This window comes from Actinospica sp. (assembly GCF_035552695.1).
In the GTDB taxonomy this organism is placed as follows: Bacteria; Actinomycetota; Actinomycetes; order Streptomycetales; family Catenulisporaceae; genus Actinospica.
Map to the genome: position 1 here is coordinate 1 of NZ_DASZKT010000229.1, position 56,856 is coordinate 56,856.

Sequence of the window (56,856 nt, forward strand, 5' to 3'; positions counted from 1 at the left end):
GTTCGCAACGGCTGCGACCCCGGTGACGCCAAGCGCTCTCAGGTCAGTGCTCCCAGATCAGACTCCAGGCACGAGCCGACTGCGCATTCCTCTCACGGCACCAGGCTGAATGCCTGGGACGCCGTGCCGGTGCAGGTGCTCTGTTCGAGCTGAGCTCCGCTGCTGGTGGACGGGGTTGCTATGCACAGACCCGAACTGTCGGCGGCGAAGGAGTAGTAGCCCGAGTACTGCAGGGTCCCGGCGAACAGAGCGTTGGTGTTGCCCGTCCCTCCGTAGTTCCATATCTGGAGCAGGGCGCCCGGAGCGGTGGCCGTTGTCCCGCCGACGATGTTCCAGCTCTCGCCTTCGGACTGCGCGTTCTCATTGACCACCTCGTACTCGCCGCTCACCGAGGTCGGCACGAACTGCCACATCTGGCTGGTGGCCCCGGTGCAGGCCGACTGGTCCACGGCGGTGCCGTTGGCGGTCGAGCCCCCGTTGGCGGTCGCGCAGAGGCCCGACCCCTCGTTCACCACCTCGTACCATGACGACGTATTGATGCCCGAGTTGGCCACCAGGCTGAACGACTCAGCCGTGCTGCTGTTGCAGGTGTTCTGCTCGAGCTGAACTCCGCTGCCGGTGGACGGGGCGTCCAGGCACAGGCTCGAGTTGTCGGCGACGAACGTGTAGTAGCCCGCGGACCCGGGCTTGGCGGCGAACAGGGCGTTGGTGTTGCCGGTCCCTCCGTAGTTCCACGTCTGGAGCGTGTCCCCGGGGGCGGTGGACCCCACCCCGCCGGTGATGTTCCAGCTCTCACCCTCGGCCTGGGAGTTGTCGTTGACCACCTCGTACTCGCCGCTCACCGAGGTCGGCATGAACCTCCACAGCTGGCTGGCCGCGCTCGTGCACGCCGTCTCGTCCACGGCGGTGCCGTTGGCGGTCGAACCCCCGGCCGCGGTTGCGCACAGGCCGGAGGCCTGGTTGACCACCTCGAACCACGACGAGGTGACGCCGGCCGCGGCGAAGCTCATGTCGTGGAGGTTCCACCCCCCGTTGTCCTGGTCCACGACCAATGTCTGGGTGCCCGCGGGCAGAGTGACGGTGGCGGTCACCGTCGCCCAGTTCTGCCAGCCCCCGGTATTAGGGACATTGATATTGCCCGACAGGTTGGTACCTGCGAGGTTGGCGATGTGCAGGCCGTCGGTCACGCCGTTTGGAGAGGCCACGCGCACGCTGACTGCGTAGGTGCCGGCCCCGGCCGCGTTGACCGTGTATTTGAACGACTGCCCGCTGCCCGTCCAGCCGAGGTTGTAGCCCGCGCCTGTGCCGGTCGTGTCGGTGGTGTCGCTGGTCGCCTCCAGGTCGACCCCGTCGCTGCGGTAGCTGTTGGCCGTGCCGTTGACGGAGTTGACGTTGTAGGCCACGCCTTTTCCACCGGTGTCGTAGTTGGCGGCTTGCACGGTGCCGGGCACCTCGGCGGCGGTGCCGCCGTACGCGGCCTCGGCCGAGGGAGTCTGGCTATAGCCGGCGGCGACGATGTTCGCCTGCACCGCGCTCTGGGTGGCTTCGGACGGGAAGCCGGAGACGTCGGCGGCTTCGAAGAACTCTCCATTGCCCAGGGCCGTATTGTCCCCGCCGGTGCCCAGCTCGATGGAGCTCTGGATCTTCATCGGGTTGTAGCCGCCGCTCGGCAGCGCGCCCGAATAGGTCTGGATCAGTCCGCCCGACTGGGCGTTGCCGTAGTGCAGGGTCATGTTGGTCGAACCGTTGTTCTCCTCCCAGGCGGACAGGAACGTGCCGGTCTCGCTGGGATAGGCCGACGGGTTCGCCCCGGTGTTGCTGAAGTACATGCCGTTCTCGATGTCGGCTCCCACCCAGGGGCCGGGGCCGGTGCAGTTGCCCGTCCAGCAGTCCGTGCCGTAGTAGATCGCGTTCATCGTGGCGTTGCCGTCGTCGGAGTCGTTGGTCTCGCCCTGGCCGAAGTCGAAGCAGCACTGGCCGCTGGTGATGTTGGAGGACATGACCGAGTAGAGCCCGTCGGGCTGAGACCCGGTGGGCAGGTTACGGGCGGAGTTGTCGCGGTAGCCGGTGCCGAACTTGTCGAAGGAGATCCCGTACGCCGGCTGGCCGCCGACGTACACCGGCAGCGCCTCGGCGGGGGCACCGATGTCCGCCCCGTTGGCGCCGGGGCCCGCGTTCCCGCCACTGCAGCCCGAACAGGAAGTACCCGGCGAGACCGGCATGTTGTTGGCGTTCGAGCTCTGGTCGTAGAGCTCGGTGATGGTGCACGACGTGCCCGCACAGAACGAATTCTCGGGGGCCACGTTGACCACCCCGCCGGTCGATTCCAAGCCGACGTTGAGGAACGTCGAGTCGGAGGCGCGCTGGACCTGGTAGAGCGGCCCGCCGTAGGCCTGGAACAGCGCCCGGGTGGTGCTGTAGGCCGCCTCGCACGGAGTGCCGCCGGAAGCATAGATGTCGCAGGGCTCGGTGGTGGCCGCGGCCGCACTCGCGGGCTTGGCGGCACTCGCCGACGTGGCGGCACGTGCGGACGTGGCCGCGTGCGCAGGCGTGGCCGCATGCGCGGGCGTGCCGCTGAACGCGAGGACGGCGAGCGCTGCCGTCAGCACGAAGGTCGCGGCCAGCCCTGCCCATCGTCGGGTGAGGGGTATCGAGAACATGTGTCAGCTTCCGTGGTCGGGGCACGCAGCGGGTGGCAGAAGGCACGCGCCGGACGAGTGGACGACGGGGGTGGATACGTCCACAGTCGGCGCTATTGAGCGGACTTTCACGGCTTCTTGGGCTTCGAGACTGCAGATTGCGCCTAGATTGCGCATAAGTCAAGGGTCTGTTACGGCGCATTTCGGAGAGATGATCCGAGGTTGGCCAGATGTCCCGCGAAGAAGCCCGGGCGGTTCAAGCACGTCGCCCGGGCAGTCCCTCGGCCCCACTACGGTTTGTGACCACTTGTCACTTTTGGTACGGCGAACGCCGATCCCGGCTCAGTCGGCGCGGTTGATCCGGAAGACCGGGAATCCGGGGGAGATCTCCACCAGTTGCGCGTCGGTGGCGTCCTTGGTCACGCCCTCGAAGAACTGGCCCACTTCCCAGCCCCAGCGCTCGAGGTAGCGGCGCAGCACGGGGAGCTTCTCCGTGTCGGGCAGTTCGGTGACGGTGAACGGCTCGGCCCTTCGTCCGAGCCGCAGCTCGCCGCCGCCGGAGACGCGGATGTTGCGGACCCATTGGGTCTGTCCCCGTGGTGCGACGAGATAGCGCTCGCCGTCGAGCGTGAGCAGATTGACCGCCACGGTCTTCCATTCGCCGCTCTTGCGGCCCCGTACCGCGAGCGTCCGCGCGCCCCAGACGCCGAGGCCGAGCTTCGGCAGCAGGTTCAAGACCTTGTTGAGGTAGACCTCGAAGCCGTGCGGCTTGATGTATCGGGTGGAAGCCTGTGCCTCGTCCATGGTGGCCGTGTTCTCCTCGGGTCTCCCGCCACTCTGTGAGCGGCGCTCTCGTCTGAGAGCAACGTACGCGGCGGGCGGTGCGGGCGTCAAGAGCACTGCTCTCATTTCGGTGTGGCGATCTGGCACACTAGGGGGCATGACTGCGATCAAGACCGCGAGAGAGCGGGCCCGCGCGGAGCTGACCTGGGAGATCAAGCAGGAGGCGCGCCGTCAGTTGGCCGCCACCGGGGCGTCGGGACTTTCCCTGCGCGCGGTGGCCCGGGAACTCGGCATGGTCTCCTCGGCTCTTTACCGCTACTTCCCGAGCCGGGACGAACTGCTGACGGCGCTGATCGTCGATGCGTACGCCGCCCTGGGCGAGCACGTCGAGGCCGCCGAGCGCGCTGTGCCGCCGACGCACTTCCGCTCTCGGTTGCGCGCGGTATGCCGTGCGGTGCGCGATTGGGCGGTCCAGCATCCGCACGAATATGCCCTGGTCTACGGCTCTCCGGTGCCCGGATACGACGCCCCGGAGCACACCGTCGAACAGGGTGGCCGGGTGCCCTTCGCCCTGCTCGGCCTGCTCCGTGACGCATGGATCGCGGACGCGCTCGACCCGGCCGCGGCACCCGCTCCCACCTCGGCCGTGTTCCCGGCGGTTCTGGCCGAGCAGACCGCCGTCATCGCCGCAGCGGTTGAGCCCGACCTGCCGGGACCGCTGATAGCCCGGGGCGCGATGATGTGGACTCAACTGTTCGGAATGGTCAGCTTCGAGCTGTTCGGACAGCTGCGCAACAGCCTCGATCCCGCCGATGCGTTCTTCGACTACGCGGTAGGCCAGCTGGCCGACTTCCTGCGTCTCGCCGCCGACCCCGTCTTCTAGGCCCCGCCTTGAAGGCTCACAGTTGGGTGGCGCCTCCATCGACGAGCAGTTCGGCGCCGGTGGTGAAGGAACTCTGGTCTCCGGCCAGGTACACGGCGGTGGCGGCGACCTCGTCGGAGTGCCCGAGACGCCCGAGCGGGGTCGGCGCGGCGGGTTCGCCGGCCTGGTGGCCAGTCGGGATGGCGGCCCGAATCTCATCGCCGCCGGGGGTCACGACGGGGCCCGGAGTCAGGGCATTGACCCGGATGTCGCGGCCGGCCAGTTCGGCGGCCCAGGTGCGGGCGAGGCTGCGGATGGCGGCCTTCGTCGCGGCGTAGACGCCCAGGCCCGGCACGCCGCGCTGGGCGGCACTGGAGGAGAGCAGGATCACCGAGGCTCCGGCGGGCAGCAGTGGGAGCGCCTTCTGAACGGTGAAGACGGTGCCCTTGAGGTTGATGGCGGTGGTGCGCTCGTAAGCCTCCTCGGTGATCTCGCCGAGCAGGCCGAAGTCGCCGACGCCCGCGTTGGCGACGACGATGTCGAGTCGGCCGCTGCGCTCGGTGATCTCGGCGAACAGCCGGTCGAGGTCCTCGATCCTGGACACGTCGCCCTGGATGCCGACGGCCCGCGGTCCGACGTGCTCGACGGCGGAGTCGAGCTCGGACTTGCGGCGGCCGGTCAGGTAGACGGTGGCGCCCTCGGCGGCGAACCGGCGGGCGATGGCCAGGCCGATGCCGGTGGAGGCGCCGGTCACGAGGGCGGCCTTGTTCTCGAGCTGTCCCATGGGAATCTCCGTCTTTCTAGAGGTAACTATCTTTGTTACATCAAGGCTTGCGGGACGGCGTCTCCCGCGGTCAACGAGGTCAGCGAATGGTCGACGGTTGAGGTCGTTGGGGTCAGGCGGCCTTGAGCACACCCTGTAGTACGTCCTCGAGCGTGGTCATGGCCAACTGCGTTCGGAGTGCGGCTTCGATCTCGTCGTAGACGGCCGTCAGCGCCGGGCCGATGCCATGGCCGACGACGCACTCGGGGTCAGGGGTCGAAGGGTGCAGTCCGAACAGCGGCCCCGGCTCGATGGCTTCGTAGACCTCCAGCAGGCTGATCGAGGCCAGGTCCCGCGTCAGCGTCCAACCCGCGCCGGCACCCCGCCGGGATTCGGCCAGCCCTGCCTTTCTCAGCTCGGCGAGCAGTCGGCGGATCACGACCGGATTGGTGTTGACGCTTGTCGCGATCTGCTCGGAGGTGGCCACTTCGTGACCGCGACGCTGGTAGAGCCCGATCCAAGTCAACGCGTGTGCGGCTACCGTCAGCCTGCTGTTGGCGCTCACTGCGCTCCACCTCCCGACATGAAGTAACCATAGTTGTTACGACTGACGTCTGCAAGCCGTGCCGCCAGAGCGCCGCGAACGACGCACTGGTCGCGGTTGAAGAGGGGACCCACGGTACGAGCCTGGGTGCGGCGTACCCAGGAAGACGCGTCCTTCCCGCCGCGCGCGACCGGGACGAGGCTGGGAGTCCGCACTGCCAGGGCCGCACCGTCCTGGCCGGCTCCTCCGAAAGGGCTTGATGATCGTGTCCGTCCCGTCCACTCCAGCCTCCGGCAGAATCGTCCTGATCACCGGGGCGAGCAGCGGAATCGGTCAGGCCACGGCAAGGCGGCTGGCCGAGTCGGGCCACCGGGTGTTTCTCGGCGCGCGCCGGGTCGAGCGGATCGCCGCCGTCGCCGCCGATATCCGAACCCAAGGCGGAAACGCCGAGCACCACGTGCTGGACGTCACCGATCGGCGCAGCATGGGCGCCTTCGTGCACGCGGCCCGCGAGCGGCACGGACGCATCGACGTCCTGGTCAACAACGCCGGCGTCATGCCGCTCTCCCGGCTGGACGCGCTGAAGGTGGACGAGTGGAACCAGATGATCGACGTCAACATCCGCGGCGTTCTCCACGGGATCGCCGCGGTCCTGCCGATCATGCGCAGCCAGGGTGAGGGGCACATCGTGAACATCGCCTCCGTCTCCGGGCACCGCGCCGATCCCACCGCGGCCGTCTACGGCGCCACCAAGTTCGCCGTCCGCGCCATCTCCGAGGGCCTGAGGCAGGAAAGCCGCGATGTGCGGGTCACAGTCGTCAGCCCCGGGCTCACACACAGCGACCTGGCCGAATCGATCACCGACCCAGGTACCCGGGATGCGGTGCGCGCGCAGATGCAGATCGCGATGCCCGCGAGCGCCATCGCCGACGCCGTGGCCTACGCCATCGGCCAGCCGCCCGCCGTCGACGTCAACGAGATCGTCGTAAGGCCCACCGCCCAGGCGTGATCGCTATGCCCTGTACGTCACCGTGGCGGGGCGTGATCGCTTCGGTGGTCGCGGAAGAACTCGATGATGTCGTGCGCGAGTAGATCGGGTTCTTCGTGGGCTGCGAAGTGGCCGCCGCGTGGCATGCGGGTGTATCTGGTGATGTTGTAGGTGCGCTCGGCCCAACTGCGGGGCGGGTGGGTCAGGTCGGCGGGGAACAGGGCGAGGGCCGTGGGGACCGTCACCCGTTCGACCCGCCTCGTCATTCCGCCGGCGTATTCGTAGTACGGCCTGAACGAGGTCGAGATCGTCCGGGTGAACCAGTAGAGCGAGGCCTGGGTGAGCAGGAAGTCGTCGCTGAACCTGGTCGACACGTCTCCGTGGCAGTCGCTCCAGGCCCGGTACTTCTCGAGGATCCAGGCCAGCAGTCCGGTGGGTGAGTCGGCTAAGCCGTAGCTCAAGGTCAGTGGCCGCGTGCTCTGTTCGTGCTGGTAACCGCCCTCGTGCGCGGCCCACTCGTCGAGGGATTCGAGATACCTCTTCTCCGCCGCCGTGAGGCCGGCGACGTCGTAAGTCACCGGGTTGGCGACCGCCATCAGGTGGATGCCGACGACGTGCTCTGGATGCGCCTCGGCCAGCCGCGAGGTGATGCCCGCACCGAGGTCGCCGCCGTGCGCCGCGTAGCGCTCGAAGCCGAGTTCGCTGTGCATAAGCCGGTGCCAGAGTTCGTGGGTCTGCAGCCCGTCTTTGAGCGACTCACGCTGCGGCGAGAACGCGAAACCCGGCAGGGACGGGATGATCACGGTGAATGCGTCGGCCGCCGCACCGCCGTGGCTCGACGGCGTGGCCAGGCGCTCCGCGAGCGCGATCAACTCGAGGAAGGAACTGGGCCACCCGTTCGTCAGCACGATCGGAAGAGCGTCCGGGCGCTCGCCGTCGAAGCGCAGGTAGTGGACCGGGGTTCCGTCGATGTCGGCTACGTGCGATGGCAGACCGTTGATAGCCGCCTCGTGCGTCCGCCAGTCATAGGCAGTCGCCCAATATTCGACGAGGCGGCGGAGGGTGCGCTCCTCCGTGCCCGCCTCCCAGCCCTCCACCGGCCACGGGGTCGGCCACCGCGTGGCCTGCAGCCGCGCGCGCAGCTCGCCTAGTTCCGCCTCGCTGGCCGAGATCATCTGGCTCGCACCTTTCAGCTGTCTTGTAGTCGATTCTCCGGCGGATCGACGCGGACTCGCAACCTAGATCGCCAACCGTGGGGACCTCGTCAGAGTCCTTGGAAACGTAGGTAGCAAAAAGACATGGGGAGGTCTTATGCGAATGTTCCACGCCGCTCTCGCGGTGCCGATCACAGCCGGGCTGCTCATCGCTGCGGGAGGGTGCACAAGCACTGTCTCCTCGGTGCCGGAAACAGTGCACCCCGCCACCTCGTCGGCCGCGACCGGGGTAGTGACACCGACACCGACACCGTCGGCGGTCGGGGGCGACGCTTCGGCATCGACGCCGCAGCCAGGCACGACTCAGACGACGGCTGCCGCCGCGTCCGCCGCGTTCCCCGGTATCTGGGACATCACCAGCTGGAAGGCGTACCGGGCCGCGCAGGCTTCCGTCGAGCAGGGCCACCAGCCGTGGCTGCTCGATCCGGAGCTTGTCGTCTCGGCATGGGCGCACCGGTGGACCCCCGTGCCCGCCGTGCGGCAGATCGCGCCCGACACCTTCCAGGTCACCGAGCCGGGTACGAGCGTGATCTACACGATCCGCGGCACCCGGCCGGATCCGAACAGCGCGACACCGATATGGGTGATCACGGCGATCAGCCACACCTGATGCCCGAGGGCACCGTTGAGACCGATCCCGACCCAACACTGGTCTGAAAAGTCCGGGCTAATCCAGTTCATCCTGATCGGCGAGTGAGGCGCGGGCCGCTGCGAGGACGACGGGATCCGTACAGCCCCGCTCGTAGCCGGCGATCCGGCGGCGGATGTCGCGGCCCAGCAGCCAGCGGCCGATGCGGTGGGCCAGGGGGCGCAACGGGGCTGGGCGGCAGTGAAAGCTGTACTTCCAGGTCGCGACCGTGTGCCCCGGCTCGGCGGCTGGCGTGAAACGCCAGCCGCCGGCGAACACCGTGAAGAACCAGGGGCCGGCGACCATCTTCATGCCAACGTTGCTCGGTGGTGCGAACGAAACGTACTCGCTGATCATCGTGAACCCGTGGCGCGAGCGGGTGAAAGTCCGCACGCCCTTGCCCGGCCGAGTCGCGCCGCCGACGAAATGCTGTTCGCGCACGAACGGATCCCACCGGTAGCGCACCGGCGCGACGGTCTGCGACACGGCGAACGCGACGTCCGGCGGCACCGGCACGATGACGGAGGCTTCGACCACGGGCATCAGCCCAGTATCGTCCCACCTGGCCTTGAGCGCTCGGTTCCGGACAGCGGCGAAGCCCCGCACCAGACGGCGCGGGGCCCATGTCCATCACGAATATCAATACACTGCTGTTGTGTCAGCCGGCCAGCCGCCGCACCACATCGGCGGCGGATTCCATCGCGGCTATCTCGTCCGCCAGGACTCCGGCCCGAGCGCGGAACGAGTCTTCGCGGAGCAGTCTTGCGACGGCCGGGCCGACTTGCCCGCTCTCCGCGAGTGCGACTCCCGCGCCGGTCGCCTCGACCCGCTCGGCGTTGATGGCCTGGTCGGCGCCCTGGGGCAGGAGCACCATCGGGAGCCCGCGGCTGAGCGTGGCCAGGATGGTACCCGCGCCGCCGGTCGAGACCACAGCCGTTATCCCGTCGAGCAGTTGCTCGAGCGGGACGAACCCGACCGTCCGCACCCGGCTGTGGTCGACGGTAATGGCCGTGGGGTCTGCGAACGGACCCAGGGTGGCGACGATGTTGACGTCCAGGGACTCCAGGGACGCCAGGATGTTCACAAGCAAGCCGACTTCGGTGAACACGGTGCCCAAGGTCACCAGAACCACCGGTCGATCCGCACCGTCGGCGAAGTCAGGGGCCTGCCAGGCGTTGCCGTCGACGCGGTGCGGCTCGGGGCGCAGCGCGATCCGGTTCGGCGGGGCCTGCCAGCCCGGGGCCTGCAAAGTCGGCGGGCACGGGTCGAGGAAGGTCGAGGGCGGGGTGGGCGCCAGGCCGCGCTCGGCGTAGCGGGGTGCGACGGTCTGGAACATGAGCTCGACGAACTCGTCGGGAACGGCCGGGCCGAATGCCAGGAGGTGCCACGGTACCTCCAGTTCGGCCGCGACCAGCGGGCCCACGAAGTCACAGGCCTCGGCCACGATCAGGTCCGGCTTCCATGCCCTGGCCGCCTCCATCGCGTCCGCGACGCTCAGGTCGACTCGCGTGCCGGCGAAGAACTCGGCCACCGTCTCCGGCTTCGGGTCGGTCGCCGGGTTGCTGCCCCCGGTCCGCCGCGCGACCTCCGCGAACAGCACGTCCGGCATTGGTCCGGCGGGCAGCACGGGCAATTCGGGCCCGACGGCCTCGGCCATCGCGCCGCTGGTGAGCAGCGCGACCTCGTGCCCGGCCGCCCGGGCCTCCCGTGCCAGCGGCAGCAGGGGAAGCAGATGGCCGAAGGCCGGAGTGCCGGATAGCAGTACGCGCATGGTGCCCCCCAAGGGCTCGCAGTGATTGGAGCATCTCACTATTGACTGTAGAGCGTCTCATATCAATTTGCAAGGCGTATAATCACCGTATGGATAAGCGCACCTATCGATCGCCGCGCCGCGACCAGAACGCCGCGCAGACGCGGGACGCGATCCTGGACGCCGCCGAGGAACTGTTCGCCACCAGCGGCTATGCGCAGACCACCGTCGGCAATGTGGCCAACGCCGCGCAGGTGGCCACCAACACCGTGTACACCAGCGTCGGCGGCAAGCCGCAGCTCGTGCTGGCCCTGACGGAGCGCGGGATGGCTGATCCGGCCATCGCGCAATCGCTCGACGGCATCGACGCGGCCGACAGCGCTGCGGAGGTCCTGCGCCTGCTCGCCTGGGGCACCGGCCAGACCACGCTGCGCCACCTACGGGTGATCACGGTGCTGTACGACAACGCGCTCGCCGACCCGCTGATTGCGGACATGGCCCAGCACGCAAACCTCCGCTATCGGCAGAACCTCGACCGCGCCGCCCGCCGACTCGGCGAACTTCACGCGCTGCGGCCGGACGTCGACCAAGCACAGGCGTCCGATGTGCTGTGGTTCTACTTCGGATGGGTCGCCTGGCGGCAGTTGCACGAGATGGGCTGGGCCCCGGAGCGCGCCGAGCAGTGGCTGCTCACCCAGGCGACGGCGGCGCTGCTTGAATCGGCCGACCGGCGAGAAGCCTGACACGGACCGCTCCGAGTCCTAAGCCTCGAAGGTGACCGTGACCGGAGCATGGTCCGACCATCGCTCAGCGGGTGCAGTCTCACGGACCCCAGGGCAGGACTTCCGAGTCGCGGATGAGTTCGCCGTAGTGGCCCGGCTTGACCGGTTCGAGGGCGAGGTCGAGCAGGGGGATGGCGGCTTGGGCCGGTGTGGGTGCGTCGCTGACGCTCCACCAGACGGCGGAGGTGGGGGTGTTCATCATGCCGGGGCAGACGGCGGCGATCAGGATTCCGCGCGCCGCGTCCTGTTCGCGGCGCTGGCGGGCGAGGGTGCGTACGGCGGCGACCTGGCCGATCTTCGAGGAGATGTTGATGAAGCCGGGCCACGCCCCTCCGCGCGCGCTGCCGTCCTTGACCGCGTCGCGCCAGGCCGCGACCTGCTTGTCCACCTCGTCGAGGTCGGCCGGTTCGTCGAAGCGGTCGTGCAGCACGGGCGCGAGGTAGTTCAGGGTGCCGACGGAGCTGGCCACGACGATGAGTCTGGCGCCGTCGCGCAGCAGCGGGGCGAAGGCCCGCAGGACGCGGGTGGTGCCGAAGTTGTTGCACCGCGTGCGGCTCGACTGGCTCACCAGCGCCGGCGCGGCGCTCCTACCGCGTGCCCTCGCCGCGCTTCGCAGCACGCACCCGGCCATCACCGTCATCAGCCGCGAAGGCAGCACCCCCGCACTCGTACGCGCCCTGCGCGCCGGCACGCTCGACCTCGCCCTGCTCGGCTCCACCCCGCCGTATCGCGCGCCGGACACCGAGACACCGCCCCTGCACGTACGCACCCTGACCGAACGCAGCCTCCTGCTGGCCGTCCCGGCGACACACCCGCTCGCGCGCGGCGCCTTCGTCGATATCGCCGACCTGCACGGCCAGCAGTGGATCGCCGGCCCGAACTCGGGCGAGGACCGGCAGAAGGGAGTCTGGCCCGGCCTGGACGAACGACCCGAGATCGCGCACACCGCCCGGGACTGGCTCGCCAAGCTGGCCCTCGTGGCCGCCGGCCGCGGTCTGACCACCGTGCCCGCCGCACTCGCCGACGCCGTCCCCGCCGACGTACGCGTCCTGCCGGTACGCGGCGGCCCGCAGGAACAGCGCCGCATCCAACTCGCCTGGCTCCGCGACCCCCCGCCCGGACCCGCCGCACGCCTCGCCGACGCACTGCGCGCCGCCGCACTCGAAACCGACACCATCTAGGGTTGGAATCAGGATCAGCCAGGCGTTGCGCACAGCTTTACGGCGCTGCCGTCGACGAATGGCTCCGCGCTCGCCGATGAGCCCTTTCACACCGAGTCGAAACCTAGACGGTATGTAGGGTAGGTGCCAGGTTCGTAGGGCCGGGGCCTCGCCCGCATCCAGCGCACCCGCTACGAGCTACGCCCCGAACGTCACCGTCACCGGCGCGTGGTCCGACCAGCGCGAGGGGTGATCCACGGGGCGCTCGACGACCGCCGACTTGGCCAGGGCGGCGAGGCCGGGGGTGGCGATCTGGTAGTCGATCCGCCAGCCCGCGTCGTTGTCGAAGGCGCGGCCGCGGTAGGACCACCAGGAGTAGGGGCCTAGCTCGTCCGGGTGAAGCGTCCGGACGATGTCGACGTAGCCGGCCTCGTCGAAGACGCGGCTGAGCCAGGCGCGCTCCTCGGGGAGGAAGCCCGCGTTCTTCTGGTTGGTCTTCCAGTTCCGCAGATCCGCCTCGCGGTGAGCGATGTTCCAGTCACCGCAGACGACGAGTTCGCGGCCCTCGGCCTCGAGCCGCTTGCGGGCGGCGACGAGGTAGGCGAGGAACTCGGCCATGAAGCGCTCCTTCTCCTCCTGGCGCGCGGTGCCGGTCTCGCCGGAGGGCAGGTACAGGCTGGCCACCGTGATGCCGGGCAGGCCCTCGGCCGGGGGGAGGTCGATCTCGATGTAACGGCCGGACTCGTCGAACTCCGTCGAGCCGAAGCCGACCTGCGACCTGGTCGGCTCGACGCGGGTGTAGAGGCCGACGCCGGCGCGGCCCTTGGCCGAGGCGGGGGCGAACAGCGGCCGGGCCCAGCCCTCCGGCGCCCGCAACTGCGCCGGGACCTGCTCGTGGTCGGCGCGAACCTCCTGCAGGCAGACCACGTCGGCGCCGGTGGCCGCGAGCCAGGCGTCGAAGCCCTTCCCGGACGCCGCCCGTAGGCCGTTCACGTTCACGGTCGTGATGGTGATCATTTCGCTCCTGCCGACGGGGATTCGCACCGCGTGCCCTGACGCCAACCATTGTGCACGGCGGGTCCGACACCCGTACGGCGGTCCGCCGTTCGGGTGGCGGCGCGTCGGGCGGTCGCCGTGTGGCGGTGTTCCGCACGGGCATGAAAGCATGCGTAACCGTATTCGGAGTTCTATAGATCACCCGGCTCCAACCGGTGCCGTCGAGTCGAGGGGGAGAACCTCACCATGACCGTGCCATCCGGCCCGGACCAGCCGTCGCGCGGATACGGGGCGCGCCCGCCCCAGGACGCCGCCGCGGGCCAGGCGGGCCAGGCGAACCAGCCGGGGCCGCAGCAGCAGCCGGGACCGCCGCAGCCGGGGTACGGGGCTCCGCAGAGCGGCTACCCGGCACCGCAGCACCCGCAGCAGCACCCGCAGCAGGGCCCGCAGCAGGGCCCGCAGCCGGGGCAGCAGGGTCCGTACGGGGCTCCCCAGCAGCACCCCCAGCAGCCGCAGCAGCAGCCGGCCTGGGGCCAGCAGCCGCAGCCCCAGTATCCGCACCAGCCGCAGCAGTACCAGCCCCAGCAACAGCAGGGCTGGGGCCAGCAGCCGCCGCCACCGCCGCCCTACGGACAGTCCGGCGGCTACCCGGCGCAGCAGCCGTACTTCCCGCAGCTGCCGCGGCAGACGGTCCACTTCAACCCGGTGATGCTGCTGCCGATCCACCACTGGATCCGCGACCGCTCGCTGCGCAACTGGATCACGATCCTGTTCGTCGCGCTGGTCGTGGTGCCGTCGATCACGCTGGTCTACGTCGGCGACGACGTGACGAAGATATCCAAGTCCACCTGGGCCTTCGCGATCTACTTCGCGTGCGCCTGGCTGCTGGTGCTCTGGATCGCCGTCCGGCCGCCGATGATCCGTCCGATGATGCTGCTCGAGATCGGACTCATCGGCCTGATCTTCGAAGCGCCGCTGGCCATCTGGCTGGAGAAGAAGCTCGAGACGCCTAACCAGAACCTGTTCGCGTACATCTTCACCGTCGGCCTGCCCGAGGAGTTCGTGAAGATCCTGCCGGTCGTCGTGCTCGGCCTGATCCTGAAAACCGTCTGGGGCCCGCTCACGCCCAAGGACTACCTGTTCCTCGGCGCGGTCAGCGGCCTGGCCTTCGGCGCGGCCGAGGCCGTGCAGTACATCAACGTCTACATCCCGGGCAACTCCGGCGAGGTCGCCACGGCGGCGGCGAACCAGGGGGCCGACCCCAGCGCGATCGGCCAGTACATCGCCATGACCTCGATCCAGAGCGGTTCCTGGCGCTTCGTCACCGACCCGATGAGCCACGCGGTGTGGGCGGGTATCTCAGGCTACTTCGTCGGCCTGGCCTTCCAGCACCGGCGCTACTTCTGGCTCGCGCTCGTCGGCCTGGGCCTGACCTCGCTGCTGCACGGCGTCAACGACGACGTGGCAGGGCACTGGTTCTGGATCGTCGAGATCGTGGTCAGCGTGCTGCTTTTCATGGCGTACGTCCAGGCGGGCGGGGTGATCGAGCAACAGCTCACCGAGGCCGACGAGGCGCACGCGCGACAAGCCGGGCAGTACGGCCACCCGGCCGGCGCGTACGCGATGCCGATGCAGCAGCCGATGGGCGCCCCCGGCTGGGGCCAGGGCCCGCCGCCGCCCCCGGCGCCCGGCGGCGCGGGCGGGTGGGCGCCGACCGGCACCGGCTCGTTCCCGGCCGCGCCGAGCTGGAACCCGGCCGCCGGCTGGGGCCACTCCGGCTTCACCCCGCTGCCCGGCTACCGGCCGCCGACCGGCGGCCAGCAGCCCCCGCCCGCGTGACGCCCGTATAGCGCCCGCCGAGCGAAGGCTTTGCAACAGCTGAAGAAGATTTCCGGAACCGGTGAGCCGCCCCGCACGTCCGTCCAAGTGAGGACAGGTCGCGCGGGGCGGTTCTCGCCGTTCCGCGCCGCGAAGTGTTGCGAAGAGTCGCAGATCCGGGAGACAGGGCGGCATGGCGAACGGAAAGGGCGTGGCCCCGCGCGTCGACCAGGGCGAAACCGTGCTGGTCGAGCGGCCGAATCGGCGTAGGGGCAAGAAGCCGCGCAAGGGATCGCGCGCGGGCGGGCCGCGCAAGCCGCTGACCCGCGGCCGCAAGATACGCCGCCGGATATTCCGCGGCGTACTCGCCGTCTTCCTGGTGGTCTTCGGGTACGTCGCCTACACCATCGAGCCGTATCTCACCTACGCGGGCTCGGACACCGTCGCGGCACGCGTCGCCGAGTGGGGCCGCGACCACCACCTCAGCTGGGCCGTGACCTGGTTGGAGAACGCGAGCTACAAGGCGCCGCCGACCGGCGGGAAACTCAGCAACCAGCAGGTCAAGACGCTCCAGGGCGCCACAGTCTCGCCCTCCCAGGCGGCCCGCGAGGAACTTCCCGCGAACATCCCGCCGCTCGCCGCCGGCAGCATCCCGGACGAGGGCATATGGCATCCGGTCGAGACCGACTCCGCGGGCGTGCCGATCGTCGAATGGGCCGGCCTGCGCCCGGACTCCCAACACACCTCCGCCCTGGCATACGTCGCGTGGATGAGCCAGAAGGCCCTGTCCTTCCAGCTGCACCCGGGCTCCCAGCAGCCCGGCGGCAGCTTCCCGACGCCCGACGAGATTCCGGCCGGCGCGCGTACCAACCTCATCGCGACGTGGAACGGCGGCTTCAAGGTCAGCCCGAACGACTCGCTGAGCGGCTACTACGAGGACGGCACGACGGTCCGCGCCCTGGTGGACGGCAAGGCCTCGGAGGTGTTCTACAAGGACGGCTCGTTCAAGATCGGCTCCTGGGGCCGCGACCTGACGATGACGCCGCAGGTCGCGAGCGTGCGGCAGAACCTCAGCCTGCTCGTGGACAACGGCCAGGTCATGTCGGCGGGCAGCTCCGGCTCGGGTACGCAGTGGGGTCTGACCGTGAACAACGCCTTCTTCGTGCCGCGCTCGGGCGTGGGCGTGACCGCGAAGGGCGACGTCGTCTACGTGGGCGGCCCCGATCTGTCCGTCGAAACGCTCGCGAAGCTGCTCAGGCAGGCGGGCGCGGTCAACGCGATGGAACTCGACATCAACGCCGACTGGACCTCGTACATGTACTACACGGTGACCGGCGGCAATGCGGCGAACCCGACGCCGAACAAGCTGTGGGACTTCCTGCAGCCGGCCGACCGCTACTTCCAGCCGAGCAGCCGCGACTTCGTGGCCGTATACAAGCGTTGAACGCGGCTTCGGCAACGCACCAGCCGGTAGGGGCTAGGCTGGTAGGCATGCTGGTAGATCGCTTCGGACGTACGGCCACCGACCTGCGGGTCTCGGTGACGGACAAATGCGATCTGCGCTGCACATACTGCATGCCTGCCGAGGGCCTGCCGTGGCTGCCGCGCGAAGAGGTGCTCAGCGACGACGAGCTGGTCCGGCTCGTGCGCATCGGCGTGGAGCGGCTGGGCATCCGCGAAGTGCGGCTGACCGGCGGCGAACCGCTGATCAGGCCCGGGCTTCCCGGCCTGGTCGAGCGGATGGCCGGGCTCACGCCGCGTCCGCGGCTCTCGCTGACCACGAACGGCGTCGCGCTGGGCAGGCTCGCCGCGCCGCTGGTCGCCGCGGGCCTCGACCGGGTCAACGTCTCCCTCGACACGCTGGACCCGCAGCTGTTCCGCAGCCTCACCCGCCGCGACCGGCACGACCGGGTGATCGCCGGAATCGACGCCGCGCTCGCCGCCGGACTCGGCCCGGTGAAGATCAACACGGTGCTGATGCGCGGGATCAACGACCACGAGGCCGCGGACCTCCTGCGCTGGAGCCTGGAACGCGGCTGCGAGCTGCGTTTCATCGAGCAGATGCCGCTCGACGCCCAGCACGGCTGGGACCGCGAGAAGATGGTCACCGCCGAGGAGATCCTGGAGCGGCTCTCGGCCGAATTCGACCTCGTGCCCGAGGGCGCCGACGCCCGCGGCACCGCCCCGGCCGAGACCTGGCTCGTCACCGGATACCGGGCGCCCAACGGCGATCCGGCGCGCGTCGGCGTGATCGCCTCGGTCACCCGGCCCTTCTGCGGGGACTGCGACCGGGTCCGGCTGACCGCCGACGGCCAGATGCGCACCTGCCTGTTCGCCCGCGAGGAATCCGACCTGCGCGCCCCGCTGCGCGACGGCGCCGACGACGCGGAGATCGCCGAGCGGTGGCGGATCGCGTTCCTGGGCAAGAAGGCCGGCGCCGGGATCGGCGAGCCGGACTTCGTGCAGCCGATGCGCCCGATGTCCGCCATCGGCGGCTGAGATCTTCTGAAAGGAAGGGTCGCGGCGGCCGCGGGGGACGGGCACGCCGCGGGACTTCCGGCGACTCGGAAAACCTTCGGAGAAAAGGCGAACGGTCGGCACACGGGGGGGATGCCGACCGTTCGCGGCAGGCGCGGCTGTCGACGGCGGCGCCTGCTTTGGCAGCACCTCGACGGGGGAACGAGGCGTGCGTAAGAAGTATGGCACACTCGGCCGGTAGGTGTGAACTCCAGACCAATATGACTTGCGGTGAACTCGCGACCGTCAAGGTCGACCGCGTTTCCGCAGGTCAGAACGAAAGTTCACGTTTACTCTGGGTGGTCCTGACGCTTCATCACGTCATCATCCTCGGCCCACTCCGCGGAGCATTCTTGATCGCCGGCGCCGTCGTTCGCCGTGATACTCCGATCCGTTTCTGGCAACTCGTTCTGCCGCGGCGAGCCGATCATCAGGTTGGTCGGCGGCGCGTCCTGGGTCGGCGCGCCGTTGGCCCGGATCACCGCCACGTACGGGATCACCGTGGCCACCAGACCGAGGATCACCCGCTCCATGATGGTGAGTCCGGGCACGAACACCACCACGAGGATCGCGACCACGCGGAAGCCCATCGTCGCGGCGTACTGCTTCTGCCGGCGGGCGACGTCGTCCAGGTGGCTGTGGTCGGCCGTCGTGATCCCGTACGAGGGCGAGCGCCGGTGCTGCCGGGAGAAGGGGAGCCTCACAACCCCCAGCCTAGTTCCGGGCGAACATCCCGTTAAGACCGGGGGAGGCACGGCGATCAAGACCTGCCGCATTTCTTTGTACGGTCCGCTAGAGCAGGTCGGCGCGGCGAGCCGGTACGGTAAGGCCTGGAACGACAGTAGCGGTTGACGTCAGAGAGGGCGCACCTTGAGCAGGTCAGTACTCGTCACCGGCGGGAACCGGGGCATCGGCCTCGCGATCGCCGCCGCGTTCGCCGAGCAGGGGGACAAGGTCGCGCTGACCTACCGGTCCGGTGAGCCGCCCGAGCTGAAGGCCGCCGGCGAGGGCTCCGTGCTCCCGGTCCGGTGCGACATCACCTCGGCCGAGGACGTCGAGCGCGCGTTCACCGAGATCGAGGCCGCGCACGGCCCGGTCGAGATCCTGGTGGCGAACGCCGGGATCACCCGGGACACGCTCGTGCTGCGGATGAGCGAGCAGGACTTCACCGACGTGCTCGACACCAACCTCACCGGCTCCTTCCGGGTCGCCAAGCGCGCCGCCAAGGGCATGCTGCGGCTCAAGCGCGGCCGGCTGATCTTCATCTCCTCGGTCGTCGGCCTGTCCGGCTCGCCCGGCCAGGTCAACTACGCCGCGTCCAAGGCCGGCCTGGTCGGCATGGCCAGGTCGCTGGCGCACGAGCTCGGCTCCCGCTCGATCACCGCGAACGTGGTCGCGCCCGGCTTCGTGGAGACGGCGATGACCGCGGAGCTGACCGACGAGCGCAAGAAGCAGATCATCGACGCCGTCCCCCTCCGGCGCTACGCGCAGCCCGAGGAGATCGCGGGCGTCGTCAAGTTCCTGGCCTCTCCGGAGGCCGCGTACATCACAGGCGCCGTCGTCCCGGTCGACGGCGGTCTCGGAATGGGGCACTGAATCAGCATGGGTATTCTCGACGGCAAGCGCATCCTGGTCACCGGCGTGATCACCGACGCGTCCATCGCCTTCTCGGTGGCGCGGCTGGCGCAGGAGGAGGGCGCCGAGGTCGTGCTCACCGGCTACGGGCGGCTCAGCCTGGTCAATCGGATCGCGGCCAAGCTGCCCAAGCCCGCCCCGGTGATCGAGCTCGACGTGACGAACGAGGAGCACCTGGCCGCGCTCGAGGCGAACGTCCGCGAGTACGTGGACGGCCTCGACGGCGTCGTGCACTCGATCGCCTTCGGCCCGGAGGACGCCCTCGGCGGCAACTTCCTCAACACGCCGTACGCCTCGGCCGCCACGGCCTACCAGGTCTCCGCGTTCTCCTACAAGTCCCTCGCCATGGCGGCGCTGCCGCTGTTCGGCGAGCGCGGCGGCTCGATCGTCGGCATGGACTTCGACGCGCAGGTGGCCTGGCCCGGCTACGACTGGATGGGCGTCGCCAAGGCCGCGCTCGAGGCCACCAGCCGCTACCTGGCCCGCGACCTCGGCCCCAAGGGCATTCGCAGCAACCTGATCTCGGCCGGCCCGGTCAAGACCATGGCCGCGAAGTCGATCCCCGGCTTCGACCAGTTCGAGGGCGTCTGGGACTCCCGCGCCCCGATCGGCTGGGACATGTCCGACCCCGAGCCCGCCGCCCGCGGCGTCGTCGGCCTGCTCTCCGACTGGTTCCCGAAGACGACCGGCGAGGTCGTCCACGTCGACGGCGGCGTGCACGCCATCGCGGTGTGACGCACTGAAATGTGACGCGTTGAGTTGTGCTGCGTCGAATGTGACGCGTTGACAGATGCTCGTCCCCGCCGCGCGGTTCCCGTGGCGGGGACGAGCTGTTTCTCAGGCTGAGGCTCAGACGTCCCGGATGCGGGCGTGCAGATGCATGTCGTGGCGGCCGTCGTCGTGCACTGCGGCGCTGCGCTTGGTGCCCTCCAGGAGATAGCCGGACTTTGTCGCGACCCGGCAGGAGGCGTGGTTTCGCGTCGAGTGATCCAGGTACAGGCGGTGGAATCCGACCTCCTCCATGGCCCAGACCGTGAGCGCCTGTACGGCGCACGTCGCGACGCCCGCACCACGGGCCGCTGGGACCACCCAGTACGCGACACCGGCGATTCCGTCATCGAAATTCCAGCCGCGCGTGGCGATTCGGCCGAGTACTTCGCCGTCGCCGCGGGTGATCGCCCAGTGGGCGCCCCTTTCAGTTGCCCAGTCTCGGCGGTACTCATCGAACCACTCCAGGACGTGCGCCTCCGACGACGGACGGCGCGTGTGCCAACGGCGGATCTCATCGTCCTGATACGCGGACAGGAACGCCGGTGCGTCGCCCGGTTCCCAAGGACGTAGCAGCAGACCTTGGGCGGCGGGCAATACCGGCTGAGGGGAATCGGCGAGCAAGCCGGACGGAATCACGGGCGGTGTCGAAAGATCGCGAGTCACGACCAATGATCAGCTGACGTCCACGTCACCCGTCAAGTCGTTGAGCGGGAACGAGGACGGTCCGAGATCAGGGAGATCACGCCACGTTCGCCGGCTCGGTGGGATAGTCGTGCGTGTGGAGCCCAGTTGATCTCGACAGTTTTTCCTGGCCCACGCGTGGGCTAGCGGCAAGGCACGAGCGGTTCGCTAGCCGCAGACGTCCGCGAGCGCGCTGTCGAACTGGATGGCCTCGGTCTCCATGCCGACCAGGTTTCCCCGGTTCGCGAACATGAGGTAGACGAGGATGTTGTTCGTCGACGGTGGCGGCGTTGCCGGGCAGCTCGTCACCGGGATGGAGAAGGCCACCCGCACCCCGCCGGCGGGCTTGACGGTACCGGCGGGCGCGAGCGTGGGCAGCGGATTCGGCGCGATGACGATCCCGCCGGCCTCGGGGTCGGCCGAGTACGAGGCGGCCGCGGTGTAGTTCAGCGGGATGTCGGCGATCGAGGTGGTCGAGAGGCTCACGGAGATCACCCGGGTCTTCGGATCACCGGTCGTTGTCATCGAGAGCGGGCCGATGACATTGCCCTCCTGCCGGCCGCAGATCCGCTGCTGGAGGCTCTGGTGCCCGACATCCGGCTGAAGGTTCTGGAGGCCGATCGCGCCGCCGGAGGTGCGAGCCCGAACCAACAGGGTGTCGTCGGAAGAGTTCGCCGTGAGCGTCACGGTTACCGAGGACTCAGCGGACGCCGCGGCCGAACTGGTCTGTCCGACCGGGCCGCCGGGGGTCGGGGCGTCATCGGCGCAATCCGCCGTGACGTTCCCGGCGAGCTGACCGGTCTGCCCGGGCCTGAGCGTCGCGCCGCCGGTCGGGGCGAGCGTCGCCGGCCTCGTCAGGCCCGACTCGACCAGGATTCCGTCGAGCAGCGTCACCGGCTCAGGGCTCTTATTGACTACCGGGATCAGTACCCGTTCGCTCGGCTGGGCGTGCCAGACGGTCTCGGAGTCGAGAGCGGACAGGCCCGGAATGGCCGACTCGGCCTTCGTGCCCTGCAGGCTGAGCACGTTGGCGATACGCACGTCCGTCTGATGCCGGTGATAAGCGGTGGTGAGGCACGCGCCGACTCCCGTGACGCACAGCGCGAGCGCGAGCAGGGAGGCCACCACCCTGGGTCGGCTCGCGCGGGCCGGCAGCAGGTTGGAGGGGCCGCGCCCGCCGTCCAGCCGTTCTTCGTCGGGCTCGTCGAGCATTTCGATGTCGTCCGAGTCCTCGTCCGGATCGAGGATCTCGATCCGTGTGTGCTCGACAGCCATGCGGTCCCCTCCGGCCAAGGAGATCAGCATCCCAAGTGATCGTCGCGGCCGACTCTATGCGGGTCGGTGTGTCCAGTCCAGCCGTGACCTCGCGGGCTGGATGGGCGGATCGACTCAGAGCCCTGCGCCATCCAGGTCAGACCAGGGTGATCGGGTTGCTCAGAGCGGCCATCCGCCCGTCGGGATGACGCACTTCGATGCGTACGAACCCTGCTTCTGCCGCGCTGGTGTGCCACTCGAGATTGTCTGATCCCGTGGCGGGCAACACGGTGCGGTGAGCTACGCCTTTCTCCGTATGGAAGCTGACTGTGCCCGCGGGTACGCCGTGCACCTGCACCTGTGCGACGACCGGTGCGCCACCCGTGTTCAGCTCTTCGCCAATGCCCGCGCGTCGTCCGCCTACGACAAGGTTGAACTCAAGGTGCACTGCCGCCGATTCCGCCACCCAGCACCGTCCTGCGCGGATGCCGGCGAGGATTGCAGCTGGGGTCGGCTTCTCTGCCGCCACGACGGTGTGCGGGATGCCGATCTGTCCGTCGAGGTGGGTGTCGCTGTTGCCGATCGCCGGGCGCCACCGTCCTCGGTGTACGTCTGCGGCCAGACTCCGTCCCCACTCGGCCAGCGCCACCTCGTTGTTCGCCTGCCACGGCAGGTCGGACGTCCACGGCCCGTTCCACACCTCGACCACATCGAAGCCCCGGTACGGATACACGAACGCGCCCGACGGGTACGGCGCGTACGGATGGGCTGCCACGCACAGCCCGCCGACCCGATGGACCGCCGCGAGGTGCCGCTCCACCACCGCGTCACGCACGCCGTAGTCGCCGTCGATCAACTGCCCCGCCTCGAGGCCGAGCGCAAGCCAGTGCCCTGTACGCGTGACCACCTCCTGGCCGAACAGCACCATCAGGTCGCCGTCGCCGAGCCGGGCCCACGCCTCGTGCCCGTCCGCCGTGTTGTGCTCGGTAGTCACCACGAAGTCCAGCCCGACCGCCCGAGCACCAGCAGCCACCTGCTCCGGCGTCAGCTCACCGCCATGGGAGTACACCGAATGAACATGGCAATCGCCGCGATACCAACCGGGCGCGGCGCTGCGTACGGGTTCGGCAGGCGAGGCGGCCTCTGACATCGACATTGCACCCCCAGGTGCGGGATCGCCCCGTCACGCAGGCGTGCGTGACGAGGCGATCTTCCTATCAGGACTCAGACTCTCGGACTCAGACTTCCGGAATCGCCGGCGGGGTTACCGCGGGGTGCTGCTCCAGGGCCTCGAGTGCGAGCCGGACGGCCTCCGCCAGTTGCGGGTCGTGGCCGGCGGCGTAGTCGTGCGGCGGGTAGGTGATCTCGATGTCCGGGTCCACGCCGTAGTTCTCGACGCCCCATTCGGCGTTGTCGAACCAGAACGAGAACTTCGGCTGGGTGACGCCGGTGCCGTCGACGAGCGTGTACCTGCCGTCGATGCCGACGACGCCGCCCCAGGTGCGGGTGCCGACGACGGGGCCGAGGCCGTAGCGCTTGAAGGCGTTCGTGCCGATGTCGCCGTCGGAGCCGGCGAACTCGTCCGTGATGGCCACGATCGGGCCGCGCGGGGCGTCGTTCGGGTAGCGGGACGGCTGCTGGTTGCGGCCGACGTCCCAGCCGATGACCTTGCGGTTCAGCTTCTCGATCACCAGCTCCGAGGTGTGGCCGCCGCCGTTCTCCCGCAGGTCGAAGACAAGGCCCTCGCGGGCCATCTCCACGTGCAGGTCGCGGTGGTATTCGGCCCAGCCGTACGACACCATGTTCGGCACGTGCAGGTAGCCGAGCCGCCCGCCGGACAGCTCGTGCACCTTCGCCCGCCGGGCGCGGACCAGGTCCTGGTAGCGCAGCACGAAGTCGTTCGCCAGCGGCACGACCACGACCCGGCGATCCGCCTCGCCGTCCCGGCGCAGCGTCAGCTCGACCGGCTGGTCGGCCTTTCCGACGAGCAGCGCGGCCGGGCCGTTCACCGCCTCGACCGGACGTCCGTCGACCGCGACGATCGCGTCGCCGGCCCGCGCCGAGACGCCGGGCGCCTCCAGCGGGGAGCGGCCCTCGGACACCGACGTCTCGCTCGGCAGGATCCGGGCTATCCGCCAGACGCCGTCCTCGCCCTTGGCCAGGTCCGCGCCGAGCTGGCCAAGCGACTGCGCCGAGGAACGCTCGGCTCCGGGGGTGCGCACGTACGCGTGCGAGGTGTTGAGCTCCGCCCCGACCTCCCACAGCACGTCGCGCAGGTCGTCGCCCGTGCCCGCGCGCAGCGCCAGCGGCAGGTAGCGGGCGTGGATCTCGTCCCAGTCGACGCCGCCCATGTCCGCGCGCCAGAAGTTGTCGCGCAGCAGCCGCCAGTTCTCGCTGTACATCTGCCGCCACTCGGCGACCGGGTCCACGACGACGCGGATCCGGTCCAGGTCGACGGTGATCGCGTCATCGTCGTCCTTGGCGTCGAAGGCCTTGACGGTGAGGTCGCCGTCCTTGCGGTAAGCGATCCTCGTGCCGTCACCGGAGACCGCGTAGGCGTCCAGCGCCTCGACCGGCGTGCTCAGCTTGCGCTTCGTCAGGTGGTAGCTCTGCAGCGAGGGCTTCGGGTGCTTCTCCTCGGCGCCGATCAGGCTCTCGCCGAGCTCGCCGGTGCGCGGGACGTCGAGCCACAGCAGCGCGTCGTCCGCGGCCTTCAGATCGGCGTACTCGCCCGCCTGGACGGGGAGCGGCACGACGCGGCCGGAAAGGCCCTCGAGGTCCAGGCGCACCGGCTCGACGGGCTCCTCCGCCTCGCCCTCGCCGTCCTTCTTCGAACCCTTCGATCCCTTGTCCCTGTCCTTCTCCTCCGACCTGGCCGGACGGCCGTTGAGCTCGGGGGCGAACGGCGACGGGGTGTCCGCGGCGAGCGTGACCAGGTACGGCCGGATGCCCGGCAGGAAGCCGAGGTCGAACAGCTGCCCGTCGTACACCGGGTCGAAGGTGCGGTTCGACAGGAACGCCAGGTACTTGCCGTCCTTCGTGAACACGGGGGAGTGGTCGTCGAACCGCTGCGGCGTCACGTCCACGATCTCGCGGTCGGCCAGCCGCGCGAGCCGCACGTGCCGGTACGACCAGCCCGGCGACCAGCCCTCGGCCCAGGCCAGCAGGGCCGAGTCCGGGGAGAACGACAGGCCGCTGGCCTCCCGGTTCGCGCTGCGGGATAGCTCGCTCGCGGTGCCGGACTCGATGTCGACGGTGAGCACGCGGCCGTCGTCGCCGGCCACGGCCAGGGTCTTGGCGTCCGGGGACGCGACGAGCTCGAGCACCCGGCCCAGCTGACCGCTCAGGATCCGCCGCGTCTCGCCACCGTCGGCCGGAATGAGGTCGAGGCCGTCCTCGCCGTCCGCGTCGGAGACGCAGACGACGGTCGAGGTCCCCGGCAGGATCAACGGGATCCGGGCGCGCACGCCCGGCTGGTCGAGCAGCGCGCGGGCCGGCCCCTGCTCGACCGGCAGCCAGTGCGCGGATCCGCGCACCTCGGCGGCGAGGATCCGGCCGGTCTTGCAGAGGGCGAACTCGCCCGTCTTCTGCTTGGCCGACACCGGGAAGGGAGCACGGCCCGAGCGCACGCCGCCGAGTTGCACGTTGAGCCTGACCGGTTCGGCGTCGAGGGATTCGAGCAGCCACAGGTCGCCCGCGCACTGGTAGACGACGCGCGTGCCGTCGGTCGTGGCGTGCCGCGCGTAGTACGCGCCGTGGTCCGTGTGCCGCCGCACGTCGGAGCCGTCCGGCAGTGCCGAGTACACCGCGGCCGCGCCCTCGTGGTCCGACATGAAGACCACGCGCCCGGACACCCACATCGGGTTCACCAGGTGGTTGCCGGTCTCGGTGAGGATCTGCTCGTACGCGGTGCCGTCCGGCGAGTACCAGATCCGGCCGCCGGTACCGCCGCCGTACCGCTTCCACTTGGCGGGCTCCCGGTAGGTCGAGGTGCCGACCAGCACCGCGCCCTCGGGGGAGACGGACACGTCCGCGGCCGAGCCGTACGGCAGCTCGCGCGGCGAGCCGTCCAGCGGCACGGCGAACGGCCAGGTGTGCATGCCGTCGTGGTGCCCGTGCCAGCTGGTGACCAGCACTTCGGTGTCGGAGAGCCAGCCGCGTACGCCCGCGGTCTCGAAGCCGTCGCTGCCCCAGTAGGTCAGCCGCTTGACGGGGCCGCCGTCCACCTCCACCGCATAGGCCTCGCGCGCGCCCTCCCGCGGCGCGCTCCAGGCCACATGCGTACCGGAGGGGTTGAGCCGGGGACTGACCGGCGGGACTCGGTCTGAGGTCAGCCGCCATGCCCGGGCGCCGTCCGCGCGTGCCGCGTCGAGCGGTGCGAGCCAGACGTCGTCTTCGGCGACGAACGTCAGGAGGTTTCCGGACAAGTGCGGAAATCGAAGGTAAGGATTGTCTGCCACGTCGCCGACTCTATTCATCTTCACGGTTTTGCGTCGAGAAAGTTTTGCGCTGCGCAGGGGGCAGCAGAGGAGGAGTTGCCGCGCGGGTGTGCTCCAACGCCTCCAATGCCAGTCTCACGGCCGTTTCGAGCTGTGGATCGCGACCCGCGGCCCAGTCCTGCGGCGTGATCGGAACCTCGACGTCCGGGTCCACGCCGTAGTTCTCCATGCCCATGCCGTTGTCGTCGAACCAACACGCGTACTTCGGCTGCGTGGTCGTGGTGCCGTCCACCAGTGAATACCTGCCGTCGATGCCGATCACGCCGCCCCAGGTGCGGGTGCCGACGACCGGGCCGATGCCGTGCCGCTTGACGGCGTTCGTGGCGATGTCCCCGTCGGAGGCCGAGCACTCGTCCGAGATCGCCACGATCGGGCCGCGCGGCGCCTCTTCCGGATAGCTGGACGGCTTGCCGCGGCGCGGCAGCGCCCAGCCGGTGACCTTGCGGAGCAGCTTCTCGATGACGAGCTCGGAGGTGTGGCCGCCGCTGTTGGAGCGCAGGTCGAAGATCAGGCCGTCGCGGGTGATCTCGGTGTGCAGGTCGCGGTGGTACTCGGCCCAGCCGGGAGACTGCATGTCGGGCACGTGCACGTAGCCGAGGCGCCCGCCGGACAGTTCGCGCACCGTCGCCCGCCGCGCCCGCATCAGGTCGTGGTATCGCAGGACACGTTCATCTCGGATCGGGGTGACGGCCACGCGCCGGTCCGCCGCTCCGTCCCGACGCAGCGTCAGTTCGACGGGCTTTCCCGCCTTCCCGACCAGCTGCGCGTTCGGCCCGCGCGCCGGATCCACCGGCCGGCCGTCGACCGCCACGATCGCGTCGCCCGGCCGCGCGGCCACTCCCATCGCGAGCAGCGGCGAGCGTCCCCCGGCGACCGAGTCCTCACCCGGCAGGATGCGCACGATCCGCCACAGGCCCGCCTCATCGCGCTCCAGATCGGCGCCGAGCGCGCCCTGGACCAGCGCCGAATCCCTCGACTCCGCGGCCCCGATGACGTACGCGTGCGAGGTGCCGAGCTCCGCAGCGACCTCCCACAGCAGGTCGTGCAGGTCGCTCGTGGAACCGATCCGCTCGACGAGCGGCCGGTAGCGGGCGCCCATCGCGGCCCAGTCCACGCCGTTCATGTCCGCGCGCCAGAAGTTGTCGCGCATCAGCCGCCAGTTCTCGCTATACATCTGGCGCCACTCGGCGATCGGGTCCACGGTGACGCGGATCCGATCCAGGTCCACGGTGATCGGCTCGTCGCTCTGGCTCTCGCTCTGGCCTTGGCCATTGAGCGGACGGACCGTCAGCTCGCCCTTCTTGCGATACGCCAGCCGCTTGCCGTCGGCCGAGACCGTGAAGGAGTCGAGCGAGCAGACGACGGTCGACAACTTCCGCTTGCGCAGGTCGTACCGCATGAGATCGGGCTTGGGCTTCTCGCCGTCGTCCGGGAGCGCGTACGTCTCGCCGAGCTCGCCGCTGTGCGGTACGTCCAGCCACACCACGCCGTCTTTGACCGGACGCAGCTTCGTATACAGCCCCGCCGGCACGGGGAAGGGCTCGAGCCGCGCCGCGAGACCCTCGAAATCGACCACGACCGGCAGGATCTCGTCGCCGCTTTCGCTGTCGCTGTGTCTCTTCTCCTCGTCCGCGGCCTTCACCGGTCGCCCGTCCAGCTCCGCCGCGAACGGCGACGGGGTGGCCTCGGCCAGGCCGACCAGGTACGGCCGGACGCCGGGCGGGAAGTTGAGGTCGAAGCCCTGCGCGTCGTGCCTCGCGTCGAAGACGCGGTTCGAGAGGAACGCCAGGAACTTGCCGTCGTGCGTGAAGGCGGGCGAGTAGTCGTTGAACCGCTGCGGGGTCACGTCCACGATCTCGCGGTCGGACAGGCGCGCGAGCCGAATCTGCGAGGTGACGCGGCCGTTCCACGTCCACGGTGCGGCCCACGCCAGGTAGGCCGAGTCCGGTGAGAAGACCAGGTCCGTGGGCTCGGTGTACTCGCTCTCGACGAGTTCGGTCGCGGTGCCGGTCTCGACGTCGACCGTGATCAGCCGACCGTCATCGCTCGATACGCCCAGAGTCTTGGCATCGGGCGACGCGGCGAGCTCCAGCACCCGGCCCAGCCGACCGGTCAGGATCCGCCGGGTCGGCCCGCCGTCAGTCGGGATGAAGTCGATTCCGTCCTCGCCGTCCGAATCCGAGACGCACACGACGGTGTCGGTGCCCGGCAGCACGAGCGGTATTCGAGCACGTATACCCGGCTCGGAGAGCACCGCGCGGGCCGGGCCCTGCTCGACCGGCAGCCAGTGCGCCGTGCCGCGGACCTCGGCCGCGAGCACCCGGCCGGTGGTGCTCAGCGCGTAGTGTCCGAGGCCTGATGCCGTGGACACCGGGAAGGGCGAGCGCCCGGAGCGTGCCCCGCCGAGTCGGACGTCGAGCTTGACCGGTTCGGCGTCGAGGGATTCGAGCAGCCACAGGTCGCCCGCGCTCTGATAGACGACGCGTACGCCGTCGGTCGTCGCATGCCGCGCGTAGTACGTGCCGAGCTCGGTGTGTCGGCGCACGTCCGAGCCGTCCGGCTGCGAGGAGTACAGCGCCCCGACGCCTTCGTGGTCTGACAAGAACACGACGCGCCCGGACACCCACATCGGATTGACGATGTGATTGCCCACGTCGCGCAGGATCCGCGTGAACTCGGTGCCGTCCGGGGAGTACCAGACCTGGCCGCCGCGTCCGCCGAGGTAGCGCTTCCAGTGCGCGGGCTCCCGATTGGAGATCGGGCTCAGCAGCACCGCACCGTCCGATGAGACCGCCACGTCGGCGGTCGGGCCGTACGGCAACTGCCGGGCGGGTCCGGCGAGCGGCACCGCGTACGCCCATACCTTTTTCTGCGACCAGGACGCGGGCCAGCCGGTCACCAGCACCTCGGTTTCGGAGAGCCACCCGCGCACTCCGTCGCCCCCGGTGCCGGCCTTGCCCCAGTACGTCAACCTGTTAATCGGTCCGCCGTCCACCGCCACCGCGTAGGCCTCGCTCGCACCGGTTCGCGTCGAACTCCACGCGAGGTGGGTGCCCGAGGGATTCAGGCGCGGGTGCGTCGCGGGCGCGCGGTCCGAGGTCAGCCGCCAGGCGCGCGCCCCGTCCGCCCGGGCCTCGTCGAGCGGGGCGAGCCAGACATCATCCTCGGCCACGAACGTCAGCAGATTGCGGGTCACGTGCGGGAAGCGTAAGTATGAAGAGTCAGCCACGATCGCGACCTTACGCAGCCCGCCGGTTCTGAGCCGTCATTGTCGCCGCGAGCCGATAGGCTGCCAACCGGCCTCCGGCACGGCGGCCGAAGCACGGAGACGGTTGGAACGAGGACGAGATGTCGGCACCGGACACAGCGGCCCAGCTCAGCACGGCCACGGCCATCAACCTGCGGATCGCCGAGGAGCTTCAGGCGGCCCCCGGCCAGGTGCGCGCCGCGGTGGGGCTGCTCGACGAGGGCTCGACCGTGCCGTTCATCGCCAGGTACCGCAAGGAGGTCACCGGCGGCCTCGACGACACCCAGCTGCGCACCCTCGAGGAGCGGCTGCGCTACCTGCGCGAGCTCGAGGAGCGCCGGGCCGCGGTCCTCGAGTCGATCGAATCGCAGGGCAAGCTGACCGACGAGCTCAGGACGCAGATCCTCGCCGCCGACTCCAAGGCGCGGCTCGAGGACATCTACCTGCCGTTCAAGCCGAAGCGGCGCACCAAGGCGCAGATCGCCCGCGAAGCAGGCCTCGAACCCCTGGCCGACGCGCTGCTCGCCGACCCGAACCTGGACCCGCAGCGGGAGGCCGCGGCGTACGTCGACGCCGAGAAGGGCGTCGCGGACGTCGCCGCGGCGCTGGAGGGCGCCCGGTCGATCCTCGTCGAGCGCTTCGGCGAGGACGCGGACCTCGCCGGCGAGCTGCGCGAGCGCATGTGGGCGCGCGGCCGGCTGGTCTCGAGGGTGCGCGAGGGCAGGCAGGAGGCGGGCGCGAAGTTCGCCGACTACTTCGACTTCGCCGAACCGCTCACCAAGATCCCCTCGCACCGCGCGCTCGCGATGTTCCGCGGGGAGAAGGAGGAGATGCTCGACCTCGTCTTCGACCCGGAGCCCGAGGACGCCGAGCCGCTCAACAGAGCGTTCTACGCCACTGAGGCGCGGTCCGGCTACGAGGTGCGCATCGCCCAGCGCTTCGAACTGCAGGACCTCGGCCGACCGGCCGACCGCTGGCTGCTGGACACCGCCCGCTGGGCCTGGCGTACCAGGATCCTGATCCGGCTCGGCGTGGACCTGCGGATGCGGCTGTGGCAGAACGCCGAGGACGAGGCGGTCCGGGTGTTCGCCGCCAACCTGCGCGACCTGCTGCTCGCCGCCCCGGCCGGCACCCGCGCGACGCTCGGCCTCGACCCGGGCCTGCGCACCGGAGTCAAGGTCGCGGTCGTCGACGCCACCGGCAAGGTCGTGGCCACGCACACGATCTACCCGCACGTGCCGCACCGCCGCTGGGACGAGTCGATCGCGATCCTCGCCCAGCTGGCCGAGCAGCACAAGGTGGACCTCGTCGCGATCGGCAACGGCACCGCGTCGCGGGAGACCGACCAGCTCGCGGCCGAGCTGATGGCCAAGCACCCCCAGCTCAAGCTGACCAAGGTGATGGTCTCGGAGGCCGGCGCCTCGGTCTACTCGGCGTCCGCGTACGCGTCGGCGGAGCTGCCGGAGCTGGACGTCTCGCTGCGCGGCGCCGTCTCCATCGCCCGCCGCCTGCAGGACCCGCTCGCCGAACTGGTGAAGATCGACCCGAAGTCGATCGGCGTCGGCCAGTACCAGCACGACCTCGCCGAGGGGAAGCTCTCCCGCTCGCTGGACGCGGTCGTCGAGGACTGCGTCAACGGCGTCGGCGTGGACGTGAACACGGCCAGCGTGCCGCTGCTCACCCGGGTCTCCGGGATCGGCGAATCGCTGGCCAAGGCGATCATCGCGCACCGCGACGGCAACGGCCCTTTCCGCACCCGCGACTCGCTCAAGCAGGTCCCGCGCCTCGGCCCGAAGGCCTTCGAGCAGTGCGCTGGCTTCCTGCGCATCCCGGACGGCGACGACCCCCTGGACAGCTCGTCGGTGCACCCCGAGGCCTACCCCGTCGTCCGCAGGATCGTCACGTCGGCGGGCTCTGACATCAGGACGCTGATCGGCAACGTGAAGGCGCTGCGCGGTCTGAAGCCGCAGGAGTTCGTCGACGACACCTTCGGTCTGCCGACCGTCACCGACATCCTGAAGGAGCTGGAGAAGCCCGGCCGCGACCCGCGCCCCGAGTTCAAGACGGCCACCTTCAAGGAGGGCGTGCACGAGCTGAAGGACCTGGAGCCGGGGATGATCCTGGAGGGCGTGGTCACCAACGTCGCCGCCTTCGGCGCGTTCGTCGATGTCGGCGTGCACCAGGACGGCCTGGTCCACGTCTCGGCCCTGTCGAAGAACTTCGTCACCGACCCGCGCGAGGTTGTCAAGCCCGGCGACGTCGTGCGCGTCAAGGTCCTGGACGTGGACGCAGCCCGCAAGCGCATCGCCCTCACTCTCCGTCTGGACGACGAGGCAGGTTCCGGCCGCGGCGGCGGCCGCGACGGCAACCGAGGCGGCGGTGCCAGGGACGGCCGCGACGGCGGCCAGCGTCCCCCGCGCCAGCAGCGCGGCGGCAACGGTGGCGGCGGAAACGGCGGCGGCGGCAAGGGCGGCGGAAACGGCGGTGGCAACAGCGGTGGCAACGGTGGCGGCGAGCGCAACCGAGGCCGGGACAACGGCGGCTCCGCCGGAGCCGGGGGAGGGGCCGACACCGCCCTCGCCGACGCCCTCCGCCGCGCCGGCCTCGTCAAATAACAGGCCCCGCTCGCGAGGCGAGTCCGTTCGGGCCGGTGTAGCCGAGGCGTGGCGCGGTCAGGCTGGGTATTTCCATGGCGGCCCGGCCATCGCGGGTGATACTCCTGCCCGTCATGGACAATCTTGAGACAGCGCGGCTGGTGCTTCATCCGATCAGCGTCAGCGAGGCGGAGCGCGTTGTGACCGGTGAGCCGGATGACGCGGCCCGCTGGGCGCCCGGATACCCATCCGAGGGCGATGTGTTCGCGGCCAAACGCTTCCTGGACACCTGCACGAACACCGGCGATCCCCGGCCGTTCGGCAACTACGAGATCCGTCGCCGCGAGGACGGGCACGCCATCGGTGGCGTGGGCTTCCATGGAACTCCGGATGAGAACGGCAGCGTCACGATCGGCTATGGCCTCATCCCGTCGGCGCGCGGCAACGGATACGCCTCCGAGGCTCTCCGCGCGTTGCTGGCGTTCGCGCGCGCACGCTGTGTCACCTGCGTGGGAGGCGACACTACCTATGGCAACATCGCGTCCCAGCACGTCATGACCGCAGCCGGAATGCAGTTGACCGCAGAAGACGAGCAGCTGAAGTATTACAAGATCGACTGGACCGACACTGCAGCGAATACGGACCCACGCTCCTAGGCGCCGCGTTCGAGGATGGATCGGCGCAGCTGCTCCGGGTCCGTGCCCAAGGCGGTCAGCACGCTGACGGCGGTGCCTCCGCTGACGAGCAGGGCCAGGAGCAGATGTTCGGTGTCAATGTGCTGCTGCCCCGCCGCCGTCGCCTGCAGAAGTGATTCCTTGACCACCTGCTTCGCGTCCAGCGAGAACGGCGGCCGAGGGTACTTGAGCGCGCCGGGGCCGAAGGTCTCATCGGCGCGGCGCTGGATCTCGTCGATGTCGATGCCGAGCGTGGACAGGGCGTCCTTCGGGTTACGGCCGGTGGTCGCCGTCGACTGACGGGCCACCTCGGCGCGGATCTGGCCGAGTTCGAGGCCTTGCGCGCGCAGGACCTCGCTCGCGGTGCCTGCGGTCTGCGCGACGCCGAGGAGGAGGTGCTCGGTGCCGATGACGTCGTGGCCGAGCGAGGCGGCGGCGTCCCGCGAGGCGACCAGGGCGCGCCTGGCCAGCTCGGTGAATCGGTCGTAGACGGTGGTCACTTCGGTCATGTCAGCTCTCCAAGCCTGTGGCCTTGCGGCGGGCGGCGTGCTTCTCGTGGACGGACTGGCGACTCACCTGCAGGGCGGTCGCGATGTTCTGCCAGGACCAGCCCTGCGCGCGGGCGCTGTCCACGTGCAGACGTTCGAGCTCCTCCAGCAGGCGGCGTAGCTCGAGCACCGCCCGCAGGCCGACGGCCGGATCCTTGTCGGTCACCTGTGCCGCCAGCGCGGTCGCCGGCGTCTCCGCAGCGTTCATGGCGTCAAGGTAACCTGACATCCTCGAGGGCGTCAAGCAATCCTGACAACGCTAGCGGGAGCGGGAGCGGGCTGTCGCGAACGACGCGATGGACTCGAGGTCGGGGACGTATCCGTCAGTGGTGTCCACCGCGAGCGAGGGGGCGTCGAGTGCCAGGCGAACGAAGTCCGACCCCAGCAGCCTGTGCGCTTCGGCTTCTGAGTGCGCTTTTCGGGTCGGCTCGGCCGCTCCACGAAGCCTGATACGTTCGTGCGCCGCCGCCTGGTCGGTGATGCACTGCACGATGCGCACGTCGGCGACTTCCAGCAGGGGTTCGAGTCGGGGCCGCCAGACGTGGTCCTGGAACGCGGCCTCGGCGACCGTCGTCACGCCCGCGTCCAGCAGTAGACGCAGGGTCGCGAAGAACGTCGGCAGCGTGCGCAGGTTGAGCTCGTCGCGTTCCGCTGCCTCGAACCCGGGCGACGCGAGGACCATGCCTTCCTTGATCTCGTCGCGGCAGATCGCGGGGCAGCCGATGCGCCGGGCGAGGCGGTGGGCGAGGGTCGTCTTGCCCGAGCCGGGCGGGCCGCTGATCACGATCAGCGTCGGCCTGGCGCTCTCCACCTGCCGAAACCTACCAGCCGCGGGCCTTCCCGGAGTCGCCGTCTGAACTCTTCATGAACCGGCCCCGGGTCCGATCCGTGGCAGGGAGGAGAGAGGGCACCTCGTCCTCCCCGGCCGTCGTGACGGCCGACCATGGGAAGGGAAGCACTCCGATGCGCCATGTTGTCCGTACCCGCCGTGCCGTGCTGTTCGCCGTGCCCGCAGCGCTGGTTCTCGCCGCTGCCGCCGCATGCAGTTCCTCCGGCACGTCCACCACGTCGACCAGCACGGGCACCACGTCCGGATCGAGCAGCTCGTCGACCATGTCCCCGTCCTCGGCGGCCGCGCTCGCCGTCACCACGAACTCGAGCCTCGGCCAGATCGTCACGACCGGCTCGGGCCGCACCGTCTACCGCTTCGACGTCGACTCGGCGAGCCCGTCCAAGAGCAACTGCACCGGCACCTGTGCCACCTACTGGCCACCGGTCGTGGTCACGGGGAGCGGCACGCCCGCGGTGACGGGCGTCAAGGCCAGCCTGGTCGGCGAGTTCACCCGATCGGACGGCAGCAAGCAGCTCACGATCGCGGGCTGGCCGGTTTACACCTACGCCGGGGACTCCGGCCCGGGTACCGCCTCGGGCCAGGGCCTCAGCCTCTCGGGCGGCAAGTGGTGGGCCGTGACCCCGACCGGCGCCAGGGCCGGCGGCAGTTCCGCGCCCACCGGCTCGTCGTCCACCACCAGCGGCAACGGCGGCGGCAACTACTGATCCGATCTGCGGCGACACGCCCGGCGCCGGTGACCTCGCGGCGTGATCACCCTCCCGGTCGCATAGCGTCTCTGCGCGACCCGACCGGGAGGAGAGATCATGGCAGTAGGCGGATTCGAGGCCGCACCCGCGGACTTCGCAGCGGCGGCACCGCGATTCGAGCGGGCGGCGGACGGACTGTCCACGGCGCTTGGGCGAACCGTCGACGCGCTCGAGGGCGACGGGCCGTTCTGGGGCCACGACGAGGAGTTCGAGCACGAATACCTCGGGGACTGGCGCGAGGCGGCCGACCTCGCAACCTCGTGTGAACAGGCGCTCCGCGCGATGGCCGGGCAGCTTGCGGACACCTCTGCGTCGTACGCGGGGGCGGACGAAGCCTGTGCGGATTCCTTCTCCACGCTGCACGATCGGCTCGCGGCGATCCTCGACCCGAACGGTGTGCGCCGATGAGCAACGCGGAGCGCGCGTACGCGGCGGCGGATGCCTGGCGAGCGCTGGCCGAGTCGGCGCAGGACGCGTGGGCCGACGCGGGAGGAACCGCCAGCGCCCTGACCTCGAACAACAGCGGCGCGGTCGTGGACGCGTTCGAGCAGAAGTGGCGGGCACTGTCGTCTTCGAACTCGGCGGCGTCACTGTCGCGTCTGGTCCAGCGCTGCACGGACTTGGCTGAGTCCTGCGAGCGATACGCGGAGCGCCTCGGCACGCCGACGGGCTGAGCGCGGCGTACTGAAGGATTTGTCGGTCCGTTTCGGTAGCGTTCGATAGCGTGGTGCCAGCCGAGACGGACCGTCACGAAGGAGTGTCTATGACCACCGGAGCCGAACTGCTCGTGGACGCCTTCGGCCGGGTGCAGGAGGCCGTGCACGAGGTGGTTTCCGGCCTGACCGTCGAGCAGGTGCACGCGCGACTGGACCCGGAGGCGAACTCGATCGCCTGGCTGCTCTGGCATCTGACGCGGGTTCAGGACGACCACATCGCCGAGGCCGCGGGCCTGGACCAGGTGTGGCTGCGCGACGGTTTCGAGGAGCGGTTCGGGCTGCCGCTGGACCGCCGCGCGATCGGCTACGGCCACACCAGCGCCGAGGTCGCCGCGGTGCGTGTCGAGGACCCGAAACTGCTGCTCGACTACCACGACAGCGTGCACCAGCAGACCGTCGGCTACGTCGGGGGCCTGACCGACGCGGATTTCGACCGCGTCGTGGACCGCTCCTGGGACCCGGCGGTGACCCTCGCCGTGCGCCTGATCAGCGTCGTCGGCGACACGATGATGCACGTCGGGCAGGCCCAGTTCATCAGCGGCGTCCTCGATCGCCGCGGCTGACGACAGGCCTGCCGAGATGCCCGCCGAAACTCCCGGCGAAATCATGTCGTCACGATGCCGCTCTACGATGACCTCATGATCCCGCTCATTGATCTGAACCGCTGGCGTGCGGGCGACCGGGAGGCCGTGGCGGCCGAGACCGACGCGGCGTTGCAGGAGTCCGGGTTCCTGATGGTTTCCGGGCATGGCGTGAGCGTCGAACTGCGTGCCGAGGTGCGTGCGGCGGCGAAGCGGTTCTTCGCGCTGCCCGCCGAGCGGAAGCTGCCGTACACGGCGCCGGTCAGCGGGCGCGGATGGATTCCGATCGGCAAGGAGGCGAACGCCTTCTACGGGGTCGAGGCGGACGCGGCGCGGGCCGATCTCAAGGAGAGCTACACGATCGGGCGCGAACACCGCACGGGAGACCCGGCGTTGGACGAGGCCTGGTTCAAGCCGAACGTATGGCCGGACGAGGTGCCCGAACTCGCCGGGCTGTGTGCTGAGTACGCGCAGGCCGTTCGGGCGCTGAACGAGGAACTGCTGCGGATCTGCGCCGTGGCCCTCGGCCTGGACGAGGACTGGCTCGTCGTGCGCAGCCGCAACTCGCCCCACACCTTCAACGTCAACCGGTATCCGCCGCTCAGCGAGACCGGCGTGCCGCTCGACGGGCAGTTCCGGGTCGGGCCGCACACCGACTGGGGGATGCTCACGATCCTCGACCGGCAGGTCGGCTACGGCGGCCTGCAGATCCAGACGCTCGACGGAGCCTGGATCGACGCGCCGCATGTGGAGAACGCGTTCACCATCAACGTCGGCGACCTGCTGGAACGCTGGACGGGCAACCGCTGGCGCTCGACCCGGCACCGCGTGCTCCCGCCGCCGCGACAGTCGCCGGGCGAGGAGCTGATCTCGCTGATCGTGTTCCTGGAGGCGGACTTCGACCTCGAGATCACGACGCTGCCCGCGCCGATCAGCCGCCGGCAGGACTACCCGCCGGTGCGCACCGCCGACTTCTACCTCGAACGGTCAGAGGCCGCGACGGTCAACTGAACAAGGCGATCTTGCCGACGCTGGGCTAGTCTGAAGTCCCGGGGGACACAGGTGGTAATCACCAGGGATTGATTCAATGATGAAGAATCCATTCAGGCACCAGCATCACGACGCGCCCGGCGGCACGCTCGAGGCCCCACGCGTGCCCGACTCCCCGGCCGAGCTGATCGAGGGCGAGGGGCACTGGAAGCACCCGCGGCAGGACGTCGACCACGACTGTGCCCGCGACCCGGGCTCGGATCTCCGGGCCGACTGGGAGCTGGAGGGCGCGGCGGCCGAAGAGGTCCTCGACTCGGACTCCGGACGCAGGAAGCCGCCGCGCGCTCAGTAGTTCAACCCAGTAGATCAAACTCGGCGGCTCACCCAGAAGTTACCCAGAAGCCCGGACGATCAGCTGGGTGGCGAACACGGCCCGGCGCGGCGGCTGCGCCGCGGGCCGCTCCTCGCCGATCAGGCCGAGCAGTTCGTCCACGGCGCGGGCGCCGATCTCCTCCACCGGCTGCCGGACGGTGGTCAGCGGCGGACTGGTGTGCCGGGCGAGCGGGGCGTCGTCGAAACCGATGACCGCCACGTCGCCCGGCACCCGGCGGCCGGTCCTGCGCAACGCGCGCAGCACGCCGGTGGCCATCAGATCCGAGGTGGCGAAGACGGCGTCCACGTCCGGGCGGCGGTCGAGCAGCCGGTATACGGCATGCTCGGCGGACGCGGCGGAGAAGTCGCCGTACGCCACCAGATCCGCGCGGTGCGGCCCCGTCTCGGCCAGGGCCTTGCGATAGCCGCGCAGCCGGTCCAGGCCCACGGCCATGTCCGGCGGGCCCGCGATCGTGGCCACGGTCCGTCGTCCGGCGGACAGCGCGTGCCGGACCGCCGCCTCGGCACCGCCGATATTGTCCGCGTCCACGTACGAGGCGGCTTCGGCGTCGCGCACCGGCCTGCCCACGTACACCACCGGCACGCCGAGGCCGCGCACGTCCACCGGCATCTGGCCGTGCAGGCTCACGAACACCGCGCCGTCCACGTGGCCTTCGCGCAGAAAGCGTGCGCTGCGCCGGCACTCCGCCGCGGAACGCACGCTCAGCAGCACGAGCTGCACGTCCGCCACTGCCAGCGCGCCGCCGACGCCGTGCATCAGCCGGGCGAAGAAGGGGTCTGTGAACATGCGCAGGCTGTCCTCGAACACGACCAGCGCGATCGATCCGGCCTTGCGGCCCCCGCCCCCGGTGCGCGCGGCGCGGTTCCTGACGTATCCCAGTTCGCTGATGGCGCGTTCCACCTGACGCCGCGTCTCCGGCTTGACCTGGGCGGAACCGGTCAGCACGCGCGAGGCGGTGGCGGGGGAGACGCCGGCGAGCAGCGCGACGTCCTCGAGCCGGGCGCGGGCAGCCGGCGGGTGGGCAGCGGGCACGACGGCCTCCTCTTCCCTGCTCCCCCCGCCGGGTGGGTCCGGCGCGTAACAGGAATGTGGCACATTGGTCACACCCTGGCAAGAGTCCGGATACGGGCCGGTATCGGGCCCGTATCTCCAACTACGTGCCCAGCGTCCGCGCCGCCACCGGAACCGTCGCCGCGCGGTCGAGCGGCAGACCGCTGAGAAGCTCGCGCCGCGCCGCGGGCGGATGGATGAACGCCCCGGCCGGATCGCGCCGCAGCAGCAGTACCGCGCGGTCGTCGCCGCCGTCCGCCGCGACGGAACGCACCAGCCGCTCGCCGGCCGACGGCGAGAGCACCCACTCCTCTGTCAACAGCCGCTCGGCCGCGGCGAGCAGCCGCCGCGTACCCGCCTCCAGGCTCTGTCCTGGCCGCTCGATCAGGCCGTCAGTGAACAGCAGCAGCGCGTCGCCGGGCTCGAGTTCGCCCTCCGACGGCAGATACCGCTCGCCGGCCAGCAGGCCGAGCGCCGCGCCCCCGGCCCCCATCAGCTCCCAGCGCCGCTCCCGCTGCCGCCAGCGCGCGGCCGGGTGGTGACCGGCGTTGTAGACCTCGAACCTGCCCGTCTCAGGGTCCAGACTCGCGTGGATCGCGGTGGCGAAGTTCTCCTCCCAGCCGCGCAGTATCACGTAGTCGTTCGCGGCCTCGAGGAATCCGTCCGCCGGTATGGCGTCGAGCAGCGCGCACAGGGCGCCGGACAGCTGCAGCGCACGCCCGGCCGCGCGGCTGCCCTTGCCCGAGACGTCCACGAGCGCCACGTGCACGCCCGGGAACTCCGGCGCGCACGAGATCAGGAAGTCGCCGGAGAAGCGCGCGCCGCCCGCCGGAACGAGCGCGTGCGTCGAACTCCAGCCGGACAGGCCGTCGGCCGGTGCCGCGTCGGGCTGCAGCCGGTCCCGCAGCTCCAGCAGCAGCATCTCGGCCCGGTGGCCGCGCAGTCCGAGCCGCAGCCTTATCCGCGAGGTGAACAGCACAGTGAGCGCGAGCAGCACGACCACGATGGCGGTTCCGGCCGTCACGCCGCCCGGGTGACGCAGCGCCGCGTCGACTCCCATCGCGCCGAGCACGGCCGCGAACAGCAGCAGCTGCCGCGTCCGGCTGAGCAGCACGCCGCCGAGCAGTACGGGGAACACCAGCGAGGACGGCGGGTCCCACCGCGGCACCGCGATCGACCCCCAGGTCAGCACGGCCACTATCGCCACGAGCAGCCCCAACACCGGCTGCCCGGCCCGGGCATCGCCGTCCAGCAGCCGGTCGGTGAATCGGCCGAGACGACTCGCCGACCACCGCGCGGCCAGGCGTGGGCGAGCTCTCGGCATACGTGGCATCACGGTAAGTATATGGAACGAAGATCGATTCTGGCGATCTTCCCGCCACCGGCACGCCCCTGGACTGCGGAAATCCCCCGGAGCGAGTAATGCGCGCGGGTGGTCGGCCTACGTCGGCGGCTTGCGGTTCGCGGTCGCGAAGTGCGCTGCTCACGCCTCCGCCGCGACCGCCGCCTCCAGCTCCGAGACCGGGTTGGGGGCCGCCTGCGCCGGGACGACGGCCGCGCCTAGGGACCGCGCCTTCTCGGTCGCGCGGGCCGCCACGTCCTCGAACTCGGCGGCCAGCGCCAGCTCGGCCAGTGCGGTCCACCGCGCGGCGGCCCCCGGCGCGTCGCCGGAGCCGCGCTGTACGGCGACCAGCCAGCCGGTCGCGGCCTCCAGCTGGGCGAGCAGGGGGCGGCGGCGCGGGTCGTCGGGGGACGCCGCCTGTACCAGTTGCGCGAGTGTGTCCGCGCCCTCGGATGCCACGCGGTACGCGTCCGGCAGGAGTTCGGCGAGCACGGCCTCGGGCGCGGGTGTTGGATCGACGAGCAGCTCAACGCGCAGGATCTTGGCGTGCGCCTGGCGGGCGAGCAGCGCCGGGTCGGGGGTCGCCCACTCCCGTTCGGGCGGGGCCTCGCCGCGGGCGATCGCGTGCTGGGCCGAACGCTCCTGCCGCTCGGCGAGCGTCGCGAGCTCCTGCTCGATCGCCGTGCCGATCACGGCGACGGCCTCGTCCAGCATCGTCATCGCCGACTTCGGGGTGGTCGGCGCCAGCAGTTCGGCCGCATGCGACAGCGCGGCGAACTGGGGCTCCCAGGAGCCGAGCGTATTCGCGAGGTGGATCGCCTCGGTGTAGTCGTCGAAGGCCTGCTGAGCCTCGCCGAGGAACTGGAACGCCCGGCCGACGTCGTGCCAGATCCACGCGGCCGTCTCCCGGTTCCACTCCGGCAGCCTCGCCAGCAGGTCGTCGACCAGCGCCCGCGCCTCGTCCGGGCGGCCGAGCATGCGCAGGCAGACGAACCTGCCCGCGGTCGCCCGGCGCAGTACGAGCCGCGCGTCCCGCTTGCCCCAGCCCTCCTCGCCGAGCGCGCGGACCACCGGCTCGTACACGGCCAGCGCCAGGTCGTGACGCCCGGCCCGCAGGTGCGCGTCGCCGATCAGCGCCCGCGCGGCCGCCGCGCCGTCCTCGTCCTCGGCGGACAGCACCGCCGCCGCCTCGCGCGCCGCGAACAGCAGCTCCCCGTCCCGGTCGGTTTCGGCGCCGAGCTGCTCACGGATCGCCTGCGCCTGCAACAGCCGGAACCTGCCGACGTTCTTCGCGTTCAGGCCCGCGTTCAGCCGCACCGCCTCGACCGCGGCCGCCTCGGCGTCCTCGAACAGCTTCGCCTCGAACAGGTTCCCGCCGCGGCTGGCCTCGCGCTCGGCCTGCTCGTGGAACATCAGCGCGTCCCGATAGGCGTCCCGGGACTTCGCGAACCAGAAGTCGACCCGCGCCATCGAGTCCCGCACGAACTCGTGCGCCAGCCCGTACCGCGCGTACAGGTGGCTCATCCGCAGCCGGTAGAAGCCCCATGCGTCCAGCAGAGTCCCGAGCGGCGCGTGCGCGGTCTTCCGGGCCTTGTACAGGTCCATACCGGCGCTGAACTTCGCGTTCGTCCCGTCGGTGTCCCTGGCCTGGTTCGGGTCCGCGCCGAAGGTCACGATCTCGATCGTCGAGTTGAGCCGGAAGTCCTCGGCGATCACCTTCAGCATCGTCGGATCGTCCAGCCGGCCGGCCGCGTGCTCGGCCTGGGCGTGCGCGACCACGGTGTCCCGCTCGGCCAGCGCCGTCGCCTGATCCCCGGTCAGGTAGGCGCACATCGCGGCGAGAATGCGGTTGTATATGCCTTGATTCGCCAGGCCGGCCTGCTCCCACAGCTCGGCAGCGCGGATCCGCATGGTGCGCGCCGAGGCGTAGTCGCCGTCGCGCACGAGCACGTTCGAGCGGTACGCGGCCAGCCGCGCCTGGTCTGCAAGCGGGCGCGGCGTGCCGAGCGCGGCCACCCGGGCCCAGGCGCCGTCCGAGTGCGGATGCTCGAGGAAGTCCAGCACGCGCGCCTCGGCCAGCAGCGCGTCCTGCGCCGACCAGCCCTTCGGCAGGTCCTCCAGGTTCGGCGACGCGGCCCACGGCGCGGGCACCGGAGGCAGCACCGAGTCCCAGAACGGGTCGTTCTCGTCCTCCTCCGGCAGCTCGATCTTGTCCAGGATGTTCTCGCGGAACGATTCGAGCTGGCCCTCCAGCTCCTTGCGCGCCTCCGGGGTCGCCGCCGCGACGTACGCGCCGAGGCTCGCGTCCAGCCGGGCGCGCAGCCGCGCCGCGGTGGTCTCGCTCCGGTCGGCCAGCGTGATCGGCAGCGCGTCGTGCCCGCGCGCCGCAAGCAGGTGCAGGAACTGCAGCACGCGGCCCTGATACCAGAACACGTCGTCGTCCATCGGCGCCTCGAGCACTTCGACGTGGTCGTGGATGATGCGCAGGAACGCGGCCACGTCCCGGGCCCTCTCCGCGTAGATCATGTGCAGATCCAGGCTGCGCCACTCGTCCTTCGCCCGGCTCACCAGCGGATACCCGAGCCGGTGGTTGCGGCGCGCCGCCGAGTATCGGCCGAGCCGCGTCGAGAGGTGCGTCAGCTCGGCGTGCGCCTCCGCACGGTGGTCCTCGGCGCAACGCCGGTCCGCGAGGTCAAGCACCGAGCGCCAGAGTTCCGCGGCACGCTCGATGTCGTTGCCCGTGCTCTGATACCACTGCGCGGCGATCATCGGCCCGTTCGCGTCGCACCGCGCGCCGTAGTCCCCGGGTTCCGCGACCAATAGTTCGACCTGCTCCGTCGCGAGGTCGTTCTCGGCGCGCCGCCGGTGGTAGTAGTACCGCGACCGGTAGACGGCGCGCAGGCTGTAGCCGTACTTCCGGTAGAACGCCTCCATCACGTTGAACCGGACCAGCACCTCGCGTTCCGGCACATTCGGGTCCCCGGCCAGCGCGTTGATCGTCGGCCCGAAGGTGGTGCGCAGGTTGAACCGGACGTACGGGTCGATCTCCTCCTCGCGCGCGAGGAACTGCTCCCACGCCATGTCGAAGTACTCGATCATGCGTGGCTTGTCATTGGTTTCCATGTAGTCGTCGGAGACCCAGACCAGAACCTTGACGTGGAACGTGGGGTCGCCCGTAGTCGCCGCCGCCGCCGCGAGGGCCAGGTGCCCGTTGATCCGCTCGGGCCCGTACGGCAGTTCGTCGAGTTCGTCGAAGCGCGCCTTCAGCGCCTCCAGCTGCGTCGCCATGACCTCACGCCTCCCCGTCGCCCGCGTCGTACTCGTCGTACTCGTCGATCTGCACTGTCAGCTCCTTGACGAGTTCGGCGAAGCCCTCGTCGCCGGCCGTCTCCAACTCTTCGACCAGCCCGCGCAGCCGGTCCAGCGCCGAGCGCGGCGAGCCGAACCGCGCGACCTCAAGCTGCCCGAGGAACATCGCCGCGTCGACCAGCCGCCGATACAGGCCGAACGGCCGCCCGTCCGACTGCGCTTCCCGGAACTCAAGGCCCTGACGTAGCCCGGCATACGCGGCGGCCGCGTCCTGCAAGGCCTCCCGCCCCCGGTTTCGTGCCAGCTCCCCGCGCTGCAGGTGCGTCTCGGCCAGCTCGATCCGCAGCTCGCTGCGGTCCGGCTCCGGCTCGTCGTTCAGCCGCCGCACCAGCGCCGAACCCGCCTGGTCCATCAGCTCGATCGCGCGCGGGAGGTCAGCGCCCTGAATCAGCCAGGCCGCCGAGCGCAGGCTGCGCACCCGTATTCGCAGCCGGTCCGGATTGCCGCACGCCAGCTCCGCGACCCGCAGGAATGCCGCGTACGCCTGCTCCTCCTGCTCGCAGTCGCGCAGCGTGTAAGCGGTGTTGACGGCGACCTCGAAGCGGGCCCCGTCGTCCTCCCACGCCGTGAGCCGCTGCGCGAGCCGGTCGAGCAGGGCCAGGCCGTCCTTCTCCTCACCGACCTGCAGCAGCGCGCGTCCGTACTGCAGGCAGTGGTTGGCCAACTCCCGGCCGTGGTTCTGCGGATCCCAGTACTCGTCGTCATCGAGCTCTGCGAACGAACGCTGATACAGGTTCACGGCCCCGCTGCGCCGCCCGACGTACGCCAGCGCGTCGGCCGCCTGCAAGCGGGCCATCGCGGCCTCGGCATTGCGATCCTCCGCCGCGAACATCCCCGCGGACTCCAGCGCGGGCAGGATCGCCTCGGCCTCCCGGCCGTCCAGCTCCCACAGTGCGTTCGCCAAGGTCAGTGCCGCCGCGCCGCGCAGCCGCGAATCCACGCAGTCCATCACCGAGGCCCGCGCGTACCGCACCGCCGCCGCCTTGTCGCCCTCCGCCGCGACCAGCCGGGACAGGTTCATCTCGGCGCGCGCCGCGTACCACGGCGCCTTGGCCGCCACCGAGCGCTCGATCACCTGCCGCAGCGCGGTGCCGACCTCTTCCAGCTCGCCGGCCTGGTAGAGCATGTCGGTCAGCGCGTACAGATCCTCCATGCCGGAGACCTCGAGGTGCGCGGCCGCGGGCTCGGCGAACGGCGGCGGTTCCCGCGACGGCTCCCGCATCGTGCTGCGCGTCGGCAGGTCGAACGGCGCCAGCGAGTGCTGCCGCAGCCGACGGATCCGCAGCCGCGCCGCGTAGTGCGGCTCGCGCCCGGCCTCCTGCTCGGCCCGGGTGATGCGTACGGTGAGCGAGTCCAGCTCCGCGTCCACGAAGCCGCGCAGCACTCCGACGGTCAGCTCCTCGCCGGTCGGCATGTGCGCGCCGGGGGAGGGCGGCATCGGCACCGGCAGTTCCGCATGGCCGAGCGCCACGAGCCGGGCCAGCAGTACGCTCGCGCCGGTCAGGAACTCGGCCTGCGCGGCGTGCCCCGGCGCCGGCTCGGTCAGCCAGTCGGCGTGCTCGGCCAGCAGTTCGAGGCCGCGGTGCTCCGGGCCGGCGAGCGCGCAGAACTCCAGGTGCTCGCCGATCGCGGCACGAAAGCGCGGCTTGCGCCGGGATATCCGGTAGCCGTGCCGGTGGTGGTGGATCGCGTCGTCGATCCGGTCCTGGCGCACCAGCACCATCAGCGCCGCGCCGAGCACCCCGTGCGGCTGGTGTTCGCAGACCAGGTCCCCGGCCAGCACCGGCGCCCAGAGCTCGAGGGCCTGTTCGTCGTGGCGCAGCGCCGCGGCCTCGGCTCCCTCGGCATGCCGGGCGCAGGCCGCGCAGCCCGGATCCCGGCCCATCTCGGCTCCGAGCCAACTCTCGAACACGGCCAAGTCCCTCCCGCCTCAGTCCCCGTCGGTCCCCACAGCAGCGTTATGGCGGACCAAACTACCGCACGGGGACCCACAGTCCGCGTGCTCATCCGCCGGGCAACTGGACATGCTCCCCGGAGCGTCCAATAGAGTCGGAAAGCGGAACCCGGAGCAAGCAGGCGAGACGGACGAGGCGGTACAGGACAGATGGCGGACGCACCGGTCGAAGGTCGGGACCCCGAGCCCGAGACCGAGGAGCAGCGGCCCGCGCCGGAGGGCAAGGCCGAGCAGTCGCCGACCGCCGAGGCCGAGCCGACGCCCGAGGCCGCCGCCGAGGAGCCCGCGGCAGCGGAATCCGAGCCGGAGCCCGAGCCCGGGGATTCCGCGGCGGAGGCCGACGCCGAGGACGACGCCGCCGCGGTCGAGGACGAGGAGGCGCACGCGCCGGGCTTCGACGCCTTCGCGCCGAAGGTGAAGCCCGCGCCGATCCCGATCTCCGAGGCGCCCGAGGTCGAGCCAGAGGACGAGGACGACGAGGCGCGGCCCGCCGCGGAACCGCCGTCCGACGGCGGCGCGGATGCGGACGCGGACCACGACGAGAGCGTGGACGACCAGCTCACCCAGGTCGTCCGGCCCGTGACCGGGCACGACGAGGACTCGACCGACCCGGACGACGAGCACGGCGGCGGAGACGACGACCCCGACGAGGACGACGAGGACGGCCCGATCCCGCCGGCGCCGCCCGCGACCGAGGTCGAAGAGACGACGCTGATACCGAAGGTCACCGAGCCGCGCTCGGGCGACTCCACCACAGTCATGCCGCCGGTCTCCGCGCCGACGCCCGGCATGGCGCACCGGCCGTACACCTCAGCGCCCGTGGGCTACGGCGGCGGCCGCGCGGCGAGCGTCGGGTGGGGCGGGCCGCTGCCGCAGAACCCCGCCGGGCAGCCAGACGCGCAGCCGACGCAGGTCCAGCCCGCCGTCTCCGAGGACGACGCCCAGGCCACGCGGGTGCAGCCGGCCGTGCCCGGCATCGCTCCGCAGGGCGGCACGGCGCGCGGATACCGCCCGCCGGAGTTCCACAAAGTGGACCCGCAGCGCTCCCAGCTGCCCCCGCCGCAGAACTTCAAGCTGGACCGCCGCGAGCTCGACGCCCAGGCCGACGCCGCCGGCGCGAAGAAGCTCGGCCGCCGTGCCCTGCTCGCCGGCAGCGGCATCGCGGTGGCCGCGGCCGCCGGGCTGACCCTCGCCGGGGTCATCAAGCTGCCCGGCACCACGCAGAAGGTCCCCACCGTCGGCTTCGCCCCGGCCACCAACTCCGGCGCGTCCTCCGCCACGCAGACCGGCACCGCGTTCCTCACGGCCTGGCAGAACGGCGAGCTGGAGACCGCCGCGAACCTCACCGACAACCCGGCCGAGGCCCTGGCCGCGCTCACCGCGTACAAGAAGGACCTCGGCGTCGTCGGCCTGGTGCTCAACCCGAACGCGGCCAACAGCGTCGGCTGGATGACCTTCGCGATCACCACCCAGGCCGGAACGCCGATGGGCCAGTGGCAGTACCAGAGCGGCTTCGCGGCCTACTCGAAGCAGGTCGAGGGCTACACGCGCTGGTTCGTGCAGTGGACCCCCTCGATCCTCTACGCCTCGCTCAAGTCCGGCTACCAGCTGAAGATCAAGAAGACCCCGGCCTCGGTCAAGGGCGTGGTGGACCGCAACGGCACGCTGATCGACACGACCGCGCACCCGAGCCTGGCCGGTCTGGTGAACGTGCTGGTCAGCAAGGCGACCGTGACCGGCGCGACCGACGGCCAGCAGATCATCATGGTGGACGCCAAGGGCAACCAGGTCGCCACCGTCGCCACGCTGACCGACCCGATCAACAACGGCACGGTCGAGAGCACGCTCGACATGAACGTGCAGACGGCCGCCGAAGCCGCGGTCACCTTCAAGCCGAACAGCGCGCTCGTGGCCATCCAGCCGTCCACCGGGCACATCCTGGCGATCGCGAACCACACCACCAGCCAGTACTACGACAACGCGCTGCTGACCCGCGTCGCCCCCGGCTCGACGTTCAAGATCATCACCTCGACGGCGCTGCTGAACGCCGGCGTGGTCACCCTCTCCACGGACGCGCCGTGCCCGACGACCCTGACGATCGAGACCGTCGTGCTGCACAACTCGGAGGGCGAGGGCGGCGACTACACCTACTCCGAGGACTTCGCGCGGTCCTGCAACAACGCGTTCTCCAACTTCTACAGCAATTCCAAGGTGACCCAGAACCTGCTGTCCGATACCGCGAAGAACTACTTCGGACTGAATCAGAAGTGGGATATCGGCGTCGGCGACTCGGCGCAGTACATGACCGTGCCGGGCAACCTGAGCGGCGCGGGCCTCGCGGAGTCGCTGGTCGGCCAGGCAGACGTGGTCGCCTGCCCGCTGGCGATGTGTTCCGTGGCCGCGACGGTGGCCAGCGGCACCTTCAAGCAGCCGATCGTGGTGCCCAAGCAGACGCAGATCACCGGCACGCCGCTGCCGTCCTCGACGCAGGCGTCGCTGAGGACGATGATGTCGGAGGTGATCGACACCAGCATCGGCACTGCGGCGGGTGTCGGCTTCCCGAGCAACGGCCACTTCTTCGGCAAGACCGGTACGGCGGAGGTCGGCAGCGGTGCCAGCCAGTACAACAACAGCTGGTTCGTCGTGTTCAACGACCAGCACGACATCGCGCTGTGCGCCCTCGGCATCGACGGCAGCTACGGTGCGACGACCGCCGCGCCCGAGTGCCTGACCGTGTTCAAGAAGCTCGGCTACGCCTGAGGCCCGAACCCGAGGTCTGAAAACGCGTCGAAGGGGGCCCGCGATCCGCGTGGCCCCCTTCGCATCGATCGCTCCGTCTCAGGCCGCTGCGAACGCCTGCCGCGCCACGCCCAGGCCGTCGATCTCCAGCTCCACCACGTCGCCCGCCCGCAGGTACGGCTTGTCCGCCCGGCCCAGCGCGACGCCCGCCGGAGTGCCGGTGTTGATCACGTCACCCGGCTCCAGCAGCATGTACCGGCTCAGGTACCAGACCACGTATCCGACGTCGAAGATCAGGTTCGAGGTGTTGCCGTCCTGGCGCCGCTCGCCGTTCACCGACAGCCGCAGCCCCAGTTTGCCCGGGTCGCCGGCCTCGTCCGGGGTGACCAGCCACGGGCCGAGCGGGTTGAAGGTCTCGCAGCTCTTGCCGAGGTCCCACTGGTTCGAGTACTCGATCTGGAACTCGCGCTCGGACACGTCGTTGCTGATCGCGTAGCCGGCCACGTGCTCGAGCGCCGCCTCCGGGCTCTCCAGGTAGCGCGCCTCGCGGCCGATCACGATCGCGAGCTCGACCTCGTAGTCCGTCTTCGTCGAGTCGCGCGGGATCAGCACCGTGTCGTTCGGGCCGACGACCGTGTACGAGGCCTTCAGGAAGACGACCGGCCGCTCCGGGATCTTCGCCCCGGTCTCCTCGGCGTGGTCGCGGTAGTTCAGGCCGATGCACACGACCTTCCCTGGCCGGGCCACCGGAGCGCCGATCCGCAGCCCCGCGGCGTTCGGAATCTCCGGCAGCGTCCCGGCGGCCAGCGCGGCGCGCACCCGCTGCACGCCGTCCCCGGCCAGGAAGGCCCCGTCCACGTCCGCGGTCAGCTCCGAGATGTCCAGGATCCGGCCGTCGTCCGAACGCACCGCGGGAACCTCACGGCCGGGCGCGCCTACTCGCAGCAGTTTCATGCCGCGAGCCTAGGGGCCGAGCGGCGCGTATCGCAAGAAGTCATCCGACGTCTTGCGGCTCGCGCTCCAGCAGCAGCATGCCGTCGTCCGCATCGTAGTCGAACAATTCGGCATAGCGGCCCCAGTCGATCGCCGTGTCGAGCTGCCGACGCGCGTCCTCGGCGGAGAATCCGCGGCGCAGCAGGTCCAGGAAGAAGCCCTCGCGCAGGTCGCCGTCCGCGCTCGCCCGCAGCGCCTGCACGATCGCGCGCACCAGCGGCGCCCGCTTGGCCGCGAGCCGCGCGAAGACCTCCTTGCTGGTCTGGATGTCCGCCTGGACGTATTCGCGGCCCGCGTCGGTCAGCTCGATCCGCGGCCCCCTGACCTTGGCAAGCCGCAGCAGCGTCACGCCGTCGACCAGCGGCAGCAGGTCGTCGATCTCGAAGTTGAGGTCGTCGGCGATCTCCGCGAGACCGTCCTCGCCGCCGCGCGCGAGCAGGATCTCGAGCAGACCGGCCATCCCGCCGACCGAGACCGCGGGCAGCGGCACCTCGGTGGGGGACTTCGGGGCCTTGCGCGGCTTGCCGTCGCCGTTCGCCTCCGGGGTCGCGGGCGACGGTTCCCCGTGCTCCTCCGTCTCCGCCTCGGCCTCCTCGCGCCCGGTCAGGATGCCGTAGACCTGGTCCACCAGGGCCTCGAACTCGGGGCTGCGCCGGTCTCTGGGCCGGGGCTGATCCACCGTCAGCTCGGCCATGATCCGGCCGGGATTCGAGGACAGCACCATGATCCGGTCGGCCAGCAGCACGGCCTCCTCGATGTTGTGCGTGACGATCAGCAGCGACTGCGTCGGCGAGCCGGCGGACGGGTCCTGCGAGTCCCACAGCCGGACGATCTCGCTGCGCAGGTTCTCCGCCGTCAGCACGTCGAGGGCGGAGAACGGCTCGTCCATCAGCAGCGCGTCCGGCTCGAGCACGAGCGCCCTGGCGAAGCCGACGCGCTGGCGCATGCCGCCCGACAGCTCCTTCGGGTACGCGGCCTCGAAGCCGTCGAGCCCGATGACGTCGATCGCCTTCAGCGCCCGCTCGCGCCGCTCGTCCGCCGGCACGCCGCGCGCCTGCAGGCCCAGCTCCACGTTCTGCTGCACGGTCAGCCAGGGCAGCAGCGCGAAGCTCTGGAAGACCATCGCCACGCCCGGGTTGGCGCCGTTGAGCTGCGTGCCCTTGTACGCGACCGTGCCCGAGGACGGCGAGATCAGCCCGGCGATGCAGCGCAGCAGCGTGGACTTGCCGGAGCCCGACTTGCCGAGCAGCGCGACGATCTCGCCGGGGTAGAGCCGGAAGTCGATGCCGTCGAGCACCGGCAGCAGCCCGCCGTCCGGGGTGGGGAAGGTCTTGGTGACCCCGTCCACCGTGATGATCGGGGTGGGGGCCGCCGGCTCCGCCATGTCCGAAGCCTCCCTCGTCGCCGTCACTGCGAGAACCGCCGTTCCGCCAGGTGGTAGAGCCGTCGCCAGAAGAACCGGTTGACCAGCACCACGAAGATCGACATCACGATCACCCCGACGATGACGTTCGCGGTGTGCCCGGCGTTCGAGGCCTGCGTGATGTACGCGCCGAGGCCGCGCGCGGCGATCTGCCTGTGGTTGTAGGTCACGAACTCGGCCACGATCGAGGCGTTCCAGGCGCCGCCCGCCGCCGTGATCGCCCCGGTCACGTAGGCCGGGAAGATCGCGGGCAGGATCAGCACCTTCCAGCGCAGCAGGCCGCGCACCCCCATCACCCGCATCGACTCGCGCAGGTCGTTGGGGACCGTCGAGGCGCCCGCGATCACGTTGAACAGGATGTACCACTGCGCGCCCATCGCCATCAGCACGACGCCGCCGAAGTCCAGGCTGATGCCGAGCGCGATGAACAGCGCCATCAGGAACGGGTAGAGGAAGTTGGCCGGGAACGACGCGGCGACCTGCACTATCGGCTGCGCGAGCCGGGAGACGCGCGGGTTCATCCCGATCCACACGCCCACCGGCACCCAGATCAGCGTGCTGACGATGAGCACGACCGTGACCCGCGCGAAGGTCAGCGCGCCGTCGGCGAACGCGGTGCCGAACTGCCCGAAGCCGACCGAGCGGTGGATGTACGCCAGCGCCTCCCAGACCCCGAACACCACGGCGAGGACGACCAGCGTCGCGAACACGACGTCGCCGGTCCGCTGGCGCAGCACCGGTTTGCGCAGCGGATGCTCGGCGAGGCCGAACGGGCGAGTGGCGTTGTCCAGCACGCGCCCGAACGGGTGCATCGGCCGGGCCACCCACTCGTTGATCTGCGAGCGGCGGATCAGGTCGAGGACCACGCTGCGCGGCCTGTCGGCGGAGGCCGAGTCGCCCATCCGGAAGCGCTCGGCCCACGCCACCAGGGGCCGCCAGAACAGGAAGTTGACCCCGATCACCAGGATGATCATCGCGGCGATCGCCCAGCCGATCGCGCCCAGGTTGTCCCGCGCGGAGGCCGTGGCCACGTAGCTGCCCATGCCCGGCAGCACATACGAGTCGCCGTTGACGGTGATCGCCTCGGAGGCGGTGAGGAAGAACCAGGCCCCGCCGAAGGACATCATCCCGTTCCAGATCATCGGGATCATCCCGCTGGGCACGTCCAGCTGCCAGAACCGCTCCCACTTCGTCAGCCGCAGCACCCGGGCCGCCTCGTCCAGCTCGCGCGGCTGGCCGACCAGCGAGGCGTGGAAGGCGAAGGTGATGTTCCAGGCCATCGCGGTGAAGATGGCGAAGATCGACGCGAACTCCAGACCGAGCTCGGAGCCGGGGAACAGCGCCACGAACGTGCTCGCGATGACGGTCAGGAAGCCGAGCACCGGCACGGACTGCAGGATGTCCAGGATCGGCAGCAGGATCCTCTCCGCGCGCGGCAGCCGGGCGGCGGCGGTGGCGTAGACGAACGTGAACAGCACCGAGAGCGCGAGCCCGATGAACATCCGCAGCAGCGAGCGCACGGCGTAGTACGGGATCTCCGCCGGGTCGAGGGAGACGGTCGCCGGCGCGGTCTTCGGATGGAAGGGGCTGTTCAGCGACGGCACCAGCTCGAGCAGCCCGAACGCCAGCGCGAAGAAGGCCAGCAGCACGAGCACGTCCGCCGGCCGCACGGCCCGCAGCCGCCAGGCCCCGCTTGTGGGGAACACGCGTGGCGCTGCCAACTCTGACCCTCCTTCAGCCGATCTTCATCCTGCCAGGAGAGATATACCGGCGGTTCGGGTAAATGGTCCAATGGCCGCACCGTTGGACTGTGTATAACGGGTGAACTTTGCGTAGGCACGCGGCGAGCGGACCCGCGTGGGTGAACAGATACCCTCGTGACGTGCCACAACTGATTCGCATCACCGACCCCGAGGACCCGCGGCTGTCCGACTACGTGGGCCTGACCGACATGGAGCTGCGCAAGCGCGCCGAGCCGGAGCAGGGCCTGTTCATCGCGGAGGGCGACAAGGTGATTCAGCGTGCGGTGGCCGCCGGCCACCCGATGCGCTCGATGCTGCTGTCGGACAAGTGGCTGCCGTTGATGACCCCGGTCCTCGAGGAGACCGGCGCCGCGGCCTATGTCGGCTCGCCCGAATTGCTGGAAGAGGTCACCGGCTTCCACGTGCACCGCGGCGCGCTGGCCGCCATGCAGCGCAAGCCGCTGCCCGAGCCGACGGCGGTGCTCGACGGCGCACGGCGAATCGTCGTCCTCGAAGGCGTCAACAACCACACCAACGTCGGCGCGATCTTCCGCGGCGCCGCGGCCCTCGGCATGGACGCCGTACTGCTGGCCCCCGACTGCGCCGATCCGCTCTACCGCCGTTCCGTGCGCGTCTCCATGGGGACCGTCTTCGCGATCCCGTGGACCAGGCTCGAGCCCTGGCCGCAGGCACTGAGCCTGCTCGCCGGGCACGGCTACCGCCGCATCGCGCTCACCCCCGCGCCGGAGGCCGTGGATCTGCGCGGACTACGCCTGGAGAAGACCGAGAAGGCCGCGCTGTTCCTCGGCTCGGAGGGCGACGGCCTGAGCGCCCGCGCGTTCGCCGCCTGCGATCTCAAAGTGCGTATCCCGATGGCCGAGGGCGTCGACTCGCTCAACGTCGCCGCCGCGGCCGCCGTGGCGTGCTACGCGCTGGCCGACTGATCCTCCGTTCGCCGCTCACCGGGTGCGCTCCCGTGCTCGCGCCGCGAGAGTTGATCCATGCGCAGCGGCTCGGGCGAACTGAGGGGCGTTCGGGCCATCGGCGAACGGCTGTACCGGCGCCGCCGCCTCGTCGTGCTGATCGCCGCGGTACTGCTGTTGCCAGTACTCTGCGGCGGCGGAATCCTGATGTACCTGTCCGAGCGCAGCGTGCAGAACGTCGGCGCGGCCATCGGCGACTCGTCCCAGGCCAACCGGATCGAACTGTACGTCACCGCGCAGCAGGTCAACGCCGCACAACAGCGCCTTCAGCTGCGCGTCGAGGTCATCCCGCACGGCACGCTCGCCGGCGCCGGTCTCGACGTCCCCGCGAAGTACCTGGCGCTGTACACGAGTTCTCCGACGAAGGCTCAGGTCGACTTCCCGGCCGGACGCCCCGCACCCGCCCAGGACCTCGACGTGAGTCTGTACGGCGGCACGGTCTCGGACTATCCGTTCGACGGCTACGACGCGCAGATCGCCTTCGCCGCGAGCGTGGACGGCCAGTCCGTGCCGGTCTCGATGACCTTCGGCGACATCGATCCCTTCTTCCACATCGCCGCCGTATCCGGCACCTACGAGAACGCGACCGCCGATCTGACCGTGCACGTCTTCCGCGCCCAGGGCACGAAGTTCCTCGCCGGCTTCATGATGATCGTGATGTGGGCGCTGGCTCTGTCCGTCCTCGTCGGCGCCTGGATCCTCGTCTCCAGGCGGCGCGGCCTCGTCTGGCCCGCCCTCGGCTGGATGGCCGCCACCCTCTTCGCCCTCGCCGGCCTGCGCAACACCGCCCCCGGCGGCCCGCCGATCGGCTGCGTCCTCGACTACGCCGCCTTCTTCTGGTCCGAGATCCTCACGGCGTTCGGCGTGGTGATGGTCACCGTGTTGGGCGCGCTGACGGAACGTCGAAACGAGCCGTTAGCTGAGCCTCGCGCCTGATTCGGGTGCGGCTGCCAGCGGCGCGGTCAGTGTGCTGAGGTCCTCGAAGGAATCGCCCAGCAGCATGCCGAAGTCCTGGCCCGGATCGGCCCACCAGGCGGCCGCGGCGTGGCTGAAGGCGGCCATGCCGATCTGGGCTGCCAGCGCGGCGGTCGGCGCTGAGACACCCCGGTCGCGAAGAGCCGTGGCCAGGGCCTCGATGATGCCGGCCGTCTTCGCCTGCTGGCGCTCGCGAAGTGCCGGGGTGACGGCGACGATGCGGCGCAGCGGCTCGGAGAGGCGACGATTGCCCTCGAGAAGCGGCACGGCCGCACGGAAGGATCGCAGCAGCGTGGGAAGCGGCTCAAGCGTCGCGGGGGCCTCGGCGATGGCGGCGACCAAGATGTCGCGCAGACCGGTCTCACCGTCGAAGAGGACCTCGCGCTTGTCGGCGAAGTGCCGGTAGAACGTGCGCTCGGTGACGCCCGCCCGCGCCGCGATCTCCGCGATGGTGACCTGGTCGAAGCCGTGCCGCTCGTAGAGGTCGATCGCTGCTTGCTGGAGGCGCAGGCGCGCCGGACGTCCATCGCGAGGCATCGCACCAGTATAGGCGTAGCGACAGTCTCTGACGCTACGTGCTAGCCTGAAGTGGTAGTGACAGTCTCTGTCACTACGTCTGCCGTCATTCCTTCAGGAGGCCGTCATGCCGATGAACGCCGTTCGCTTCCACGAGTTCGGAGAGGCAGCCGACGTGCTGCGGATGGACCAGGCCGACGTGCCGGATCCCGCCGCCGATCGCATTCGCGTGCGGGTACATGCGTGCGGGCTGAACCCGGCCGACTGGGCCCTGTGCCGGGGCCTTTTTCCCGGCAAGCTGCCGCGCGGCATCGGCCTCGAGGTCTCGGGCACGGTCGACGCGGTCGGTGCGGACGTCACTGACGTCGCCGTCGGGGACCTCGTCTTCGGAAGCGCCGACTACGCCGGTGGGCACAGTGCCGGTGCCGCCGATTTCGCGATCATGACCAATTGGGCTCGGATCCCCGAAGGGCTCGACCCGGTCCAGGCTGCCGCGCTGCCGCTGGTGCTGGAGACCTCGTATCGAAGCCTCGACGGTCTCGGCGTCACGGCCGACCACACGCTGCTCGTGCACGGCGCCGGAACGATGGTCGGATTCGCCGCCGTGCAGATCGCGCTGATCCGCGGCGCGCGCGTGTTCGCGGCCGCGGGGGACACCTACGCCGAACGCCTCCGCGCACTGGGCGCGACGGTGACGTCCTACGGAGAGGGCATGGTCGAGCGGGTCGAGCAGGCCGTCGGCGGCCCGGTCGACCTGGTCCTCGACACCGCTCCGGCCAGCGACGCGCTGCCCGGTCTCGTCCGGATCGCGGGTGGTGATCCGCGCCGCGTGCTCACGGTCAGCGATCCCGCCGCCGCGTCACGACTCGGAGTCCGCACCAGCTTCGACGAGGACCAGCCCAGGACGTTGCGCTACGACCTGCTCGGCGAGTACGCCCGGCGCGCCGCCGACGGCAGGTTCACCATCCCGATCGCCCGCACCTTCCCGCTCGCGGACTGGCGCACGGCGCTCGAGATCAGCGCGGGCGGCCACGCCAGGGGCAAGCTCATCCTGCTGCCCTGACGCGCGGTCGAATCGGGTCGTCGAATCAGCGCCCCAAGCGGGACCTGAATCAGGCCCCGACGGCGGCCAGCCGCTCGGCGCGGAGCTTCTCGTGCCAGACGTCTTCGGCCTTCGTCGGGGCCGGGTCGCCGTCGACCCAGCCGAGGAGCAGGTCGGCGAGTCCGGGGTTGCGGGCGAGGACCGGCCCGTGCAGGTAGGTGCCGACGATCCGGCCCGCGTGCGCGCCGTCCACGCCGGTGCCCGCGCCGTTGCCGTTCCCGCTGCGGACCGTGGCCAGCGGCTTCGCGTCCGCGCCTACCGTCGTGGTGCCCATGTGGTTCTCGAAGCCGGTCAGCCTCGGCAGCGGCCTGCCGCCGACGGTGAGCGCCGGGTCCGGCTGCGAGACGACCTCGCCGACGCAGCGGACCGTGCCGCGGCTCGAGGTGACATCGAGCAGGCCGAGGCCGGGGAGCGTGCCCTGCTCCTCGTCGTAGAACGAGTGCCCGAGCAGCTGGAAACCCGCGCAGACGGAGAGCACCGCGGCGCCGCCCTCGACCGCGCGCTGCAGGCCGTCGTCCTTGCGCAGCCGCTCGGCCGCGAGGCGCTGCGGACGGTCCTCGCCGCCGCCGATCAGGTAGATGTCGCCCTGCACCGGCAACGGCTGGTCACTGCGCACGTTCAGCTGCTCGACCGCGTGCCCGCGCAGCCGCGCCCGGTACGACATGATCAGAGCGTTGCCCTGGTCCCCGTAGGTGGAAAGCAGGTCCGGGTAGATCCAGACGATGCGCAGCGCGCTCTGTCCGGCCATGGTCTCAGGCCCCGACTTTCTGTCGCAGTTGCTGGAACGCGGTGTAGTTCGCGATGGCGTCGATCGGCCCGGCCGGGGCCGCGTCCACCGCCGCCTCCACATCGTCGAACACCTCGAAGTCCACGCCCGCGACCTGCAGGCGGACGGCCAGGTCGAGCCGCCGCCGGCCGATCACCAGCACGTGGTGCCCGACGAGGCGGGTGTAGTCCACGTCCCACAGCCACGAGGTGTCCGTGCCGTCCGCGGACAGCGCGTTGACCGACAGCAGTACCGGTCCGGTCGGCTCCTCGCCG

Annotated in this window: 49 protein-coding genes and 1 pseudogene (1 of these 50 only partly in view); 22 read left to right on the plus strand and 28 right to left on the minus strand. The window is 70.4% G+C overall.

The annotated features are described in order from the left end of the window. Positions 1-92: 92 nt before the first annotated feature. Positions 93-2,660, minus strand: a complete 2,568-nt coding sequence (locus VG296_RS25955) for an arabinofuranosidase catalytic domain-containing protein (protein WP_325570112.1) — start codon at positions 2,658-2,660, stop codon at positions 93-95. Between the two features lie 321 nt (positions 2,661-2,981). Continuing rightward, positions 2,982-3,443, minus strand: coding sequence for a nitroreductase/quinone reductase family protein (locus tag VG296_RS25960; protein ID WP_325570114.1), 462 nt, complete (start codon positions 3,441-3,443; stop codon positions 2,982-2,984). A gap of 136 nt (positions 3,444-3,579) precedes the next feature. Between VG296_RS25960 and VG296_RS25965 the strand changes: the two genes are divergently transcribed. Further along, complete coding sequence (locus VG296_RS25965) at positions 3,580-4,305, plus strand: TetR/AcrR family transcriptional regulator (RefSeq protein WP_325570116.1); 726 nt, start codon at positions 3,580-3,582, stop codon at positions 4,303-4,305. A gap of 16 nt (positions 4,306-4,321) precedes the next feature. Here the strand turns inward: VG296_RS25965 and VG296_RS25970 are convergent, their stop codons facing one another. Together VG296_RS25970 and VG296_RS25975 are read right to left on the minus strand one after the other, a co-directional pair. After that, positions 4,322-5,068 (minus strand): SDR family NAD(P)-dependent oxidoreductase, encoded by a 747-nt coding sequence (locus VG296_RS25970; protein WP_325570118.1) that lies wholly within the window; start codon positions 5,066-5,068, stop codon positions 4,322-4,324. A 112-nt stretch (positions 5,069-5,180) separates the two neighbouring features. Further along, on the minus strand, positions 5,181-5,612 hold the full coding sequence (locus VG296_RS25975) for an Rrf2 family transcriptional regulator (protein WP_325570120.1): 432 nt from the start codon (positions 5,610-5,612) through the stop codon (positions 5,181-5,183). Positions 5,613-5,850: 238 nt separating this feature from the next. Between VG296_RS25975 and VG296_RS25980 the strand changes: the two genes are divergently transcribed. Continuing rightward, positions 5,851-6,600, plus strand: coding sequence for an SDR family oxidoreductase (locus VG296_RS25980; RefSeq protein ID WP_349259691.1), 750 nt, complete (start codon positions 5,851-5,853; stop codon positions 6,598-6,600). Positions 6,601-6,617: 17 nt separating this feature from the next. Here the strand turns inward: VG296_RS25980 and VG296_RS25985 are convergent, their stop codons facing one another. Continuing rightward, positions 6,618-7,754, minus strand: a complete 1,137-nt coding sequence (locus tag VG296_RS25985; RefSeq protein WP_325570123.1) for an epoxide hydrolase — start codon at positions 7,752-7,754, stop codon at positions 6,618-6,620. Positions 7,755-7,977: 223 nt separating this feature from the next. Here VG296_RS25985 and VG296_RS25990 point away from each other — a divergent pair, with 223 nt between their 5' ends. Continuing rightward, entirely contained in the window at positions 7,978-8,403 is a 426-nt protein-coding gene (locus tag VG296_RS25990) for a hypothetical protein (RefSeq protein ID WP_325570125.1), read from the plus strand. A gap of 57 nt (positions 8,404-8,460) precedes the next feature. On the opposite strand, the gene VG296_RS25995 is transcribed toward VG296_RS25990, so the two are convergent. Then, a complete protein-coding gene (locus tag VG296_RS25995) occupies positions 8,461-8,964 on the minus strand; it encodes an SRPBCC family protein (protein WP_325570127.1) in 504 nt (167 codons plus the stop codon). Between the two features lie 115 nt (positions 8,965-9,079). Further along, complete coding sequence (locus VG296_RS26000; RefSeq protein WP_325570129.1) at positions 9,080-10,192, minus strand: glycosyltransferase; 1,113 nt, start codon at positions 10,190-10,192, stop codon at positions 9,080-9,082. 89 nt (positions 10,193-10,281) lie between these two features. Here VG296_RS26000 and VG296_RS26005 point away from each other — a divergent pair, with 89 nt between their 5' ends. Then, positions 10,282-10,914 (plus strand): TetR/AcrR family transcriptional regulator, encoded by a 633-nt coding sequence (locus tag VG296_RS26005; RefSeq protein WP_325570131.1) that lies wholly within the window; start codon positions 10,282-10,284, stop codon positions 10,912-10,914. 79 nt (positions 10,915-10,993) lie between these two features. Here VG296_RS26005 and VG296_RS26010 read toward each other — a convergent pair whose 3' ends face one another. Next, positions 10,994-11,521: a hypothetical protein gene (locus VG296_RS26010; RefSeq protein WP_325570133.1), complete on the minus strand. Its 528-nt coding sequence runs from the start codon at positions 11,519-11,521 to the stop codon at positions 10,994-10,996. Here VG296_RS26010 and VG296_RS26015 point away from each other — a divergent pair. Continuing rightward, positions 11,499-12,134 (plus strand): annotated as a pseudogene (locus tag VG296_RS26015) (LysR family substrate-binding domain-containing protein); the annotation flags it as partial. The gene VG296_RS26010 and the pseudogene VG296_RS26015 overlap by 23 nt on opposite strands. Before the next feature lie 177 nt (positions 12,135-12,311). On the opposite strand, the gene VG296_RS26020 reads toward VG296_RS26015, so the two are convergent. After that, on the minus strand, positions 12,312-13,130 hold the full coding sequence (locus VG296_RS26020) for an exodeoxyribonuclease III (protein WP_325570140.1): 819 nt from the start codon (positions 13,128-13,130) through the stop codon (positions 12,312-12,314). 225 nt (positions 13,131-13,355) lie between these two features. Here VG296_RS26020 and VG296_RS26025 point away from each other — a divergent pair, with 225 nt between their 5' ends. The 3 genes from VG296_RS26025 (at position 13,356) to moaA (ending at position 17,426) form a co-directional block, all read left to right on the plus strand. Further along, the gene (locus VG296_RS26025) at positions 13,356-14,948 is read left to right on the plus strand and encodes a PrsW family glutamic-type intramembrane protease (RefSeq protein WP_325570142.1); all 1,593 of its coding nucleotides are present in this window, start codon (positions 13,356-13,358) and stop codon (positions 14,946-14,948) included. A 172-nt stretch (positions 14,949-15,120) separates the two neighbouring features. Next, on the plus strand, positions 15,121-16,371 hold the full coding sequence (locus VG296_RS26030) for a phosphodiester glycosidase family protein (RefSeq protein WP_325570144.1): 1,251 nt from the start codon (positions 15,121-15,123) through the stop codon (positions 16,369-16,371). Positions 16,372-16,418: 47 nt separating this feature from the next. Continuing rightward, positions 16,419-17,426, plus strand: a complete 1,008-nt coding sequence (moaA, locus tag VG296_RS26035) for a GTP 3',8-cyclase MoaA (protein WP_325570146.1) — start codon at positions 16,419-16,421, stop codon at positions 17,424-17,426. 308 nt (positions 17,427-17,734) lie between these two features. Here the strand turns inward: moaA and VG296_RS26040 are convergent, their stop codons facing one another. After that, on the minus strand, positions 17,735-18,148 hold the full coding sequence (locus VG296_RS26040) for a DUF3099 domain-containing protein (protein WP_325570148.1): 414 nt from the start codon (positions 18,146-18,148) through the stop codon (positions 17,735-17,737). Between the two features lie 166 nt (positions 18,149-18,314). Between VG296_RS26040 and fabG the strand changes: the two genes are divergently transcribed. After that, a complete protein-coding gene (fabG, locus tag VG296_RS26045) occupies positions 18,315-19,040 on the plus strand; it encodes a 3-oxoacyl-[acyl-carrier-protein] reductase (RefSeq protein ID WP_325570150.1) in 726 nt (241 codons plus the stop codon). A gap of 6 nt (positions 19,041-19,046) precedes the next feature. Further along, positions 19,047-19,814 (plus strand): enoyl-ACP reductase FabI, encoded by a 768-nt coding sequence (gene fabI / locus VG296_RS26050; RefSeq protein WP_325570152.1) that lies wholly within the window; start codon positions 19,047-19,049, stop codon positions 19,812-19,814. A 114-nt stretch (positions 19,815-19,928) separates the two neighbouring features. Here fabI and VG296_RS26055 read toward each other — a convergent pair whose 3' ends face one another. From VG296_RS26055 to VG296_RS26075, 5 genes are all read right to left on the minus strand, one after another. Continuing rightward, on the minus strand, positions 19,929-20,513 hold the full coding sequence (locus tag VG296_RS26055) for a GNAT family N-acetyltransferase (protein ID WP_325570154.1): 585 nt from the start codon (positions 20,511-20,513) through the stop codon (positions 19,929-19,931). Between the two features lie 186 nt (positions 20,514-20,699). After that, the gene (locus VG296_RS26060) at positions 20,700-21,806 is read right to left on the minus strand and encodes a hypothetical protein (RefSeq protein ID WP_325570156.1); all 1,107 of its coding nucleotides are present in this window, start codon (positions 21,804-21,806) and stop codon (positions 20,700-20,702) included. Between the two features lie 136 nt (positions 21,807-21,942). Beyond that, positions 21,943-22,935, minus strand: a complete 993-nt coding sequence (locus VG296_RS26065; protein ID WP_325570158.1) for a CehA/McbA family metallohydrolase — start codon at positions 22,933-22,935, stop codon at positions 21,943-21,945. Between the two features lie 88 nt (positions 22,936-23,023). Then, on the minus strand, positions 23,024-26,263 hold the full coding sequence (locus VG296_RS26070; RefSeq protein ID WP_414641137.1) for a S41 family peptidase: 3,240 nt from the start codon (positions 26,261-26,263) through the stop codon (positions 23,024-23,026). Then, positions 26,256-29,480 carry a S41 family peptidase gene (locus VG296_RS26075; RefSeq protein WP_325570164.1) on the minus strand — a complete coding sequence of 1,075 codons (3,225 nt, stop codon included), beginning with the start codon at positions 29,478-29,480 and terminating at the stop codon, positions 26,256-26,258. Before VG296_RS26075 ends, VG296_RS26070 begins: the two co-directional genes overlap by 8 nt. A 152-nt stretch (positions 29,481-29,632) precedes the next feature. Between VG296_RS26075 and VG296_RS26080 the strand changes: the two genes are divergently transcribed. Both VG296_RS26080 and VG296_RS26085 read left to right on the plus strand, forming a co-directional pair. Next, the gene (locus VG296_RS26080; protein WP_325570166.1) at positions 29,633-32,146 is read left to right on the plus strand and encodes a Tex family protein; all 2,514 of its coding nucleotides are present in this window, start codon (positions 29,633-29,635) and stop codon (positions 32,144-32,146) included. Between the two features lie 113 nt (positions 32,147-32,259). Continuing rightward, positions 32,260-32,781, plus strand: a complete 522-nt coding sequence (locus VG296_RS26085) for a GNAT family N-acetyltransferase (protein WP_325570168.1) — start codon at positions 32,260-32,262, stop codon at positions 32,779-32,781. On the opposite strand, the gene VG296_RS26090 is transcribed toward VG296_RS26085, so the two are convergent. From VG296_RS26090 to VG296_RS26100, 3 genes are read right to left on the minus strand one after another with little or no spacing between them, the layout of a single operon-like run. Then, positions 32,778-33,308, minus strand: a complete 531-nt coding sequence (locus VG296_RS26090) for a Clp protease N-terminal domain-containing protein (protein WP_325570171.1) — start codon at positions 33,306-33,308, stop codon at positions 32,778-32,780. The genes VG296_RS26085 and VG296_RS26090 overlap by 4 nt on opposite strands. Position 33,309: 1 nt before the next feature. Further along, entirely contained in the window at positions 33,310-33,555 is a 246-nt protein-coding gene (locus VG296_RS26095; RefSeq protein WP_325570173.1) for a helix-turn-helix domain-containing protein, read from the minus strand. A gap of 51 nt (positions 33,556-33,606) precedes the next feature. Continuing rightward, entirely contained in the window at positions 33,607-34,158 is a 552-nt protein-coding gene (locus VG296_RS26100) for an AAA family ATPase (RefSeq protein WP_325570175.1), read from the minus strand. A 152-nt stretch (positions 34,159-34,310) separates the two neighbouring features. Between VG296_RS26100 and VG296_RS26105 the strand changes: the two genes are divergently transcribed. The 6 genes from VG296_RS26105 to VG296_RS26130 all read left to right on the plus strand — a co-directional run bounded on the left by VG296_RS26105 (position 34,311) and on the right by VG296_RS26130 (position 37,585). Beyond that, positions 34,311-34,904 carry a hypothetical protein gene (locus VG296_RS26105; RefSeq protein WP_325570177.1) on the plus strand — a complete coding sequence of 198 codons (594 nt, stop codon included), beginning with the start codon at positions 34,311-34,313 and terminating at the stop codon, positions 34,902-34,904. 99 nt (positions 34,905-35,003) lie between these two features. Beyond that, the gene (locus VG296_RS26110; protein WP_325570179.1) at positions 35,004-35,354 is read left to right on the plus strand and encodes a hypothetical protein; all 351 of its coding nucleotides are present in this window, start codon (positions 35,004-35,006) and stop codon (positions 35,352-35,354) included. After that, a complete protein-coding gene (locus VG296_RS26115; RefSeq protein ID WP_325570181.1) occupies positions 35,351-35,620 on the plus strand; it encodes a hypothetical protein in 270 nt (89 codons plus the stop codon). The genes VG296_RS26110 and VG296_RS26115 overlap by 4 nt, the downstream gene beginning before the upstream one ends. 89 nt (positions 35,621-35,709) lie before the next feature. Continuing rightward, positions 35,710-36,225 (plus strand): mycothiol transferase, encoded by a 516-nt coding sequence (locus tag VG296_RS26120; protein ID WP_325570183.1) that lies wholly within the window; start codon positions 35,710-35,712, stop codon positions 36,223-36,225. A 75-nt stretch (positions 36,226-36,300) separates the two neighbouring features. Then, entirely contained in the window at positions 36,301-37,254 is a 954-nt protein-coding gene (locus VG296_RS26125; protein WP_325570184.1) for an isopenicillin N synthase family dioxygenase, read from the plus strand. A gap of 76 nt (positions 37,255-37,330) precedes the next feature. Beyond that, positions 37,331-37,585: a hypothetical protein gene (locus tag VG296_RS26130; RefSeq protein ID WP_325570186.1), complete on the plus strand. Its 255-nt coding sequence runs from the start codon at positions 37,331-37,333 to the stop codon at positions 37,583-37,585. 39 nt (positions 37,586-37,624) lie between these two features. Here the strand turns inward: VG296_RS26130 and VG296_RS26135 are convergent, their stop codons facing one another. From VG296_RS26135 to VG296_RS26150, 4 genes are all read right to left on the minus strand, one after another. Further along, the gene (locus VG296_RS26135) at positions 37,625-38,659 is read right to left on the minus strand and encodes a LacI family DNA-binding transcriptional regulator (RefSeq protein WP_325570188.1); all 1,035 of its coding nucleotides are present in this window, start codon (positions 38,657-38,659) and stop codon (positions 37,625-37,627) included. Positions 38,660-38,780: 121 nt separating this feature from the next. Further along, positions 38,781-40,010: a PP2C family protein-serine/threonine phosphatase gene (locus VG296_RS26140; RefSeq protein ID WP_325570190.1), complete on the minus strand. Its 1,230-nt coding sequence runs from the start codon at positions 40,008-40,010 to the stop codon at positions 38,781-38,783. A gap of 150 nt (positions 40,011-40,160) precedes the next feature. Further along, a complete protein-coding gene (locus VG296_RS26145) occupies positions 40,161-43,307 on the minus strand; it encodes a hypothetical protein (protein ID WP_325570192.1) in 3,147 nt (1,048 codons plus the stop codon). Positions 43,308-43,311: 4 nt separating this feature from the next. Then, the gene (locus VG296_RS26150; protein WP_325570194.1) at positions 43,312-45,300 is read right to left on the minus strand and encodes a hypothetical protein; all 1,989 of its coding nucleotides are present in this window, start codon (positions 45,298-45,300) and stop codon (positions 43,312-43,314) included. Between the two features lie 192 nt (positions 45,301-45,492). Between VG296_RS26150 and VG296_RS26155 the strand changes: the two genes are divergently transcribed. After that, complete coding sequence (locus tag VG296_RS26155; RefSeq protein ID WP_325570196.1) at positions 45,493-48,102, plus strand: penicillin-binding transpeptidase domain-containing protein; 2,610 nt, start codon at positions 45,493-45,495, stop codon at positions 48,100-48,102. Between the two features lie 78 nt (positions 48,103-48,180). Here VG296_RS26155 and VG296_RS26160 read toward each other — a convergent pair whose 3' ends face one another. Genes VG296_RS26160 through VG296_RS26170 form a run of 3 tightly spaced genes read right to left on the minus strand, consistent with a single transcriptional unit; the run spans position 48,181 to position 52,218 of the window. Continuing rightward, complete coding sequence (locus tag VG296_RS26160; protein WP_325570198.1) at positions 48,181-49,035, minus strand: fumarylacetoacetate hydrolase family protein; 855 nt, start codon at positions 49,033-49,035, stop codon at positions 48,181-48,183. Between the two features lie 40 nt (positions 49,036-49,075). Continuing rightward, positions 49,076-50,458, minus strand: coding sequence for a nitrate/sulfonate/bicarbonate ABC transporter ATP-binding protein (locus VG296_RS26165; RefSeq protein ID WP_325570200.1), 1,383 nt, complete (start codon positions 50,456-50,458; stop codon positions 49,076-49,078). Positions 50,459-50,481: 23 nt separating this feature from the next. Further along, positions 50,482-52,218 (minus strand): ABC transporter permease, encoded by a 1,737-nt coding sequence (locus VG296_RS26170; protein WP_325570202.1) that lies wholly within the window; start codon positions 52,216-52,218, stop codon positions 50,482-50,484. Between the two features lie 161 nt (positions 52,219-52,379). On the opposite strand from VG296_RS26170, the gene VG296_RS26175 reads away from it, so the two are divergent. Together VG296_RS26175 and VG296_RS26180 are read left to right on the plus strand one after the other, a co-directional pair. Further along, positions 52,380-53,183: an RNA methyltransferase gene (locus VG296_RS26175; RefSeq protein WP_325570204.1), complete on the plus strand. Its 804-nt coding sequence runs from the start codon at positions 52,380-52,382 to the stop codon at positions 53,181-53,183. A gap of 57 nt (positions 53,184-53,240) precedes the next feature. After that, positions 53,241-54,158 carry a DUF4436 family protein gene (locus tag VG296_RS26180; RefSeq protein ID WP_325570206.1) on the plus strand — a complete coding sequence of 306 codons (918 nt, stop codon included), beginning with the start codon at positions 53,241-53,243 and terminating at the stop codon, positions 54,156-54,158. Here VG296_RS26180 and VG296_RS26185 read toward each other — a convergent pair. Further along, positions 54,138-54,734: a TetR/AcrR family transcriptional regulator gene (locus VG296_RS26185; RefSeq protein ID WP_325570208.1), complete on the minus strand. Its 597-nt coding sequence runs from the start codon at positions 54,732-54,734 to the stop codon at positions 54,138-54,140. The genes VG296_RS26180 and VG296_RS26185 overlap by 21 nt on opposite strands. Before the next feature lie 112 nt (positions 54,735-54,846). Between VG296_RS26185 and VG296_RS26190 the strand changes: the two genes are divergently transcribed. Continuing rightward, positions 54,847-55,776, plus strand: a complete 930-nt coding sequence (locus VG296_RS26190) for an NADP-dependent oxidoreductase (protein ID WP_349259692.1) — start codon at positions 54,847-54,849, stop codon at positions 55,774-55,776. 49 nt (positions 55,777-55,825) lie between these two features. Here VG296_RS26190 and VG296_RS26195 read toward each other — a convergent pair whose 3' ends face one another. Both VG296_RS26195 and VG296_RS26200 read right to left on the minus strand, forming a co-directional pair. Further along, positions 55,826-56,563 carry a glutamine amidotransferase gene (locus tag VG296_RS26195; protein ID WP_325570214.1) on the minus strand — a complete coding sequence of 246 codons (738 nt, stop codon included), beginning with the start codon at positions 56,561-56,563 and terminating at the stop codon, positions 55,826-55,828. A 4-nt stretch (positions 56,564-56,567) separates the two neighbouring features. Further along, a protein-coding gene (locus tag VG296_RS26200; RefSeq protein ID WP_325570216.1) for a MurT ligase domain-containing protein crosses the window boundary here: on the minus strand, positions 56,568-56,856 show its 3' end. Its footprint extends 983 nt past the window's final position; the window shows 289 of its 1,272 coding nt (coding positions 984-1,272); the start codon falls outside the window, past its right edge; its stop codon occupies positions 56,568-56,570.

Bases quoted from the DNA above. Each gene is read 5' to 3' on its own strand.
- VG296_RS26125 (WP_325570184.1), top strand. From the start codon at position 36,301: ATGATCCCGCTCATTGATCTGAACCGCTGGCGTGCGGGCGACCGGGAG.
- VG296_RS25985 (WP_325570123.1), bottom strand. From the start codon at position 7,754: ATGATCTCGGCCAGCGAGGCGGAACTAGGCGAGCTGCGCGCGCGGCTG.
- VG296_RS26115 (WP_325570181.1), top strand. From the start codon at position 35,351: ATGAGCAACGCGGAGCGCGCGTACGCGGCGGCGGATGCCTGGCGAGCG.
- VG296_RS26090 (WP_325570171.1), bottom strand. From the start codon at position 33,308: ATGACCGAAGTGACCACCGTCTACGACCGATTCACCGAGCTGGCCAGG.
- VG296_RS25995 (WP_325570127.1), bottom strand. From the start codon at position 8,964: ATGCCCGTGGTCGAAGCCTCCGTCATCGTGCCGGTGCCGCCGGACGTC.
- VG296_RS26180 (WP_325570206.1), top strand. From the start codon at position 53,241: ATGCGCAGCGGCTCGGGCGAACTGAGGGGCGTTCGGGCCATCGGCGAA.
- VG296_RS25970 (WP_325570118.1), bottom strand. From the start codon at position 5,068: ATGGGACAGCTCGAGAACAAGGCCGCCCTCGTGACCGGCGCCTCCACC.
- VG296_RS26000 (WP_325570129.1), bottom strand. From the start codon at position 10,192: ATGCGCGTACTGCTATCCGGCACTCCGGCCTTCGGCCATCTGCTTCCC.
- VG296_RS26155 (WP_325570196.1), top strand. From the start codon at position 45,493: ATGGCGGACGCACCGGTCGAAGGTCGGGACCCCGAGCCCGAGACCGAG.
- VG296_RS26080 (WP_325570166.1), top strand. From the start codon at position 29,633: ATGTCGGCACCGGACACAGCGGCCCAGCTCAGCACGGCCACGGCCATC.
- VG296_RS26185 (WP_325570208.1), bottom strand. From the start codon at position 54,734: ATGCCTCGCGATGGACGTCCGGCGCGCCTGCGCCTCCAGCAAGCAGCG.
- VG296_RS26060 (WP_325570156.1), bottom strand. From the start codon at position 21,806: ATGGCTGTCGAGCACACACGGATCGAGATCCTCGATCCGGACGAGGAC.
- VG296_RS26005 (WP_325570131.1), top strand. From the start codon at position 10,282: ATGGATAAGCGCACCTATCGATCGCCGCGCCGCGACCAGAACGCCGCG.
- VG296_RS25955 (WP_325570112.1), bottom strand. From the start codon at position 2,660: ATGTTCTCGATACCCCTCACCCGACGATGGGCAGGGCTGGCCGCGACC.
- VG296_RS26020 (WP_325570140.1), bottom strand. From the start codon at position 13,130: ATGATCACCATCACGACCGTGAACGTGAACGGCCTACGGGCGGCGTCC.
- VG296_RS26030 (WP_325570144.1), top strand. From the start codon at position 15,121: ATGGCGAACGGAAAGGGCGTGGCCCCGCGCGTCGACCAGGGCGAAACC.
- VG296_RS26130 (WP_325570186.1), top strand. From the start codon at position 37,331: ATGATGAAGAATCCATTCAGGCACCAGCATCACGACGCGCCCGGCGGC.
- VG296_RS26070 (WP_414641137.1), bottom strand. From the start codon at position 26,263: ATGAATAGAGTCGGCGACGTGGCAGACAATCCTTACCTTCGATTTCCG.
- VG296_RS25980 (WP_349259691.1), top strand. From the start codon at position 5,851: ATGATCGTGTCCGTCCCGTCCACTCCAGCCTCCGGCAGAATCGTCCTG.
- VG296_RS25965 (WP_325570116.1), top strand. From the start codon at position 3,580: ATGACTGCGATCAAGACCGCGAGAGAGCGGGCCCGCGCGGAGCTGACC.
- VG296_RS26085 (WP_325570168.1), top strand. From the start codon at position 32,260: ATGGACAATCTTGAGACAGCGCGGCTGGTGCTTCATCCGATCAGCGTC.
- VG296_RS26195 (WP_325570214.1), bottom strand. From the start codon at position 56,563: ATGGCCGGACAGAGCGCGCTGCGCATCGTCTGGATCTACCCGGACCTG.
- VG296_RS26160 (WP_325570198.1), bottom strand. From the start codon at position 49,035: ATGAAACTGCTGCGAGTAGGCGCGCCCGGCCGTGAGGTTCCCGCGGTG.
- VG296_RS25960 (WP_325570114.1), bottom strand. From the start codon at position 3,443: ATGGACGAGGCACAGGCTTCCACCCGATACATCAAGCCGCACGGCTTC.
- VG296_RS26095 (WP_325570173.1), bottom strand. From the start codon at position 33,555: ATGAACGCTGCGGAGACGCCGGCGACCGCGCTGGCGGCACAGGTGACC.
- VG296_RS26105 (WP_325570177.1), top strand. From the start codon at position 34,311: ATGCGCCATGTTGTCCGTACCCGCCGTGCCGTGCTGTTCGCCGTGCCC.
- VG296_RS26145 (WP_325570192.1), bottom strand. From the start codon at position 43,307: ATGGCGACGCAGCTGGAGGCGCTGAAGGCGCGCTTCGACGAACTCGAC.
- VG296_RS26190 (WP_349259692.1), top strand. From the start codon at position 54,847: ATGAACGCCGTTCGCTTCCACGAGTTCGGAGAGGCAGCCGACGTGCTG.
- VG296_RS26120 (WP_325570183.1), top strand. From the start codon at position 35,710: ATGACCACCGGAGCCGAACTGCTCGTGGACGCCTTCGGCCGGGTGCAG.
- fabI (WP_325570152.1), top strand. From the start codon at position 19,047: ATGGGTATTCTCGACGGCAAGCGCATCCTGGTCACCGGCGTGATCACC.
- VG296_RS26110 (WP_325570179.1), top strand. From the start codon at position 35,004: ATGGCAGTAGGCGGATTCGAGGCCGCACCCGCGGACTTCGCAGCGGCG.
- VG296_RS26140 (WP_325570190.1), bottom strand. From the start codon at position 40,010: ATGCCACGTATGCCGAGAGCTCGCCCACGCCTGGCCGCGCGGTGGTCG.
- moaA (WP_325570146.1), top strand. From the start codon at position 16,419: ATGCTGGTAGATCGCTTCGGACGTACGGCCACCGACCTGCGGGTCTCG.
- VG296_RS26025 (WP_325570142.1), top strand. From the start codon at position 13,356: ATGACCGTGCCATCCGGCCCGGACCAGCCGTCGCGCGGATACGGGGCG.
- VG296_RS26165 (WP_325570200.1), bottom strand. From the start codon at position 50,458: ATGGCGGAGCCGGCGGCCCCCACCCCGATCATCACGGTGGACGGGGTC.
- VG296_RS26065 (WP_325570158.1), bottom strand. From the start codon at position 22,935: ATGTCAGAGGCCGCCTCGCCTGCCGAACCCGTACGCAGCGCCGCGCCC.